Raw genomic sequence first — 57,671 nt, 5'->3', positions numbered from 1 at the left:
AGGTCACCGCGGCCGCCGAGCTGAACCTGCGCGAGCTCAGCACCACGCGGGCGGCGAACGCGGACAGCCAGGTGCACGTGGCAGAGGCCGAGCAGGGGAAGCTGAGCGGGACCGCCAAGGTGACCGGCCTGCCGGCGGGCAGCGGCTCCAACGCCACCGGCGGCGGCTACGTCAGCGGACTCGGCGCCGGGGCGGGCAACACCCTCACCCTCAACCGGCCCAGCCAGTTCGGGCCGGGGGAGTACGTGCTGTCGGTGCACTACGCCAACGCCGAGCGCAACACCGGGCACGCCTACAACACCGACGTGATCAGCCGGTGGCTGGACATCACCGAGACCGGCGGCGGCAGCAGGCGCGAGGTGTACCGGCACAACTACGCCTGGGACAACTTCTGGTCCCACCCCACCCCGTTGCGCCTCAACACTTCCGGCGGCGCGCTGGTGCTCGGCAACGCCTCCGGCCCCGGTCCGCACGTCGACCGGGTGGAGCTGGCCAAATTCGTGCTGAGCGTGCAGAACACCGCTTGACGGTTGTTGACAGAAACACCGGGACCGGCTTTCCGGGCTGTTGTCGCTCTTACGCTGCGATCCGCCTGACAACAGCCCGGGAGGCCACCCATGACCGCGATGAAGACAATCCTGCTCCTAGCCATGACCGCGGTTCTCGCCGCCCAGTCCGCCCAGCCCGCCCAGGCCGCCGAGATGCCACCGAACCCGGTGGCGAAACCGGGCTGGGTTCTGGACCGCCAGGACGAGTTCAACGGCAGCCTGGACAAGAACCTGTGGATCACCAACTACCTCGAGTCGCGCACCCCGGAATGGCGCTCCAGGGCGCGGTACGGGTTCCGCAACAACGCGTTGGTGCTGCGGATCGACAACGACCAGCCGACCTACTACGCCAACGAGCCGATGAAGGTCTCCAGCATCCAGACCGGGCAGCGGACCGGTCTGCACAAGGGCTCGCCCCAGGACCACACCATCCCCACCATCTGGAAGTACGCGCCCAAGTACGGCTACTTCGAGATCCGGGCGAAGACCTCGGCCAGGAGCGGTGTGCACGCCGCGTTCTGGACGGTGGGCAAGCAGGACACCCGGGAGCAGAGCGCCGAGATCGACATCATGGAGCACGCCGGAATCCACGGCAGGGCCTTCAACTTCAACCTGTTCAAGTGGTCGGACCCGAAGATCCAGCAGGTCACCCAGTCGGTCCCGGTGTCCTTCGACCTCACCACCGAGATGCACATCTACGCCATGGAGTGGACGCCCACCCAGATCAAGCTCTACGTCGACAACAAGCTGACCAGGACGCTCAACCAGTCTCCGGACTACGCCTCGGGATTCCTGCTGGGCATCTACGAGAACGCGGGCTGGACCGGCTCGGTGAACCCCTCGGACCCGCGGCCGAAGGAGTTCGTGGTGGACTACTTCCGCGCCTACCGCAAGGCGTGAACCGGTGGTGTGGCGGCATGGTGCACGAGCTCGGCAGTCGCCTGTCCTGAAAAGTTCCGCACAATGCGCAATCGGCCCGGATCCGGCTGACAGGGCCGGGTGGGCCGAGGTCTACTGACGGGGCCCGCAACGGAGCCGGCGCGGGCGCCCGGTGTGCTGGACTGCTCCCAGCCCAGTGCCGCGCACCGGATGCATTCAGGGGCACCGGCTCCAGGGGCGGCCGCCGGGCACGCGAGACCCGGCGGTCGCCCCGTAAACTCACCGGCCGGAAGCTTGATTCCCGGACGCCGGAAGGCAGCTGATGCGGTTCTCCGAGGCGCTCACCCGTGGTCCGCTGCTGCTCGACGGCGGCCTGTCCACCGCACTGGAGCAGGCGGGGCAGGACCTCTCCGGCGAGCTGTGGTCGGCCCGGCTGCTGCTGGCCGACCCGGCCGCGGTCCGCGCCGCGCACCTGGCCTACCTCCGGGCCGGCGCCCAGGTGGTGATCACCGGCAGCTACCAGGTCAGCTACCAGGGCTTCGCCCGGCGGGGAATGCCCGCGGACGCGGTCTCCGGCCTGTTGCGGCGCAGCGTGCGGCTGGCCGCCGAGGCCGCGGCCGAGGTCGAGGGACCACGCTGGGTGGCGGCCTCGGTCGGCCCGTACGGCGCGGTGCTGGCCGACGGTTCGGAGTACCGCGGCGGGTACGGGCTCAGCGTGCCCGAGCTGGCCGGGTTCCACCGGCAGCGGATCGAGGTGCTGGCCTCGGCCGGTCCGGATGTCCTTGCCGTGGAGACCATCCCGGACCTCGCCGAGGCCGAGGCGATCCTCGGCCTGGTCGCCGGGCTCGGCCTGCCGGTGTGGCTGTCCTTCCACGTGCGCGACGGCCGCACCGGCGCGGGCCAGCCGCTGGCCGAGGCGTTCGCGCTGGCCGCCGCCGTGCCCGAGGTGGTGGCCGTCGGGGTCAACTGCTGCGCCCCGGCGGAGGTGGCCCCCGCGATCGAGGCGGCGCGCCAGGTGACCGGCAAGCCGGTGGTGGTCTACCCCAACGGTGGCGGCGAGTGGGACGCCGGGCGCAAGGAGTGGTCCGGTCCGTCCACAGTGGACCCGGCGGCGGCGGTGGCGTGGGCGGACGCGGGGGCCGGGTTGATCGGCGGTTGCTGCCAGGTCGGACCGGCCGGGATCGCCCGGCTCGCCTCGGCGCTCCGGGCGGGATGAGCCGGTCAGCGCAGGTAGCCCGCCAGCGACAGGTTCAGCTCGCGCACGCCCTGCGCGACCAGCCCGGCCATCACCGCCGCGCCGTGCGTGGAGAAGTGGGTGTTGTCGTTGACTTCCCTGGTCAGGTACAGCCGCTCGGAGGCCGCCGGGCCCAGCGACTCCACCAGCGCCTTGGTCTTGGCGGTGAGGTCGAGCACCGGCACGTTCGCGCTGCGACCGAGCGCCCTGATCGCCGCGGGCAGGTCCACGCCCTTGTTGTTGACGTGCAACGCCCACGAGTTGAGCTTGCCGCCCTCGAACAGCCTGCGCACCGGCGGTGTCATCAGCACCGGCACGCCGCCGCGCTCACGCACCCCGGCGACCAGCTTGGCGAGGTTGGCGCGGAAGACCTCGGCGGTGGTGTCCTTGTCGTTGTGCGCCAACTGGATGAACACCAGGTCCCGGCTCTTGATCAGTGGCTTCATCCTCGGGAACAGCGCCGGGTTGGCCAGGAAGCTGTCCGAGCCCTCGCCGGAGTCCGCGTAGTTCGCGACCACCGCGCCGCCGCGCACCAGCGCCGGCAGGTACTGGCCCCAGCCGTAGTAGGGCGCGGTCTCCTGGTCGCAGACGGTCGAGTCGCCTGCCAGGTAGGCCACCAGGGGGGACCTGGCCGGGGTCACGGTCAGCGCGCCGACCGCCGGGGCGCCGCCGCCGAAGGTGATGCTCAGTCCCGGGGTGCCGCGCTGCCCGGTGGGCTGGCCCTCGGGCTCGCGGACGTTGACCGTCACCGTGCTGCGGACCACCTGGCCCGCGCGGGTGGCGACGGTCTTGAGGACCTGCCTGCGCGCCTCCACCGACATCGAGGTGCTGGCCGCCCGTGCCGGACTGCCGAGGTCAACGGTGACGTCGTAGTTGCCCGGCGCGACCGGGAAGTGGCAGGTGATCGGCGCGGTTCCCGAGCACTGCGGGGGCAGTGCCCGCGGCGCGGCGGTGGCGGGCACGGGGGCCAGGGCGGCCACCCCCAGGGCGGCGGTGATGATCGCGAGACGTGGGTTCGGCATCGGTTCTCCTGCTCACGCGTGGGGGAAGCCGTCGACGGCCTCGGCCGGGCGGTCCGCCGCTGCCGGGTGGTAGCTCTCCGGCGGGGCGAGGTAGGTGGCGGGCAGGCCGCCGGTGTCCACCACGATCTGGTCCACGACCATGGCGGGGTCCACCATCAGCAGGCGCAGCACGTGCTCGCCGGGGGTGCGGACGGTCAGCGCGCCGGTGAGCTTCTCCACGCCCTCGATGACGTTGCGCGCCCAGACGTCGTCCTTCTTGCCGGTGGCGATGGCCTGGCCGGAGAGCACCACGGCGGGGCCGTCGTCGAGGGCGATGGCGAGGCGTCGTTTTCCGCGCGCGTCCAGTGAGGGCAGGCGGAACACGGTCACCGGGAAGGTGCCGGTGCTGGTGAACTGGATCCGGTAGGACAGCTCCGGCGAGCGGGTGGTCAGCTCCTCGGTGATGGGCGCGGCGGTCGAGGGCACGGCCTCCATCGCGGCCTGCCGCCTGCCCAGTCCGGTCACCGCGCGCCACTCCGCGCCACCGCGCGGCACCCGGCGGTGGAAGTGCGCCGCGTCGATGGAGACGTAGCCGTGCGCCTCGACAAAACCCGTGGCGCGCCTGCGGGCCTGCTCGCCGTCGTTGTGCACGCGCAGCGGCACGGACACGCTCCGCCCGGCCCCGGTGAAGGTCACCACCGCCTCGTGCCTGCCAAGCGGCGCCCGCTGCCAGTCGATGGAGACCCACACGCGGACCTGGTCGGTGACGGTGCCGGAGGTCGCGCTCACCCGCACCCATGGGTGGCTTGTCGTTGCGCGCCAAGGGAAGGAGCGGAAGCCGGTGTTGAAGACGTCCACAAAACGGCGGTCGCGCGGATAGGAGGAGAACGACAGCGGACGGGCGGCCCCGGTCTCGTTGCCCTCGGCGGCCACGCCCAGCCCGGAGGTCTGCTGCGGCGTCACCCTGACCACGGCCGGGCGGCCCGGCGCCTGGGGGATCTGCGAGGGATACGGGTTCACCACGCCGTTCCACTTGCCGCCGGCGATCTCGGTGTTGTAGCGCCGGGTGAGCGCCTCCTCCTGCGCGTGCGCGGCCTCGGCCAGCTCCGCGTACCGGTTCACCCCCGCGCCCCGGCCCTGCCGGGAGGCCAGCGCGTTGCGGTCCGCCCAGTAGTACTTGAGGTTCATCAGGTACGCGCCGTGCACCGGGTACTCGACCAGCTCGAAGAAGGCGTCCTGGTAGGCCGCGGGCAGCTGGCGGCCCAGCGCCCGCGTCCGCGCCAGCAGGGCCTCGTACGCGGCCATCCGCCCGCCCGCCTCATCGCCGTGGTGCACCAGCGAGATCGAGCCCCGGTCGACGAACTCCGGGCGGCGCTGCGTGGCCAGCCGGGCGAACTCGGTGCGGATGGCGGCGATCTCCCTGCCGTGCCGCCGCCCGAACTGCCTGCCCGCCCACTCGACGAGGAAGTCCTCGACGTTGCCCGCGCCCCACCGGTTGATGTCCCAGGCCAGGTCCAGGCAGAAGGACAGCCCGGCCTCCTGCGACTTGATGTCCCCGACGTTGATCACCCACAGGCGATCCACCCGGTGCTCGTGGGCGCGGCGCAGCTCCTGCCAGATCTTGCTCAGCTGGGTGGTGTCCAGCCACAGATAGCTCTTCGGGCTGCCCCAGTAGGAGATGTGGTAGTAGAGCCCGTTGCCGCCCGGCCGCCGCTGCTCCTCGCCGGTGGGCATCTGCCGCATGTTGCCGTGGTTGTCATCCGGCCAGACCAGGGTGATGTCCTCGGGCACCCGCACACCGGCGTTGTAGAGGTCCAGGACCTCCTTGTAGGGAATGAAGATCTGCGGGGTGGCGGCGGCGCCGACCTCCTCGGCCAGGATTCGGCGCTGGTCGCTGATGATCTGGTTCATCACCGCGACCTTCTCCGGCACCGTCTTCGCGTGCCGGGTCTGGAAGGCGGAGTCGTGCAGGCCCCGCATGCCGATCGTCCAGCTGCTCTCGAAGGCGGCGTTCTCCCTGGCGCGCGCCCGCCAGTACTCGGCGATCACGCCGGGGTTCACCGTGTAGTCGTACTCCGGCAGGCTGCCATCGGGGTTGCGGTGCGCCTCCGCCCACGGCTGCCACTCGTGCACCCCGTTGCGCAGCAGCGCTTCCGGATGGCTGGAGCCGACCACGATGCCGTACTCGTCGGCGAGCCGGACGCTGTCCCGGTGCTTGTTGAAGTGGTCGGTGTAGGGGTGCATGGCTGGCCACAGGTAGTTGGCCTTCAACCGCAGCAACAGCTCGAAGACCTTCTTGTAGGTCTCCGGGCCGATGTTCTTGTCCGGCTCCTGGGTGCGGTTGGACCAGGTGGTCAGGTTCTGCTCGTCGTTGATGAAGATGCCCCGGTAGCGCACCGACGGCTCACGCCGCTTGACCGTGCCTGTCTCGACGCTGACCGTGGCGCGGCGTTCCACCGGCACGTCGGCCCACCAGTGCCACGGCGAGACCCCGATCCGCTCGGAGGTGTCGTAGATGCCGTAGACCGTGCCGCGCCGGTCGCTGCCCGCGATCACCAGCGCGCGGGCCACGCCGGGCAGCGGGCGTTGCACCACCTGGGTCACCGAGGCCTCCCAGCGCCCGGCCACCTCCGCCACGTCCAGCCTGCCCTCGGCGATCAGGCGGTCGATGACCGGGCTCGCGCCGATGGTGCCGATCAGCACCGCGGTCCCGGACAACCCCGAGGTGGTGCGCTGCACGCGCGGCCGCGTCCCGCTGACCCTGGCCACATCGGCGGCCAGGTCACCCGCGGCGCGGACCACGGCCGGATCGTCCGCCTGGTCCACGAACAGGTCGGCCGCGGACCCGTCGCGGACCAGGGCGAGCTCGTCCGGCCCGGCCACCGCGATCCCCGGCAGCAGCGGGGCGACCCCGGCGATCGCCATACCGCGCAACAACGACCTGCGGGTCCAGCCGTTCGATTTGTTGTTCGACACTGCTCCCGACCTTTCCCGCGCAAGCTCCGGCAGACGACGGAGAACCGTTGTGGCACAACGGCGGAAAGCGCTTACCAGGTACGTTAGGGCGGGTTCGGGGAGACCGTCAAGGCCACTTCGGGTGAGCTCATGCGGGCCTGCCTGATCGCCGCGCAGGTGGCCGAGGAGCCGAGGCCGTGGCTGCAGGAGGCCTACGAGATCGTCCGGCGCCTGGGCGGCGACCTGCTGCGCATGAGGATCAAGGCCAGGCTGCGCGAGTTCGGCGTGACCCCGCCGCGCAGGCGCGACACCGCCCCTGAACTGTCCGATGTGGAGCTTATCGCCGGGGCGATGCGGGTGAGTGAGAAGACGGTGGAGAGCTACCTCACCCGGCTGTTCGCCAAGACCGGCTGCGGGTGCCGGCTCGACCTGGCCACCGCCAGCATCGAGGGCAGGCTCACCGTGTCCGGCTGCGACCGCAGCGGCACGGCTTAGCGCGCCGGCCGCACCCACCGGCCAAGCTGTGCGCTTGACGCAACTCAAGCCGGAACGGCCGCCACGGGCCAAGTGGGAGATCCCACCCGCTGCCCGTAGCGGCCGCTGACGAATGCTTCCCGCTCATCAGCCCCAGAACGACAGCGCCTGCCTGCCCAGCGACTGCTGGCCGGCCGCGTTGGCGTGGCAGCCGTCGGCGACCTCGTTGCTCTTCAAGCGGAACGCGCCGGCGTAGGTCACCTTCTGCGTCGAATCGGCGGCCGCTTGCCTGGCGAGGTTGTCCGTCAGGCGCGGGCCGTTCGCGCCGGCGAGGGAGCACGTGTGGCCCGCGTCGTAGAGCGGCTGTCCGCTGATGAAGATCGCCGCACCGGCCGCCGCGTGCTGGCGCGCGTTGGCGATGAGCTTCTTCACCTCGTCATAGGTGGCCCCGTTCCGGGCGAACACGCAGATTTGCACCCACACCGCCGTCGGCTTGCCGAACCTGCTCGCCTGCTGGTCGAACTTCTGCCAGGCGCTGGAGCTGGGATTTGTCCAGGACTGAACGACCAGGCCGCCTGTCCCGTACGGGCCCCACATGCGGGTGCCGCCGACGGCGACATACCCCTGAGCGACGTTCTCCGCCATCGAACAGCCGATGAAGCCCATCGATTGTGATTGAACGGCTGCCGTGGCGGCTGACGCGTTCGCCGGTAACAGGAGTGCGTTGACAGCGAGCAGAAGGCTCACGAAAAGAGCGTGCCGGATTTTCGCATGGCGCATTTCTACCTCCGACGCGGAATGTTTGGAATGACAATTGCGGACGCGACTACCAGAGCCGATGGCGGCACAACAAGAGATGCGCTTCTCCAGGCCTCGCGTCCGCCGGAACGTTGCGACGGGTGTCGTCAGGGGCCGCGGACACCCAGGGCGGTGTCGAGGAAGGCCTCGATGGTCTCGAGGGTGGGGCGGTTCCTCGGTGGTGCGATGCCGCGGCAACCGGTCGTGGACCGCACCTCGGCTGGCGGCGTGTCCGGTGACACGATGTCCTTGGCGTGGCCGACGCCGGGTACGGAGTAGAACGTCGTGGCAACGCAGGCCCGCTTCAGCGCCGCGTACAGCAACTCGCTCTGGTGGTGCGGGACGAGCATGTCCCGCTGTCCGTGGGCGATCAGGACGGGTGGATCGTCCGGGGTGATGTACCGGATGGGGTTGGCTGCCTGGGCTCGTTGCGGACAGCGCTGGATGGCGCAGCCCACGAGTCGTGACTCCGGTGAGGCGATGTCGTTGTGGCAGTCGGTCGTGCCCATGATCGTGTTGAACGCCGCGCAGGCGCCGGGCAGCATGTGCGCGTCCATCTGGCGGAGGTCCGTGGGCCCGTACAGGTTGACCACTGCCTGGATGGTGCTGGAGGCGCCCGTCAGGCCGACGTTGCCCGCCAGCCCCGGCACACCGCCGGTGACGCCGGCCATGGTCGCCGTCCAGCCACCGGAGGAGTCGCCCAGCACAGCGAAGCGCGTGCGGTCGATCCCGTAGGTCCGGGCGTGGACGCGCAACCACCGGATCGCCGCTTTCACGTCATGGACCTGTGCCGGGAACTGGGCCTGAGTGCTGGATCGTGTCGACACGCCGGCGACCACATACCCCGCCGCGGTGAAGTGTGGCGCCAGTTGAGCGGCGTAGGCCTTGCCGTCGTCGCCGAGCCATGCGCTGCCACCGGTCACGATCAGCAGCGGCCGCGGCTTCCGGTGCCCGCCGTCCGGGACGTACAGGTCGAGGAGGTGTCCTCGGCTGCCCGCCGGCTCCGCTGGGGCGTAGGAGATGTCGGTGTGCACGACAACGCTGTTCTCAGCCGATGCGGGAACCGCCGGCGCGGCGAAAAGCATCGTGAGGACGGCGAGGAGAACGCCTCGAATCCTGGGCAATTTTCCTCCTCGATGGGGCCGCTGTGGATCTGAACGGGATCTTGCGGCCGGGGCTGGTGCCCGCACAAGGGCTCTCTTCCACTGAGTGGAAGCCATCCTCTTCAGAGGTGCACACGCCAGAAGATTCGCGCGAATTCCCGTCGGGGTACCGCTGCGTGGTTCTGTGCCGGAGCGGACTTGCTTTGAGTTCCGCGCTGCCGACGGAATACTCCATCGCCCGCTACTGCGCGCGAACCAACAACTCACGACGCTAGCCGCTGAAGTGCCCGGTCAGCATCGCGGTCGCCAGCTCGACCCTGGACCGGTACCCGCTGCGCTGGAACAGCCGGGACAGCCTGCCTTCGACGCTGCGCGCACTGGCCTGCAACACGGTGGCGAGCTGCTGGGTGCCCAGCCCCTCGGTCACCAGCACGGCCAGCAGCCGCTCGTTCTCGGCCACCGTGGTCTGCCTGCCGGGGACGGTCACCCCGTGCCCGCGCATCAGGGTGCGCAGCCAGGACCGGCTCAGCAACGCGTCCAGCTGCCCGTACCGGTCATAGGACTCGCACAGCAGCGAGGGCGCGCCAAGCCCCTCCGGCGGCACCCGGTGCAGGTCCTTGAAGATCAGCAGGGTGCTGGTGTCGCGACGCAGCGCCGAGGCGGGCGGGGTCAGCTCCAGCAGGGTGGACCAGGCGGCCGAGGCGGCGAAGGACAGGTCGACCACCCGCACGTGCGCGAACCCACCGGGGCGGTCGGCGTCGGCGCAGAGCCGTCGCAGGTGCGCCGCGGTGGCCGCGAGGGCGATGCCGGCGGGTCCACTCAGGACGGTCAGCGGCGGGCGGTCCGGCGAGCGCAGCGCCTGGAGCACGTCAAGGGCAACGCGTTCGCCGGGAGGGCGGAAACGATCGGACTGCACGGTGCTCGCTCCGCTGGTGCCGGGGACGCCGCGTGGCTTCGGTGGCTCGCCCGCGCAGACTAGTCGTTGCCGGCCGTGGGACCGGCCCGCGTCCGCGGTGAACCACTCGGCCGGGTGAGCGTGCCCGGCCACGCGGGCCGCACCCAGCCGCGAGCATCCGGCTGGGTGCGGCACCCGGGTCAGCAGGTGGAGTTGGTCTGGGTGAGCAGGCCCAGCCGCCAGGGCAGCAGGTTGTAGGGGTCGTTGGCGGCGGGGTCCTTGCCCTGGTACAGGTAGCGCAGGTTGCACTCGCTGATGGTCATGTTCTGGTCGATGCCGTTGCGGATCAGCTCGCCGTGGCTGATGTCCGCGGTCCACGGCGTGCCGGTGAAGGTGGTGTTGTTCGCGCGGGCGAACGGGTTGGCCTCGGTGTCGGCGAGGGCCTGCCACGGGCCGGTGATGGCCGGTCCGGTCCAGGACCGGAAGTAGCGTCTGCCGTCCGAGCCGATCGCCTCCACGATCAGCAGGTACTCGTTGCGGCCGGAGATCTTGTACACGTTGGGCGCCTCGAACAGCTTGAACTTGTTCGGGTCCCGCATCGCGATCACGGTGTTGCCCATGCCGTTGGGGAAGTTGGCCAGGCTGGTCTCCGAGCGGTAGAGCTGCCCGTTGTCGTCACTGGAGAACAGGTGGCACCTGGCGTTGTCGCAGACCACCCAGAAGTCGACCCAGTGGCCGTTGCCGATGTTGTCCTTGATGATCTGCGGCATCCCGTTGGCGTAGAACTTCTTCGGCGCGCTCCAGGACCGGGGGTTGGCGATGTCGCGGGTGGTGGAGTAGGCGGCGTTGTCGCCGGTCTGGAAGACCAGGTACCACAGCCGCTGCGGGGCGAAGTAGAACACGTGCGGCGCGGTCTTGTAGCCGGTGCCGATCGCGGTCGTGTCCAGGTAGTGGTGCTGCGCGGAGTTCGCCTGCGACCAGTCGGTGAAGTTCAGGTACACCATGCTGTAGTGGCCCTGGTCGTTCGTGGTGCTGGCGAAGACGTGGTAGCGGCCGTTGTGCTGGACCACGGTCGGGTCCTTGACCGCGCGGATCTTGTGCGTGGCATCGGACTTCGGCCCGATGACGGCGTTGCTGGAGCGCCACTTGAAGCTGGTCGGCAGGGCGGCGGGGGAGGCGTCGGCGGCGGCCGCGGCGTCCGCGGTGCCGGTGGTGGCGCCGGAGAGCGAGGCGAGCGAGGCCGCCACCAGGCTCACACAGGCGAGCAGGGATCTGATGCGCATGGTCGTGTCTCCATCACGGGTACTAGCCGGTGATCCGGTAGGTGACCAGTGCGCGGGCGGGCACGGTGGCGGTGAACGCGCCGCCGGTGACCCGGATCGCGGACTGGGCCTTGGTGCTGTTGCCGTTGTTGGTCAGGTACGGGGTGGCGGTGCCGGTGGTGATCCCGGTGCGCGGCAACGAGAAGCTCATCTGGGCCGCGCTGTTCGCGGTGTTGAGCGCGACCACGGCCAGCGAGCCGTCGCTGTTGCGGTAGGCGGACAGCCGCAGCGCGCCGTCGGCGGTGCTGGCGCCGATCCTGGTGGCGTTCGGCCGGATGAACCGGCTGTAGTTCGCCAGCGCCCACAGCCGCTTGGACACCCGGTAGTTCTGGCCGTCGAGCTGGATGAGGCCGCGGGTGGCGCCGGTGGAGGCGCCGTACCAGTACACGTAGCCGTTGACGTTGCCGGTGGTGAGCGCGGTGTGCACGGCCTGGGCGATGGCGAAGCCGTCGTAGCCGCTGCCGTCGTCCCAGCTCTCCTTCCAGGCATCGCCCTTGGGGTTCCACTCCGACATCCAGGTGCGGCGGGAGGTCGGCAGCGGGCCGGTGATCTGGCTGGCGTAGGTGTGTCCAGTGTGGAGGGACACCGCGGCCCGCGCGGCCGGGTCGGCCTCGATCGCGTTGGTGTAGGCGCGTTGCTGGTTCCAGCCGAAGGAGTCGCAGCAGGTGACCTTCAGGCCGGCGTTCGCCGCGATCGGCCCGAGCACCTTGGCGAACTCGGCGGCCTGGGCCGGGGTGAACCGCATGGAGGAGTAGTCGGTGGTGTAGTCGGGTTCGTTGGTGAACCCGAGATCGTTGATCGTGATGCCTTCCTGGGCGTAGAACTTGGCGTACTGCACCAGGTAGTTGGCGTACGCGCGCCGCCAGTCACCGCTGGCGCAGGAGGCCCCGGCCAAGCCGCACAGCGTGCCGCCGTTAGCCTCGTCGCCGTTGGTCTTCATGTAGCCCGGCGCGCTCCAGGCGTTGGCGTAGAAGCGGTTCACCCCGTAGGCCTTGGCCTGCTTGGCCAGCCACACCTGTTCGGTGTCCTTGCCGTCCCAGACGTACTGCGGGGTCGCGTTCGGCCCGCCGGGGTTCTTGGGCTGGATCGAGCTGCCGGGGGTCGACCCGATGTGCAGCCGCAGAATGGACATGCCGGCGCCCGTGCTGCCGGAGAACAGCAGGTCCAGCACCTCCTTCTGCCGCTGGGCAGGCAGTCCCGCCGAGCCGTGCATGATCGCGGCCCGGCCGAAGGCCTCGGAGAAGCCGAAACCGTCGATCGGCTGGTGGGCCCGCCCGCCGTCGATGGTGGCCGCGGTGGCCGCGTGCGCCGAGGAGGGGCCGAGCAGCAGGGAGCCCAGGCCCAGCAGGGTGGTCGCGGTCAGCACGGCCAGCCTGCCCGGAACGCGACGGCGGGTGCGGGTGCGGATCTCGGACATGGCGGAACCTTCCACGGAGGGGCGAAAAGCCGTCGCGGCTGCGCGACTGGGAGCTGTCAGTGGCGGCATGTCAGGCCGGCCGAACGGTCGTCGAACAACTCGCCGGAGCGTTCGCCGAGCCTGCCGCGAAGCCGGTCGAGCTCGTGGTCGATGCGGGTGGTCCTGGCGGTCAGCACCGAGGGGATGACCGGGCGCGCCACGGCGACGGCGGCGTCCAGGTCGCCGGCACAGGCGTGGCTGTCGGCAAGGCGCAGGGTCAGCAGCAGCTTGCTGCCGTGCATCCGGGCGGGCACATTCGCCAGCGAGGTCTCCGCGAACCGCACCGCCCGGCCCGCGATCGCCCGGTCGCCGGTGGTCTGGGCCAGGTCCCGCAGGCCGGCCGCCAGGTGCGAGGCGATCCAGGCCTCGCCCTCGGCGTCACGGAACCAGGGCGCCTCGACCCGGTCCCGCTCGCCCAGCCGAGCCACCGCGCGCCGCGCCTGGTCGGCCAGCCTGGTGAACTCGCGCTGGTCGCCGAGCAGGGCGTGCCCGCGCGCCAGGTGCAGGTTGGCCTCCACCGCGATCCACCGGCGGTCGCCGCCCACCGCGGCCGCGGCGTTGCCGTACTCCAGTGCCGTGGCGGCATCGCCCTCCATCAGGGCGAGCACGCTCATGTTGGTCAGCGCCTCGCAGGCGGTGCCGTGCTGGCCGGAGGCCGAGGCCCATTCCAGGCTGCGGTGCAGCCAGGCCATGCCGATCCCGTGCTGGCCGCGCTCCACCCTGAGCCAGCCCGCCAGGTCGGCGTACTGGGCGGCCAGCTTCAGCACACCGACCGCGACCGCGCCCCGCGCTCTGGGCACCAGCCCGATCAGGGCGCGCAGCGCCTGCTCCACCTCCGAGGGCAGACTGGCCGCGGACAGCGAGTCCAGATCCGCCTCGATGTAGGTGGTCAGCAGGGCGGCGAAGCCGTGCACCGTCGCCGCGCCCACCGTGCCGGTCCCCTCCTGGAGCACCTCCGCCAGCCCGGCGGCCGGCACCGTCACCGTGCAGCCGGCCGACTCGTGCAGCGGGCACATCACGCCGTAGGCGGGCAGCTCGACCCGCTGGGACCGGCGCGGCTGGGCGGGGCCATCGGCGGGCGGGGGACAGGGCAGCGGCGCCGTCACCGCGACGGCCTCGCCACCGGAACGCCGTCGTGCCCGTAGCTGGGTGGCCAGCGCGAGCAGCGCGCCGCCGGCGTTGAGCAGGTCGTCGGCCGCACTGGCGAAGGAGATCCGGGGCGCGCGGGCGCCACTCTCCAGTTTGGACAGATACGTGTGGTCGTAGCCGAGCCGGGCGGCCAGCTGGACCTGGGTGAGTCCCGCTCGCTCGCGCAACCGCCGCAACTCCCGGCCGAACCGGTCCCGGCCGGTCGCCGCCTGCTGACCCCGCACGACGTCTTCCCTTCAGCCGGGGAGAAGAACTCGGGCCGAGGTTACGTCGCGCGGTTGGCCGTGTCAGTAGGCCGTGCAGTGGAAGTGTGGCGGAAACTCGTTGCTGTCAAGGGAGTTCGATTCGATTCGATTCGAATTCCCTTGTCCGCCAGTGGTTCCCGCGAGCAGAAGCGCTACCCCGGTGGCTGGGCGATGAGCTCGACCATGGTGCGCACCGGCACGAACGACGGCAGGTTCACCAGCAACCGGTCCCGGCGGCCGACGAACACGGCCACCTCCGCCAGGATCGGGGCGTGACGCCCGTGCCGGGCCTGTACGTGCTCGGACTGCCCTGGCAGCACTCGGCCGGGTCGGCGCTGCTCGGTTCTGCCGGAGGCGATGCCGCCCGCCTCGCCGAGCGCATCGCGGTCGAAACGCATCGATAGCTGGTGGCTCGTGGCGTGCCCTGTTGACTGTCGTATGACGTTATGGCAGCGTCTTCTCACCCTCATCTGGGATCGAAGCGCTTCGACAAGAAGGCGGTAGCGGCGTGGTCATCAGCGCTGACGCGGCTCGGCACGGCTGGGACACCGTGCTGTGGTTCCGCCGGCCCGCCCAGGTCTGGGAGGAGGCGTTGCCGCTGGGTACCGGGCGGCTGGGCGCGATGGCCTTCGGCGGGGTGGACCGCGAGCTGCTCCAGCTCAACGACGACCGGCTGTGGACCGGTGGGCCGATGCGGCCGCCGCAGGGCGATCCGGCCGTGGTGGAGCGGGCCAGGCGGCTCGCGCTGGCCGGTGACGCGATGGGGGCGGATGCCCTGCTGCGGACCGTCCAGGGCCCGGACACCGCTCGTTACCTCCCGCTCGCCGACCTGTGGCTGGACGTGCGCCTGGCGGGGTGGGACCGGACGGCCGCGGCTTACCGGCGGCGGCTGGACCTGAGTACCGGGGTCCAGACGGTCAGCTACCGGGTCGGCGGCGTTGGGGTGCAACGGGAAGTGGTGTGCCATCCCGGTCGGCACGTGCTGGCCTGGCGGGTGCAGGCCGAGGTTGGCAGCGCGGTCCAGGTGACGGTGGGGCTGGAGAACGCCCTGGGCGGCAACGGGTTTGGCGTTGGGGCGGTTGCCGGGCTCTCCGGGGTGGCCGGGATGGCCTACGCGGTGGCGACCGTGGTCGAGCGGGACGGGCCGGACGCGGTGACGGTGTACGTGGCGACCGAGGCGGGATACCGCGGCCCGGACACCGAACCGGAACGGGATCCGGCCGAGTGCGCCCGGCTTGCCACCACGCGCGCGGAGGACGCCCGGCGGCTGGGCTGGTCACGGTTGCGGGCGGAAGCCGTTGCCGCGCACCGGGAACTGTTCGACCGGGTGCGGCTGGACCTCGGGCAGGCCCCCGACCTGCCGACCGATGAGCGGATCGCGCGCAGGGACCCGGCGCTGGCCGCGCTGCTGTTCCACTTCGGCCGGTACCTGCTGATCACCAGCTCGCGGCCGGGCACGCTGCCGGCCAACCTGCAGGGCATCTGGAACCCGCACGTGGAGCCGCCGTGGCGGGGCAACTACACGCTCAACATCAACCTGCCGATGAACTACTGGCCAGCCGAGATCACCGGGCTGCCCGAGTGCCACCAGCCGCTGCTGGAGTTCGTCGAACGACTGGCCGGCCACGGCGAGCAGGTGGCCAAGGCGCTCTACGCCGCGCCCGGCTGGACCGCCCACCACAACAGCGATCCGTGGTGCCTGGCCACCCCGGTGGGCGAGGGCACCGGCGATCCGGCGTGGGCGAACTGGCCGATGGCCGGCGCCTGGCTGTGCCTGCACCTGTGGCAGCACTTCGAGTTCGGCGGCGACCTGGACTGGCTGCGCGAGCGGGCCTGGCCGGTGCTCCGCGGCGCGGCCGAGTTCTGCGCGGCCTGGCTGATCGAGCACGAGGGCAGGCTGACCACCGCGCCGTCGACCTCGCCGGAGAACCACTACCTCGACGCCGCGGGCAACCCGGCCGCGGTGGGCGTCGGCGCCACCATGGACCTGGCGCTGACCTGGGAGCTGTTCCGCTGCCTCGCCGCGGCGGCCAAAGCACTCGGCCTGACCGGGGACGAGGTGGTGGCGCGCGCGGACGCGTTGCTGGGCAGGCTGCCCGCGCCGCCGGTCGGCGCCCGCGGTCAGCTGCTGGAGTGGGCGGCCGAGCTGCCCGACGCCGAACCGGGTCACCGGCACGTCTCCCACCTGGTCGGCCTGTACCCGGGGCAGCGGATCGACCCGCTGCGCACCCCGTCGCTGGCCGCGGCGGCCCGGCAGGCGCTGCTGGAGCGGGGCGATGCGGGCACCGGCTGGTCGCTGGCCTGGAAGACCGCGCTGTGGGCTCGGCTCGGTGACCGGGACCGCGCCGCGGAGCTGCTCGCCCAGTTCCTGGCCGACGCCACCGTGGCCAGCGGGCAGGGCGGCGTCTACCGCAACCTGTTCTGCGCGCACCCGCCGTTCCAGATCGACGGCAACTTCGGCATCACCGCGGCCATCGCCGAGATGCTGGTGCAGAGCCATCCCGGCGAGCTGCGACTGCTGCCCGCGCTGCCCAGGACCTGGCCCCGCGGTTCGGTGCTGGGGCTGCGCGCACCCGGCGGCGTCACCGTGGATCTGGCCTGGGACAACGGCGAGCTGACCACGGTGGTGGTGCACGATCTCCGGTCGCCGGTCGCGGTGCGCTACCGGGACCACCTGGCGAGCTTGGGGCCCGGCGGCCACCAGGTGCTCGACGGCAGGCTGACCGCGCTCAGCTGAGGGCGGCGGTGCTGCCGCGATCGGTGAGCCGGGGCTGGAGCAGCCGCACCTCCGGCGGGTGCTCCTGGCCGAGCCGGGACATCACCATCTCCACCGCCATCGCGCCCAGCTCGTCCACCGGAATGGCGACCGAGGTGAGCGGGACGGACTGGTTCTCCGCGACCTCGTCCGGGCACAGCGTGATCACCGACAGGTCCTCGGGCACCCGCAGCGACCGGCGTCGCAGCTCCAGCAGCAATGAACCCAACACCGCCTCGTTGTGCACCACCAGACCGGTGACCGCGCGGCCGGGAGCCAGCACCTCGTCCAGGCACCGCACCACCGCGTCGTAGGCGGGGGAGCAGGGGTGCGCGGAGGCGGTCAGGCCGCGCTTGCCTGCCTCGCCCTCGAACCCGGCCAGCAGGCGCGCGGCGTAGCTGGTGCCCCGTTCGTACACCGCGGGCGGTGAGCCGATCAGCGCGATCGAGCGGTGGCCGCGCTCGCCGAGGTGGGCGGCCAGCTGCCGGCCCGCGGCGGCGAAGTCCAGGTCGGCACAGCTGAGCCCGTCGTGGTCGTCGGGCATGCCGATCAGCACCACCGGCGCGTCCACCGCGCGCAGCTCGGGCACCCGCGGATCCGCGCTCTCCACGTCCATCACGATGATCGCGTCCGCCATCGCCCGCGCGGTGACCCGGTGCGCCTCACCAGGGCCCGCCTCGTTGGTCAGCAGCAGCACGTCGTAGTCGTGGGCGCGCGCGGCCGAGGCGATCGCGGAGACGAACTGCATGATCACCGGCATGTTCAGCCCGGACCGCAGCGGCACCACCAGGCCGAGCACCTGGGACCGGTTCGAGGCCAGCGCGCGGGCCCCGGCGTTGGGGTGGTAGCCGAGCGCGGCGATGCTGCGCTGCACGCGGCGCCTGGTCGCCTCGGAGATGGCCCGCTTCCCGCTGAGCACGTAGGAGACGGTGCTGGTGGAGACCCCGGCGTGGCGGGCGACCTCTTTGATGGTGATCATGCCCGCCCTTCGCGCCACGCCGGTTGCCTGCCCGGCATCGTAGTGCCCCGCGGCGGGGTCAGCCGAAGACTCGGCGCTGGATCTCGCGGCGGTAGTCGGCGAGCGTGTTGTCCAGGTGCACTCCCGTCGCATGGGCCGCGGCCTCCGGATCGCCGTCCCGGATCGCCTGGTAGATCGCGGCGTGCTCCTCGACGGCTTCGGCCGCGTGCCCGCCGAGGCTGCCGCGCAGGCCGATCACGTGGGACTGGCGTTGCAGGCGGCGGGCCTCGCGCACCGAGGCGACCAGGAAGTGGTTGTGCGCGGCGGCGGCGATGCCCAGGTGGAAGTCCTCGTCGCCGCGGTCGAACAGCTCGGACTGCCCGGTCAGGTGGCCCTGCCGGCACATCTCGGCGGCGGCGGCGATGGCACGCAGCTCGGCCGGGGTCGCGTGGGTGGCGGCGAGCCTGCTGGCCGCGGTCTCCTGGATGCGGCGGAACTCGAAGAGCATGTAGACGTGGTCGAGGTCGGTGGGCAGGAAGAACCCGCCCCAGCGCGCCGAGCCCAGCATCCCGTCGTCGTCGGCGACGTAGAGCCCCCTGCCCTTCTGCGCCCTGACCCGGCCGATCGCGGAGAGGATCTTGACCGCTTCCCGCACCACGGTCCGGCTGGAGCCCAGCCGGGTGGCCAGCTCGTTCTCGGTGGGCATGCGGTCGCCTGGCTGTAGCTCCAGCTCGGCGATGAGCTCCAGGATCCGCTCGGCCACCAGCTCGTAACCGGGCTTGTACGAACCGGCCTCCGGACGTGCCGCATTGTCCACCCGCATGCCTCCTACCCCGTGGGACCACCAGGAAGAAGTCTGCCCGAGGTTGAGGTGCGCGGGGTATAAATCAGACTCATATCTTGACCTGATGGTCACACTGCGACTCCTATGTATGACACAAGCGGCGGTTATGCCGCACGAGCCGGTCAGCAGGTCCGCAATGAGTCAGACACATTCTGGGGAGTAGCTCATGACAGCGAAGCTCGCGTGGCTGGCCGGCTGGGCCGCACTCGTGCTGGCCGCCACCGCCTGCGGCAACGGCGGTGGCACGGCTGCTCAGCAGGCGTTGACGGTGTGGGTGGACTCCACGCGCCTGGCCGCCGCGCAGCTGTACCAGAAGCAGAACCCCTCGGTGCCGATGGACATCGTCACCTACGACGGCGGCGCGAACGGCTCGAACTACCTGCAGACCAAGGTGAGCCTGTTCAACCGGACCCGCAGCGGCTGGCCGGACGTGGTCTTCAGCTCGCAGAACAACGAGGCCACCTGGGCCGTGCCGGCGAAGTTCGCCGCGCCGCTGAACAAGGGGGCGATCCCGCAGTCGCTGCTGGACGGCTGGGCGCCCGGCGCGAACGACCCGTGCGTGGTCGAGGGCACGCTGTACTGCCTGCGCAACGACCTGTCCCAGACGGTGCTCTGGTACAACGCCGCCCTGCTGAAGCAGTGGGGCTACCAGGTCCCCGCCACCTGGGAGCAGTACGAGGAGCTCGGCCGCCGGGTCGCCGCCGAACACCCCGGCTACCTGGTCGGTTCCGCCGGTGACACGTTCACCCCGGAGATCTACCTGTGGGCGGGCAAGTGCGGCGCCAACCAGATCACCGGGCCCAAGCAGGTCACCGTGAACACCACCGGCCAGCAGTGCACCCGGATGGCCGCGCTGCTGGACACGCTGATCAAGAACGGCACCCTGTCCACCAGCAGCGTGTTCAGCTCCGACTTCGGCAAGAACCACGCCGACAAGATCCTCATGATGCCCGGCCCCGCGTGGTACGGCGGCTCGCTGTTCCAGGGCACGTTCAAGGTGCCGCCCGGCCAGATCGCGGTCGCCCCGATGCCACAGTGGGCCGGTGACCCCAGCCCCTCGGCGGGCAACGTCGGCGGCGGGACCTGGCTGCTGTCCGCGCACAGCACCAAGGTCAAGGCCGCCACCGACTTCCTGACCTGGGTGACCACCTCGGCGGACTACCAGGGCCAGCTCGGCCCCGGCTATCCCGCGTACCGGCCCGCGGCCGAGGCCTGGCTGGCCAAGCAGGCCGCGTCCGGTTACTACGCCAACGACATCGCCGCGCCCCTGCAAGCCGCGGCGGGCCAGGTGTGGGCGGGGTGGGGCTACGGGCAGTTCAGCCAGGAGGCGATCTGGGCGGCCACGGTGACGCCGGGGCTGAACGCGGGCAAGACCATCGTCTCGATGCTGCCGGAGTGGCAGAAGGCGATCGCCGACCACGCGCGCTCCGACGGCTACCACGTCAGCTCATGACCGCCGGGGTGCGCTGGCGCGCGGGCCACGGTTTTGTCGCCCCGTACGTGGTGCTGCTGCTCGCTTTTGGTGTGCTGCCAACCGGTTACGCGATCTACTTCGCCTTCACCGACGCCGACGGCGCGTTCGTCGGCCTGGCGAACTTCGTCACCGCCGCGAGCGACTTCCGGTTCGCCGCCGCGGTCGGGCACGTGGCGCTGTACCTGGTCTTCTGGCTGGTCTCGCTGGTGGTGTTCGTGGTCGTGCTCGCGCTGCTGCTGCACCGGGTGAGCTCCCGCGGCCTGAGCAAGTCGTTGCGCTTCCTGTACTACCTGCCCGGCGCGCTGGCCGGCTCGGCCAGTGTGCTGGTCTGGCTGTTCCTGCTCGACCCCGCGGTCAGCCCGGTCGGTTTCCTGTTGCGCGCCTTCGGGTTCGACACCTTCGGCCAGGTGGTCGCGCTGGAGCACCTGCCGATCCTGTTCACCCTGATCGCGTTCTGGACCGGCGCGGGTGGGTGGATCGTGGTGATGTACGGGGCGTTGAACACCATCTCCGCCGACCTGCTGGAGGCGGCACGGATCGACGGCGCGGGCGCCTGGCAGACCGCGCGGCACATCCAGCTCCCGTTGCTGCGCAAGTGGATCGTCTACATGATGATCCTCGCCTTCGCCGGCGGCACCCAGCTGTTCGTGGAGCCGCAGCTGCTGTCCCAGGCCAGTGTCGGGGTCGCGGGCCGGGACTACTCGCTCAACCAGCTCTCCTACGAGTTCGCCTTCCAGCACAACGACATCGGCGCCGCCGCGGCCATCTCGGTCGGGCTGCTGCTGACCGGGCTCGTCGCGGCCGGCGTGTTCGTCGCCAGATCGAGGTTCTTCGATGCCGACTGACCTGCGGCGCAACCCGCTGCCCTCGCTGGTGCTCGCGCTCTTCCTGCTCTTCTTCGCCCTCCCGGTGCTCTGGCTGGTGCTGGCCGCCACCAAGACCGACGAACAGCTGGTGCGCGACCACCCGCTGTCCTTCGGCTCCTGGCAGGCGCTGGCAGACAACTGGGCGGCGCTGACCGCCTTCCAGGACAACGTGATCTTCCGGTGGCTGGGCAACTCCGCGCTGTACTCCTTCCTCGCCCTGGTCATCACCCTGTGCGTGGCGGTGCCCGCCGGGTACGCGCTCGCGCTGACCGAGTTCCGCGGCAGGCGCACCCTGCTGGCGGTCACCCTGGTCGTGATGCTCATGCCCAGCGCGACGCTGGTGGTGCCGCTGTTCCTGGAGCTGAACGCGGTCGGCCTGATCGGCTCGATGTGGTCGATCGTGCTGCCGTACTCGTTCTACCCCTTCGGTGTGTACCTGGCCTACATCTTCTTCAGCACCGCCCTGCCGAGGGAGCTGCTGGACGCGGCCAGGCTGGACGGCTGCTCGGAGCTCGGCGTGTTCGGCCGGGTCGCCCTGCCACTGGCCGCGCCGGTGGTCGCACTGGTCGGGTTCTTCAGCTTCGTGGCCAACTGGACCAACTACTTCCTGCCCTACGTCCTGCTGCCCGCCAGCGACCAGTTCCCGGTCCAGGTCGGTCTCGGCGAGCTGCTGAACAACGTCCCCCAGTTCAACCCGACCGTCGGCGAGCTGGCGGTGCAGCGCCCGCAACTGGCGCTGGCGACCCTGGTGGCGATCACCCCGGTGCTGCTCGTCTTCCTGTTCTCCCAACGATTTCTGGTCGCCGGGATGCTGGCCGGCGCGACCAAGGAGTGAACTCGCGGATGTACCCCGTCATCATCGCCTCGGTCCCCCTGCTCGAACCACCGACCTGGGCCATCGCCCAGCGAGAGCTGTTCGCCCTGCTCGAACACGCCTGGCGGCGGTTCGAGGACGACTTCACCGGCCTGGACGGGGAGCTGGTCTACCCGGACCGGCTCAGCTCGCGCGACGGCGTGGACGACTTCTACGAGACGTTCTTCAACTGGCCCCAGCTCTACCTGCTCGGCGGGTCGCTGGAGCTGCTGGACGCGGCCGAATGGCATTGGGAGGGGGTCACCAGGCAGCTGACCGAGCTGGGCATGCTCCAGGACGAGTACGAGCGCGGCTACGACTGGTTCCACCAGGGTGAAAGCCTGCTGCTGTTCTACTTCCTGTGCATGGCCGCGCCCGGCCGCTGGGCCGAGCGGGCGCTGCGCTTCGCCGAGCTCTACGTCGACCCCGCGCACGGCAACTACGACCCCGAGCACCGCATCATCCGCAGCCCGCACAACGGAAGCGACCCCCAGCGGACCGGCCTGTTCGACGGTGACGCCTATCCCTGGCTGCCCGAGGAAGCCCGCCGGTACGGCTTCCCGCTGGACTGGATTCCCGCCCCTGGCAACGGAAACCCCGACCCGCGGCTGGGCGAGCAGATGCGCCTGCGGCTGGCCGTCGGGGACACCGCGGTCAACCTGGCCGCCGCCGGGCTGGTGCTCAACGCGTTGCTGCTGAGCGGGAAACAGCGCTACCGGGACTGGATCGCCGAGTACGTCGGGGCCTGGCGGGAACGGGCCGAGGCCAACGGCGGCATCCTCCCCGACAACGTCGCCCCCGACGGCACGGTCGGCGGGCTGCTGGACGGCCGCTGGTACGGCGGGCACTACGGCTGGTCCTGGCCGCACGGCTGGTACAGCGTGGGACAGGCCGCCATGGTCGCCGCGCTGGCCGCGGTCGCGGCCACCGGCGAGGAGTCCTTCCTGGACCTGGTCCGGCCCGCCCTGGACGAGGGCATCAACCAGGGCAAGACCATGGCCTGCACCGAGGCGGACTCCAGCCTGACCGCCAGGTGGGTCGCGCAGCTGGGCGAGGACGTGCACACGCCCACCCTGCACGTGCCGCTGCGCCACGCCGACGGTGGCTGGTTCGACTACAACCCGGTGCTGATGGCGGTGCCCACGGCGCTGTGGCACCACTCCGCCGCACCGGCCGACCTGGAACGCCTCCAACGATTGCGCGCGGCCGCCGGGCACGACTGGCGCACCGTGCGACCCTTCCGCAACAAGGAGGAGTCCGGGCACGAGGAGCCCTGGCTGGCCTACCTCGCCGGGGACAACCCCGCGTACCCGGAGCGGATCCTGGCCGCGGCCCAGGCCCAGGTGCGGCACCGGCTGGCCCGGATGGAGCGCTACCGCGACGTCGAGGTCGCCGAAGCGGACATCCACCTGTGGCAGCAGGCGAACCCGGTGGTCACCGAGGCGCTGGTGCAGCTCACCTGGGGCGCTCCCCAGGTCATCTACAACGGCGGCCTGCCGCAGGCGCGGGTGCGCTACTACGACGCCGAGGCGCTGCGGCCCGGACTGCCGCCCTCGGTGGCGGCGCTGGTGTCCAGCATCGACCCGGCGGCGACCACGGTGGAGCTGGTCAACCTCGATCCGGCGGCGACCCGTTCCGTTGTGGTGCAGGCCGGGGCCTTCGCCGAGCACACCATCCGCTCGGTCTGCCACACCGTCTGCACGGACCCGTCCTGGATCGGCGACCTCTACGACCACGGACACCGCGAGCCGGTCGTGACCTCGGCGGCCGTGGAGGTCAACGGTCCGTGGCTGGGGGTGGAGCTGCCCCGCTCCACCCGGGTCCGGCTGACCCTGCGCCTGGACCTGCGCGACCGGCCGCCGTCGTACCGGACCCCGTTCGACGCGCCGCCCCCGGCTTCCTGACCGCTTTGCCAAGCCCGTTCTCCGGAAAGGTGGAACGACCCATGCCCGTCCGCACCAGACCCGTGGTCGCCGCGCTGTTCGCGGCGACCCTCACCGGGGCGACGCTGCTCGCCGCTCCCGCCCAGGCGGCCGAGGCCGCGGTCACCCGGATCGTCGTCGCCCCCGGCGGTGACGACCGCAACTCGGGTGAGCGCGGCCGGCCGGTCGCCACCCTCGCCAAGGCCCAGGAACTGGCCCGCGCCCACGCCGGCCGGACCGACGTGGTGGTGGAGCTGGCCGACGGGGTGCACCGGCTCGCCAGCCCGCTGACCTTCACCAGCGCGGACTCCGGCCGCAACGGCCACACCGTCACCTGGCAGGCCCTACCCGGCGCCACCCCGCGGGTCTCCGGCGGGGAACCGGTGACCGGCTGGACAGCGCACGACTCCGCGGCGAACATCTGGGTCGCGCCGGTGCCCAGGGGCGTGGACTCCCGGCAGCTCTACGTGGACGGCACGCTCGCGCCGCGCGCCTCGATCGGCATCTCCCGCGACGACGTGCAGATCACCACCACCGGCATGACGATCACTAACCCGGCGCTGAACTACCTGGCCACCCTGCCGCAGCAGAACCGGATCGAGCTGGAGAGCCTGAACTCCTTCACCGACCGCTTCTCGCCGGTGCAGAGCATCAGCGGCACCACCATCACCATGCAGCAACCCGCCTGGCGCAACAACAACTGGGGCTACGACACCCTCGCCAAGCCCTTCGCCGGTGGCGGCCTGACGCTGCACAACGCCTACTCGTTCCTGCGCACCGCGGGCCAGTGGTACCTGGACCCGGCGGCCGGACGGCTCTACTACAAGGCGGCCGCGGGCCAGTCGCCGGCAGGCCGCGACATCGTGCTGCCCCGGCTGACCTCGCTGGTGCGGATGAGCGGCAGCCACGCCGACCCGGTGCGCAACATCACCGTGCGGGACCTGGTCTTCGAGCACACCACCTGGCTCCAGCCGGGCACCTCGGTCGGCTACGCCAACCAGCAGAGCGGCACGTTCATCACCACCACCCACCAGATGCCCGCCGACTACCTGACCTCCTGCCAGTCGGGCTGCCGGCAGTTCGAGGCCACGCGCAACGGCTGGGGCCAGGTGCCCGCCGCCGTGCAGGTCTCGGCCGCCACCGGGATCACCTTCACCGGCAACACCTTCCGGCACCTCGGCCAGGTCGGGCTGGGCATCGGCAACGACGCCAACGCCCACCAGAGCGGAGTCGGCCTGGGCGCCTCCGGCATCACCATCTCGCGCAACACCTTCACCAACCTCTCCGGCGGCGGCATCGTGGTCGGCGGGGTCCGGCCCGACGCGCACCACCCGGCCAACCCGGCGATGGTGAACAAGGACATCACCATCAAGAACAACCTGGTGACCGAGGTGGCCAAGGACTACAAGGACATGGCTGGCATCCTGTCCACCTACGTCACCCGCGCGGTCATCGAGCACAACGAGGTGTCCAACCTCGCCTACGACGGCATCGACGTCGGCTGGGGCTGGGGCGCCAACGATCCCGGCGGCAGCCAGGACTACCGCAACCGCGGCCTGTACGACTACCAGCCGGTGTACACCACGCCGACCACGCTGCGCGAGACCGTGGTCCGGTACAACGTCGTGCACGGCACCAAGAAGTCCCTGCACGACGGCGGCAGCCTCTACAACCTCTCCGCCAACCCCGGCGGCTCGATCGACCACAACCTGGTCTACGACAACCGGAGCACCATCGGGTTGTACCTGGACGAGGGCTCGCGCTCGGTGTCGGTGGCGCAGAACGTGGTCATCGACAGCGGGGTCTGGGCCTTCACCAACGCCAGCGCCACCAACAACACCAGCGACAACGTCTTCGACCGGAACTGGTACAACACCGGCACCACCAGGGTGGCCACCGGCGCGCCGCACCACAACGTGCTGCGCGGCAACGTCCAGGTGACCGGCAGTTGGCCGGTGGAGGCGCAGCGGGTGATGGCCCAGGCCGGTATCGAACCCGCCCTGCGGCCCAGCACCGGAAACGTGCTCGCGCTGGCCGCGGGCAAGTGCCTTGAGGTGGCGAACAACAGCACCACGCCGGGCACCCAGGTGCAGATCCGGGGCTGCGCCGGCGCGACCGGCCAGGTCTGGACGCGGACCGCGTCGGGTCAGCTGACCGTGCACGGCGGCACCAGGTGCATGGCGGCCAAGGACAACCAGACCGCCGCGGGCACCCCGGTGGTGATCGCGCCGTGCGACGGGGGAGCGGACAAGCAGTGGCGGTTCAACGCCAACGGTTCGGCCACCGGCGTGCAGTCCGGGCTGTGCCTGGACGTCAGCGGCAGCGGCACCGCGAACGGCACCAAGGTCACGCTGTGGACCTGCAACGGCGGCGGCAACCAGCAGTGGACCCTGTCCTAGCAAAGCGAACGGGGTGCGGACTGCCCGCACCCCGTTCGCCCGCACCAGGTTTCAGCGCTGGACCGCGCCGCTGGTGAAGAACCGCCACACCTCGCCGGAGGTCCAGGTTCGCCAGCCCTGGCCGGTGGACCCGTCGATGGGACCGGGGGTGTGCCCGCCGTCAAAAGCGGCCCACACCACCGGGTATCCGGCCCGGCAGCCGGAGTAGGTGGTGGTGATGTGGGTCCGGCTGCCCGGTCCTGGCTCGCGTGGGTTCTGCGCGGTGCAGCCGTTGTTGCGGACGAACCGGTCCCGCAGCCCGCGGCCCGCGCCGATGTTGAGCACCGAGTCGGAGATGCCGTGGATGCCCATGTACGCCACGGGCTGGTTGCCGCCCGCGCAGCCGCTCAGCTGCGCGCCCGAGTAGACCGCGACCGCGCGGAAGACGTTCGGCCGGGAGCAGGCCAGTGAGAAGCTCATGCCGCCGCCGTAGCTGAAGCCCAGGGCGAAGCGCTGTCCCTGGTCGACGCACAGGCCGCCGTCGAGCCGGCGGACCAGGTCGTCGACGAAGGTGACGTCCTCGCCGCCGGAGTTGGGCCAGCCGTTGCCGATGCCCTGTGGCGCAACGAAGATCGCGCTGTTGTTGGCCAGCCGCCGGAGCCCGTAGTAGGACCAGTTGTAGCCGTCGGACCCGCCGGAGTCGACGTCGTGGGCGGTGCCGCCCCGCCAGTGGAACCCGAAGACCAACCGGTAGCGGCGGTTCTGGTCGTAGTTGTCGGGCAGCCGCAGGATGAACGAGCGGTTCTTGTTGCCGCTGCGGATCGTGTGCGTGCCGCTGGTCAACGTGGGCGCGGTGCCACAGCCGGCGGGGGCCGCGGGGGTGGCCTCGGCCGCGGCGGCGGGTAGGGCGCAGGCCAGGGTGAGGGTGGCGGTGGCGGCGATCAACTTCCACCGCCGTGGACGAGAGTTGCCCGGTCGCATGGGTGTGCTCCTGTTCTCCGGTGTGCGGGGCAGGGTCCGGTGCGCAGGTGACGCCCTCGTGCGGTGCTACTCCTCGGCGGAGACGGCGGCCTGGCTCGCCTCGTGCGCCTGGCGCAGCCACCGCTCGGTGGTGCTGACGTGCATGAGGGCCGCCGCCTGCGCGAGGGCGGCATCGCCTTCGACGAGTGCGGCGTAGATGGCGTCGTGCTCGGCCAGGGTGCGGTCGGCGGAACCGGCCTCGACCAGGCCGCGCCACACCCGGGCGCGCAGGGTGCTGCTGGAGATGCCGTCGATGATCGTGGTCAGGGTCTCGTTGCCGGTGGCCGCGACCACCGCGCGGTGGAAGGCGGCGTCGTGCTTGTTCAGCAGCTCGACGTCCTCCCTGGCCGCGTGCATCGCGTCGAGGTGGCCGCGGATCTCGGCGAGATGGGCGGGAGTGGCCCTGGTGGCGGCGAGTCCGGTGGCAATTGGCTCGAATAACCTGCGTGCCTCGGTGAGTTCGAGCAAGGTGTTGTCCTGCATGAGCTCCACCGCCAGGCCGAGTCCTTCGAGCAGGACGGCCGGGGCGAGGCTGGTGACGTAGGTGCCGTCACCGCGGCGCACGTCGAGTACCCGGGTGACGGCCAATGCCTTGACCGCCTCGCGCATGGGACTGCGGGAGATGCCCAGTTCGGCGGCCAACTGCTGTTCAGGTGGCAGTTTCGCGCCGGGGGGCAGCTTCCCGGACTGGATCAGCGCGCGGATGCGGGCGATCGCCTCGTCGGTGAGGGACACGCCTCAACCGTAGGGCCAGACATATGACGTCTGCTACCGACTGAAGTAGTGACTGGACGATCCGGCCCGCTTATTCTATACATACATATGCTGTCTGCGGTCCGCACCGCTGGCGGCGAAGGAGTCCACGAACCGAGCAGCGCCACCGGCGTGACCAGCCGGGTGGCCCACCGATTTACCGGAACGCGACACTGACCCAGCGGTCGGGATTGTCGCGGCATTGCCCTGTTTCGGATTAGCGGTGAATGCTCGGGACGTTGTCGTTTCGAAATGCCGGAAATCCCGTTCTGGAACCGTAAATGGGCCGTCTGACGAGCCTGTTCGATGAATTCGACCACGGTGTCGAATGGGGTCCCCGGAATGGACGCATTGTTTCCTCGGGTAGCGTCATGTTAGCGTTTTCATTAACGTTGTATTACGGCTCGTACGAACCTATTGGGGTTCTCATGCGCGGTAAATCGTTTGTTCCCGGACGTGTGGCGCGGGTGCTGGGCGTCCTCGTCCCCGCCCTGCTGGCCGCGGGGGTGCTCGCCGGTGTCCCGGCAAGCGCCGCGCCCGCCGCACCAGCTGCCGACCTGCGGGTGATGCCGCTGGGTGACTCGATCACCGAGGGCGTCGCCGTGCCCGGCGCGTACCGGACCGGGCTCTGGCGACGGCTGACCGGGGCGGGGCACCGGGTGGACTTCGTGGGCTCGCTGGCCAACGGGCCATCCAGTCTGGGGGACCGCGACCACGAGGGGCATCCCGGCTGGCGGATCGACCAGATCGAGGCCAACGTCACCGGCTGGCTGCGCAGGCACACCCCGCGCACGGTGTTGCTGCACATCGGCACCAACGACGTGCTGCAGAACCGCGACCTGCCGAACGCGCCGTCACGACTGTCCACATTGCTCGATCGCATCACCGCGGCCGCACCAGCCGCCGAGGTGCTCGTCGCCACGATCATCCCGCTGGCCAACCCCGGCCAGGAGGCGAACGTGCGCGCGTTCAACGCCAAGATCCCTGGCATCGTGCGGGCCAAAGTGAACGCGGGCAAGCGGGTGCGCATGGTCGACATGCACGCCGCGCTGCGTCCCGCTGACCTCTACGACGGCATCCACCCGAGCGCGGCGGGCCACGACAAGATGGCCGCGGCCTGGTTCAGCGCGCTGCGGGCGGCACCGGAGAGCGCAGGCGAGTCCGGCACACCCACCGCGGACAACCCGGCGGCCACCCCGCCGCTGGGCTGGAACAGCTGGAACAGCTTCGGCTGCAACGTCAACGAGACCACCGTCCGCCAGGCGGCCGACGCGATGGTCAGCTCGGGCATGCGCACGGCGGGCTACCAGTACGTGGTGGTCGACGACTGCTGGTTCGACCCGCAGCGCGACGCCCAGGGCAACCTGCGGGCCAACCCGGCCAAGTTCCCGAGCGGGATGAAGGCGCTGGGCGACTACATCCACAGCCGGGGCCTGAAGTTCGGCATCTACCAGGTGCCCACCGAGCGCACCTGCGCCCAGCGCGTGGGCAACTACCCGGGACAGACCGGCAGCAAGGGGCACGAGGCCCAGGACGCCCGCACCTTCGCCTCCTGGGGGGTGGACTACCTCAAGTACGACTGGTGCTCGCCGGAGGGCAGCCGGGACGAGCAGGTGGCCCGGTTCCGGCTGATGCGGGACGCGTTGCGCGCCACCGGGCGGCCGATCGTCTACAGCATCAACCCGAACAGCTTCCACGCGATCACCGGGGACGAGTACGACTGGGGCCAGGTCGCCGACCTGTGGCGGACCACCGAGGACCTGCTCGACATCTGGCAGAACGGCAACGTCAACAGCTACCCGATGGGCGTCGGCAACGTGGTCGACATCAACGCCCCGCTGGCCGCGCAGAACCGGCCGGGCCACTTCAACGACCCCGACATGCTGGTGGTCGGCAGGCCAGGGCTGTCGCTGACCGAGTCCCGCGCGCACTTCGCGCTGTGGGCGCTGATGGCCGCGCCGCTGATGGCGGGCAACGACATCCGCACCATGTCCGCCGACGTCAGCGCGATCCTGCGCAACTCGCGGCTGATCGCGGTGAACCAGGACCGCCTCGGCCTCGGTGGCAGGCGGGTCCGCGACGACGGCGCGACCGAGGTCTTCGCCAAGCCGCTGGCCGACGGCTCGGTGGCGGTCGGCCTGTTCAACCGCGGCGGCGGGGCGGCCACGGTCAGCACCACGGCCGCGCAGATCGGCCTCGCCGGCGGATCGTTCACGCTGACCGACCTGTGGACCGGGGCCACCTCCGGCAGCAGCGGCCAGCTCAGCGCGAACGTGCCCGCACACGGCGTCGCGGTGTACCGGGTCTCCGGCGGAACCCCCTTGGCCAGTACGACTTCGCGGCTGCGTGGCGGGTCGGGCCGTTGCCTGGACGTCGACAACGGCTCCACCGCATCCGGTGCGGCCGCGGTGATCTGGGACTGCCACACCGCGGCGAACCAGCTGTGGACGACGTGGGCGGGCGGCGAGGTCCGGGTCTTCGGCGACAAGTGCCTGGACGCGGAGAACCGGGGCACCGCCAACGGAACCCGGGTGCTCACCTGGCCCTGCAACGGTCAGGACAACCAGAAGTGGACCCTCAACGCCAACGGGTCGGTCACCAACGTCCACTCCGGACTCTGCCTGGCCGTCAACCAGGCCGCCACCGCCAACGGGTCGCGGCTGGTGCTGTGGAGCTGCAACAACCAACCCGACCAGAAGTGGGCTCGCGCGTAACCCGGGAAGGGCCAGTGTGATGTCACGTCAACGACGACTGCGCAGCGCGGTGCTAGCGATCGCGGCCACCCTCAGCCTGCTGGTCAGCATGACCGGCGCGGCCCCCGCCAACCCCGTGCCCCAGCCCAGCGCGACGTACAACAATCCGGTGCTGTGGCAGGACTTCGCGGACCCGGACATCATCCGCGTCGGCGACACCTACTACTACTCGGCCTCCACCATGCACTACTCGCCGGGCGCGCCCATCCTGCGCTCCTACGACCTGGTGCACTGGGAGGTGGCAGGCCACTCGGTGCCGAAACTGGACTTCGGCGCCAAGTACGACCTCAACGGCGGCCGGGGCTACGTCCGAGGTGTCTGGGCCTCCTTCCTCAACCACCGCAAGAGCAACAACACCTTCTACTGGGGCGGGTGTATCGACTTCGACAAGACGCACATCTACACCGCCGCCACCGTCGAGGGGCCGTGGCAGCGGCACACCACCATCAACAAGTGCTACTACGACGCCGGTCTGCTGATCGATGACAACGACACGATGTACGTGGCCTACGGCAACAAGAACATCAGCGTCGCGCAGCTGTCGCCGGACGGCCGGACCGAGGTGCGCTCGCAGCAGGTGTTCAGCACCCCGCCGAACATCGGCACCCTGGAAGGGGCCAGGTTCTACAAGCGCGGCAACGACTACTACATCTTCCTCACCCGCCCGGCGAACGGGCAGTACATCCTGAAGTCGACCAACGGACCCTTCGGGCCGTACGCGATCCAGCAGCTGCTGCTGGACCTGCCGGGCCCGATCCAGGGCGGCGGCGTGCCGCACCAGGGCGGCCTGGTGCGGACCCAGCACGGCGACTGGCACTACCTGGCCTTCGTCGACGCCTATCCCGGCGGCCGGGTGCCGGTGCTCGCGCCGGTGACCTGGACCGCCGACGGCTGGCCGCGGATCCAGACCGTCAACGGCGCGTGGGGCAAGAGCTACCCGTTCCCGAAGCTGCCGTCGCGCCCGCTGAAACCGATGCTCGGCGTGGACACCTTCCCCGGCCCCGGGCTCGGCCCCGAGTGGGAGTGGAACCACAACCCCGACGACACGAAGTGGTCTGCCAGCAATGGTTTGCGGCTGCGGACCGCGACGGTCACCAACGACCTGTACTCCGCGCGCAACACCCTGACCCACCGCATCACCGGCCCGAGCTCGACCGCGACGATCACACTGGACCTCTCGGGCATGCGGGACGGTGACCGCACCGGGCTGGCCATGCTGCGCGACTCCTCGGCCTGGATCGGGGTCAAGCGGGAAGGCGGCCGCAACCGCGTGGTGATGGTCAACGGGCTCACCATGGACGGCAGCTGGAACACCACCGGCACCGGCCGCGAGGCGGCGAGCGCGGGCTTCGGCGGCAGCCGGATCTGGTTGCGTGCCAACGCCGACGTCCGGCCCAGCGCGGGCAGGCAGGCCCGCTTCTCCTACAGCACCGACGGGGTGAACTTCATCCCGCTCGGACCCGGGTTCACCCTGAACCACAACTGGACCTTCTTCATGGGCTACCGGTTCGCCATCTTCAACCACGCCACCCAGTCACTCGGCGGCGCGGTCACCCTCCAGCGCTTCGAGCTGACCACCCCGTAACCCCTTCCCGCTGGACCGTCGAAGGAAGGCGTCATCGTGAAACGCTTGGCACTCCTGGCTGTCGCATGCCTGCTGGCGATGTCACCCGCCGTCGCCAGCGCGGACAACCCCATCGTCCAGCACGTCTACACCGCCGATCCCGCGCCGCTGGTGCACGACGGCCGGGTCTACCTCTACACCGGACACGACGAGGACGGCTCCACCACCTTCACCATGAAGGACTGGCGGGTCTGGTCCTCGGCGGACATGGTGAACTGGACCGACCACGGTTCGCCGTTGAGCCTGGCCACGTTCAGCTGGGCCCGCTCCGACGCCTGGGCCGGGCAGGCGGTGTACCGCAACGGCAAGTTCTACTGGTACGTCCCGGTGACCAGCCGCGCGACCGGCCGGTACGCCATCGGGGTCGCGGTCTCCGACAGTCCCACCGGGCCGTTCCGGGACGCCATCGGGCGGCCGCTGGTGGAGAACGGCGAGATCGACCCGAGCGTGTTCATCGACGAGGACGGCCAGGCCTACCTGTACTGGGGCAACCCGAACCTGTGGTACGTCAAGCTCAACGCCGACATGGTGTCCTACGCGGGCAGTGGTCCCACCCGGATTCCCCTTACTCCAGCGGGTTTCGGCGCGCGCACCGGGGACCCCAACCGGCCGACCCTGTACGAGGAGGGGCCGTGGGTGTTCAAGCGCAACGGCCTGTACTACAACGTCTACGCCGCGAAGTGCTGCTCCGAGCACATCGCCTACTCCACCGCGCCGGGGCCGACCGGGCCGTGGACCTACCGGGGCACGGTCATGCCGACCCAGGGCCGCAGCTTCACCAACCACCCCGGCCTGATCGACTTCAAGGGCGGCAGCTACTTCTTCTACCACAACGGCGCGCTGCCCGGCGGCAGCGGCTACACCCGCTCGGTCGCGGTGGAGAAGTTCAGTTACAACCCTGACGGCTCGATCCCGACCATGACCATGACCACGGCCGGTCCGCCGCCCGCTGATGTGCTGAACCCCTTTGCCCGCCAGGAAGCCGAGACGATCGCGTGGGGTTCGGGCATCGAGACCGAACGCGCCAGCGAGGGCGGGATGAACGTCGGCTGGATCGAGAACGGCGACTGGATCAAGGTCAAGAGCGTCGCCTTCGGCGGCGGCGCGCGCTCCTTCACCGCGCGGGTGGCCTCGGGCGCGGCCGGTGGCGCCATCGAGCTCCGGCTCGGCGGGCCGGACGGCACGCTGGTCGGCCGGTGCGCGGTGCCCGGCACCGGTGGCTGGCAGAACTGGGCCACGGTGTCCTGCCCGGTGAGCGGCGCGACCGGGACGCAGGATCTGCACCTGCGGTTCACCGGCGGCAGCGGCTACCTGTTCAACCTGAACTGGTGGCAGTTCACCGCGTGAGGGGTTCCAGCCCAGCAAGCAATCCGCACCACGAGAAAGGACCACCCATGTCCACTCCGGCTCCCGCTCCGCCCCGTCGCTGGATGAGAGCGCTCACTCGGGCCGCGGCGGTGACGCTCACCGCTGCCGCCACCGTGGCCGTGCTACCCGGGATGGCCCACGCGGCAAGCACATTGGGCGCCTCGGCGGCCCAGAGCGGCCGGTACTTCGGCGCCGCGGTGGCCGCGGGCAGGCTGGGGGACGGCCAGTACACGAACATCCTCAACCGAGAGTTCAACTCGGTCACCTCCGAGAACGAGATGAAGTGGGACGCCACCGAGCCCTCCCGCGGCAACTTCACCTTCGGCGCGGCCGACCGGATCGTCAACCACGCGCGCAGCCGCGGCCAGCGCCTGCGCGGCCACACCCTGGTCTGGCACTCGCAGCTGCCCGGCTGGGTCAACGGCATCCGGGACGCGAACACCTTGCGCGGGGTGATGAACAACCACATCAACGCCGTGGCCGGCCGGTACCGCGGCCAGATCCACTCCTGGGACGTGGTCAACGAGGCCTTCGCCGACGGCGGCAGCGGCCAGCTCCGGCCCTCGGTGTTCCGCGACGTGCTCGGCAACGGGTTCATCGAGCAGGCCTTCCGCACCGCCCGCGCCGCCGATCCCGGTGCGAAGCTCTGCTACAACGACTACAACATCGAGGACTGGAACGCGGCCAAGACCCAGGGTGTCTACCGGCTGGTCCGCGACTTCAAGGCCCGTGGCGTGCCGATCGACTGCGTGGGCCTGCAGGCGCACTTCGGCAGTGGCGGCGCGCCCGGCAGCTTCCGCACCACACTGGCCAACTTCGCCGCCCTCGGTGTCGACGTGCAGCTCACCGAGCTGGACATCGCGCAGGCCGCGCCGAATGCCTATGGCAACACGGTCCGGGCCTGCCTGAGCGTGCCGAGGTGCACCGGCATCACCGTCTGGGGCATCAGGGACAGCGACTCCTGGCGCGCGAACGAGAACCCGCTGCTGTTCGACCGGGGCGGCAACAAGAAGCCGGCCTACGAGGCGACGCTCGCGGCCCTGAACAACCGACGGTGATTCCCCGAGGGCGCGAACCTTCAGAAAGGAGACGCACATGCTCGGCATGACCAGAACCCGGAGACGGAACAGGCTGCCCACGGCGGTGGCCGCGGTGGCCGCCCTGCTGGTCGGTCTGCTGGCCGGAGCGAGTCCCACCGAGGCGCGGGCGGCCAGCCCGGAACCCCAGGGAGGACAGCAGGTGACCAACCCCGGCGGCGACAAGTCCCTGGCGAACCTGCCGTCGAACTTCCGGTGGTCCTCCAGCGGTGTGCTGGCGGGCCCGAAGCCGGACGCCCAGCACTCCGGCGCGCTGGCGGTCAAGGACTTCTCCGTGGTGCGGCACAACAACCAGTGGCTGGTCTACGCGACCACGGCCAGCCCGTCCGGCTGGGGACTGGTGCAGTACGCGTTCAACGACTGGTCCCAGGCCGCCTCGGCGCGGCACACCTACCTGGACACCTCCTCGGCGATCGGCCGCGGGTACCGGGCCGCGCCGCAGCTGTTCCACTTCGCGCCGAAGAACCTGTGGTACCTGGTCTACCAGACCGCCCCGCCCACCTACTCGACCAGCACCAACCCGGCCGATCCCCGGTCCTGGTCGGCGCCGCGCACCTTCATCGCCCAGGAACCGCCGATCGTCCAGCAGAACAAGGGCGACGGCCAGTGGATCGACTTCTGGGTCATCTGCGACTCGGCGAACTGCTACCTGTTCTTCAGCGACAACAACGGCCACATCTACCGGGCCCAGACCTCGCTGGCGAACTTCCCCAACGGGTTCGGCAACACCCAGATCGTCATGTCGGACTCGAAGTTCGCGCTGTTCGAGGCGACCAACGTGTACAAGGTCGCCGGCCGGGACCAGTACCTGTTGATCCAGGAGGCGATCGGCTCCACCGGGCGGCGCTACCTCCGGTCCTTCACCTCGCCCAGCCTCACCGGCAGGTGGACACCGTTGGCAGCGACGGAGAACCAGCCCTTCGCCGGGCGGAACAACGTCAGCTTCCCCGGCGGCGCCTGGACCCAGGACATCAGCCACGGCGAGCTGGTGCGGGCGAACAACGACCAGACGCTGACCATCAACCCGTGCCGATTGCAGTACGTGTACCAGGGCATGGATCCCAGGGCGGGTGGTGAGTACATCCGGCTGCCCTGGCGGATGGGGCTGCTCACCCAGACCAACTCAACCTGCTGACCGAGCCGGCCGCCGCCCCGCGCGGCGTGCGGGGCGGCGGCCACCCAGGAGGATCGAGATGTCGGATGTGACGCGGCGGCAGGCGCTCAAGCTCGGCGCGGCAGGCGTGGGAGCCACGCTGGCCTCCGCCGCGTGGACCGCGCAGGCCCGGGCCGGGTCGGTCGCGCCCGCGGAAGTGCGCGCGATCAACGATCTGGCGCTGTGGTACGACAAACCGGCCGGCGCGGACTGGCTGCGCGCGCTGCCGGTGGGCAACGGCCGCCTCGGCACGATGGTCTTCGGCAACCCCGACACCGAGCGGTTGCAGCTCAACGAGGACACGCTGTGGGCGGGCGGCCCGCACGACTACAGCAACCCGCAGGGCGCGGCGGCCCTGCCGGAGATCCGGCGGCTGGTGTTCCAGGACCAGTGGGCGCGGGCCCAGGACCTGATCAACCGGACCATGCTCGGCAACCCGGCGGGCCAGCTGGCCTACCAGCCGGTCGGCGACCTCCGGATCGGTTTTCCCGGTGGCAGCGGGGTTTCCGGCTACCAGCGGTGGCTGGACCTGACCACCGCCACCACCGTGGCGACCTACCTGGTGAACAACGTGCGGCACCGGCGGGAGGTGCTCGCCAGCGCGCCGGACCAGGTGATCGCGGTGCGCCTGACCGCGGACAAGCCCGGCTCCATCTCGTTCTCGGCCTCGTTCAGCACCCCGCAGCGGGCGAGCGCGTCCAGTCCCGACGGCACCACGATCGCCCTGGACGGTCGCTCCGGTGACCAGCGGGGCATCGCGGGCGCGGTCAGGTTCCTCGCACTGGCCAAGGCCGTCGTGGAGGGCGGCAGCACCAGCAGCTCCGGCGGCACGCTGCGGGTCGCCGGCGCCACCAGCGTGACGCTGCTGATCTCGATCGGCACCAGCTACGTCAACTACCGCACCGTCAACGGCGACTACCAGGGCATCGCCCGGCGGAATCTTGTTGCCGCGCAAGGCGTCGCCTACGACACCCTCCGGAGCAGGCACGTCGCGGACTACCGGAAGTTGTTCGGGCGCACCACGATCGACCTCGGCCGGACCGCGGCGGCCGACCAGCCGACCGACGTGCGGATCGTGCGGCACAACGCGGTCGCCGATCCGCAGTTCGCCGCCTTGCTGTTCCAGTACGGCCGGTACCTGCTGATCTCCTCCTCGCGGCCGGGCACCCAACCGGCCAACCTGCAAGGAATTTGGAACGAGCAGCTGAACCCGCCGTGGGAGTCGAAGTACACCATCAACGCCAACCTGCCGATGAACTACTGGCCCGCCCATACCACCAACCTCGCCGAGTGCCACCAGCCGGTGTTCGAGCTGATCAAGGACCTCACGGTCACCGGAGCCCGCACCGCGCAGGTGCAGTACGGGGCGCGCGGCTGGGTCACCCACCACAACACCGACGGCTGGCGGGGCGCCTCGGTGGTGGACTTCGCGCTCGCGGGCATGTGGCAGACCGGCGGCGCCTGGCTGGCCACCCTGATCTGGGAGCACTACCGGTTCACCGGCGATGTGGAGTTCCTGCGGGCCAACTATCCCGCGCTGAAGGGCGCGGCCCAGTTCTTCCTGGACACCCTGGTGCCGGAGCCGAGGCTGGGGTCGCTGGTGACCAACCCGTCGAACTCACCGGAGCTCCAGCACCACCCGAACGCGAGTGTGTGCGCGGGTCCCACCATGGACACCCAGATCCTGCGCGACCTGTTCGACGGCTGCGTGCGCGCGGGCGAGGTGCTCGGCGTGGACGCCGGTTTCCGGGGGCAGGCGCAGGCCGCCAGGGCCCGGCTGGCCCCGATGAAGGTCGGTTCGCGCGGAAATGTCCAGGAATGGCTCTACGACTGGGTGGAGACCGAGCCGAACCACCGGCACGTCTCGCACCTGTACGGCCTGCACCCCAGCAACCAGATCACCAAGCGCGGCACGCCCCAGCTGTTCGCCGCCGCCCGCCGGACCCTGGAGCTGCGCGGTGACGCGGGCACCGGCTGGTCACTCGCCTGGAAGATCAACTTCTGGGCGCGGCTGGAGGAGGGCGGCCGGGCGCACCAGCTGATCCGCGACCTGGTGACGCCGGAACGGCTGGCGCCCAACATGTTCGACCTGCACCCGCCGTTCCAGATCGACGGCAACTTCGGCGCGACCGCGGGCATCGCGGAGATGTTGCTGCACAGCCACAACGGCGAGCTGCACCTGCTGCCCGCACTGCCACCGGCCTGGCCCGCCGGCAGTGTCCAGGGACTGCGCGGGCGCGGCGGGCACACGGTCGGCGCGGCCTGGCGCGGCGGCCGGATCGAGCAGCTCTCCGTCACCCCCGACCGCGATGGCGCGGTGCGGGTCCGCAGCCGGATGTTCACCGGCGGCTTCGAGCTCCGCGACGAGACCGGCGGTGTCCAGGTTCAGCCCCGGCGACCGGAGCCGGACCTGGTCGAGTTCACCGCCCAGGCAGGCCACACCTATCGCGCGACCGCGCGTTGACAACCCAGCAGAGGAGACAACGATGTCCAACTCAGCAGAGCAACGGCCCCGGCGGCTATCCGGCAGGCGACGGTGGGCACTGCTCGCCGCCGCCGCACTGGCCTTCGCCGGAGCCGGGGTCACCGCCGACACCGGCGTGGCGGCGGCGGAGGGTGAGGCGGCCCCCGCGGCCTGTGGCAGGCCGCCGACCCTCCAGAACGGGACGCACACGATCCAGAGCGGCGGCAAGAACCGCAGCTTCATCCTGAGCATCCCCGGCAACTACGACCAGAACCGCCGCTACCGGCTGGTCTTTGGCTTCCACTGGCGCGGCGGCACCGCCCAGCAGGTCGCAGGCGGCGGCAGCGACGGCGATGTCTACGCCCACTACGGGCTCCGGCGGCTGGCCGACAACAGCGCGATCTTCGTCGCGCCCCAGGGCCTGGGCGGCGGCTGGGGCAACGCAGGCGGCGAGGACGTGACCTTCGTGGACAACATGATCAAGCGGATCGAGGACGGCCTCTGCGTCGATCCGGGACAGCGCTTCGCCCTGGGCTTCAGCTGGGGCGGCGCGATGAGCTACTCCCTGGCCTGCTCGCGGCCGAACGTCTTCCGCGCGGTCGCGGCCATCGCCACGCCGGGGCAGATCAGCGGGTGCGCCGGGGGCAACCAGCCCTTCGCCTACATGGGCATCCACGGCATCAACGACAACATCGGCGCGGGCCGTGGACTGCGGGACCGGTTCGTGCGCAACAACGGCTGCACCGCGCAGAACCCGCGGGAGCCCGCGCGCGGCAGCCGGACCCACATCACCACCACCTACTCCGGCTGCCGGGCCGGGTTCCCGGTGGTGTGGGCCGCTTTTGACGGCGGGCACCAGCAGGGACCCGTCGACGGGTGCGCCGGGTGCGAGAGTGGCGCGCGGAGCTGGGTGAAGAACGAGGTGTGGCGGTTCTTCACCACGGGCAGGCCGTGACCCGCTGAACCCGGTCGTCCCGGTGCGACGGCGAGCACCGGGACGACCGCCGGTCGTCAACGACCGGTCGCCGGTCCGGTGAACACCCGCACGTCCCAGCTGCCCAGGTGAACCCGGGTACCGGCCGGGCTGGACCCGCCACCCAGCAGGTCGGTCAGCTCGACCGGCGCGGTGACCTGGACCTGCTCCCAGCTCCAGTTGTGCACCACGTGCACGCGGTCGCCCTCGGCTGAGGTGCCGGTGGTCGCGGTGACCGACGGGGGCAGGTCCGTCCACCCGCCGCGCGGTGCGGGCGCCAGCCACTCGGCCAGTGTCCGGGCGAGGTCTCGTCCGGGCACGGTGCCGACGCAGGTGACCCGCCCCTGGCCGTGGCGGCGGGTGGTGACCGCGGCCCAGCGCCCGAAGTGCGGGTGGTCGTAGCCGACCAGCACCTCGGCGTCCAGCACGGTGAGCCCCTCCAGCCAGCGGGTGGCGGTGGCCTGCGCGGGCAGCTCGAACGGTGCGCCCGGGGCGGTGCGCACCGGCAGGTCCCGCGCCAGGTTGCTGTACTCCTCGTACCGGACGCCGGCGGCCTCGACCAGCCGGCCGGGCGCGGGTTCGGGCCGGGCCCTGGCCTCGTGGTCGGCGTAGCCGGTGCGCGGGCCGAGCACCAGGTGCCCGCCCGCCGCGGCATAGGCGGCCAGCCAGTCCAGGGTCGCGTCCCCGGCGATGTGCAGCCCGGGGACGACCAGCACGGGGTGCTGCCGCACGGCCTCCTCGACCGAGGTCGTCTCCAGCAGCTGTCGGACGTGCGTGATGCGCACCTGGCGGCGGGCCTCGAAGGCGCCCCGGTAGAAGCTGTCGAAGATGCGATCGTAGGCGCCCGGGTCCGGTTCTCCGTCCGAAGTAGACAGTGGCGGGTACTTCTGGAGGTGCCACTTGCTCTGGTTGGAGTAGACCATGGTGAGGTCGGCGTCCGGCTCGATGCCGACCACGGTCGTCCCGGCGATGCCCAGCTCGGTGCCCAGCCTGGCCACCTCGGCGTAGACGCGGCCGGGCCTGCCACTGTGCGGCAGCACGCCGCCCCAGTAGGTCTCCGCGCCGAAGTGCAGCGTGTGCCAGTGCCAGTACTCGATCATCCGCGCGCCGCGGGCGACCATGGCCCAGGCGGCCTGCCGCCACTGGCCGTCGTAGGCAGGCCGGTTGTCCCACGCCGGGCCGATGTTGCCCGCGTTGGTCTCGGTGACCAGGAACGGTTCCTGGCGCGAGGAGAACATCCGGTCCGCGGCCTGGAACAGCGCCCACACGCCGACGGCCTGCCAGCCCTGCTCGCGCTCCGGCGCGGGGTCCGGCAGGGCCAGCGCGTCCTGCATCTCGTAGTACGGGTTGCCCGCGGTGACGTCCAGCTCGCGGTTCACCTCGTGGTCCTCCAGCGCGGGACGGGGGTAGTGCAGGCAGGTGGTGACGAACTGCTCCGCGCGGGCGTGCTCGCGGACGATCCCGGCCTGCCAGGCGATGAACGCGGTGGTCTGGCGCGCCTGGAAGTCCCGCCAGGCCAGGTCGTACTGCGGTTGCGCGTTGCCGTCGGGGGTCCACAGGTCGGCCCAGGTGGTCAGCCGGTGCGACCAGTACACCAGGCCCCACTCCCGGTTGAGCGTCTCCACGTCGCCGTAGGTGGTGCGCAGGTGGTCCAGGAAACGCTGGAAGACACCGTGGTTGTGCAGCAGGTGCACCCCTGGCTCGTTGTCCACCTGGAACCCGATGACGGCGGGATGCCCGGCGTACCGGGCGACGATCTTGCGGACCACCCGCTCGGCGTGGTGCCGGAAGGCGGGATGGGTGAAGTCGACCTCCTGCCGCGCGCCCCAGCCGACCCGCTGCCCGGTGGCGTTCTCCCCGGCGATCTCCGGGTACTGCCGGGCCAGCCACGGCGGCACCGCGTAGGTCGGGGTGCCCAGGATGACCGCGATGCCGCGTTCCTGCGCGCCGTCGAGCACCGGCTGGAGCCAGTCCAGGTCGAACTTCCCGTTCTCCGGCTCCCAGGTCGACCACACCGACTCGCCGACCCTGATGACGGTGAAACCCGCCTCCGCCATCAGGTCCAGGTCGGTCTTGAGCCGGTCGTGCGGCTGGTACTCGTGGTAGTAGGCCGCGCCGAACAGGACGCGGGACGGCAGGACCGCCATCGAAGGAACCTTCCTGTCACCGGGGCGGGACCAGGCCGCGTTCGCGCAACCAGGCCAGCTGCACGGCCGGGTTGGAGCCGTAGCCGCCGCCGTGGTCGGCGAAGGGCCACACGGTCATGCCGCGGTCGGCGCCCGCGTAGTGGTTGAAGGCGGCGTAGACGGTGGACGGCGGGCAGACCGGGTCCATCAGCCCGACGCTGAACAGCGCGGGCGCGGTGGCCCGCTGGGCGAAGTGCACGCCGTCGAAGTAGGACAGGGTGGTGAAAGCAGGCTCGACGTTGTGCCTGCTGTGCCAGCGCAGGTACTCCGCGAGCTCCTGGTAGGGGCCCTCGCCGCTGCATTCGGCCGCGCGGCGGAAATGGCACAGGAACGGCACATCCGGCAGCACGGCGGCCGCCCGGTCCCGCGCCAGGCCCGCGACCGCGAGGGCGAGGCCGCCGCCCTGGCTGCCGCCCGCGAGGATCACCCGCGCCGGGTCGAGGCCGGGCAGCTCACCGACCGCGTCCACGGCGCGGACGCAGTCGGTGATCAGCCGCCGGTAGTAGTAGTGCTCGGGGGAGTCGATGCCGCGGGTCAGGAAACCCTTGGCCCACTGGGTGCCGCCGCCGGGATCGTGATCCGGGGTGTCGTGGCCCTGGCCGCGGCTGTCCACCACCAGCTGGGCGTACCCGGCTGCGGACCACAGCAGGTGGTCGGTGGGCAGGCCGCGGCCGCCGGTGTAGCCGATGTAGGTGACCACGACGGGCAGCGGACCTTCGGCGTCCCGGGGCCGCAGCAGCCAGGCGGCCACCGGTTCGCCCTGCCAGCCGGGGAAGCGCACGTCGTCCACCTCGATGGTGCGCAGCAGGTGCGACTCGGTGACCCGGTCGGCCCGCACCGCCCCGCCGTAGGCGCGCGCCTGCGCCAGGGTGTGGTCCCAGAAGGCGTCGAAGTCCGGTGGTGGCAAGGATTCCGGGCGGTAGCGGGTGAGCTCGTCGAGCGCGAGATCGGTCAACGGCATGGGATCCTCCGGTCTCAGGCCTGCGGGCTGAAGCGGAAGGCGGAGAGCCGGAAATCGCCGTGCAGCAACACTTGCAGGTCGTGCACGCCCTCCAGGGTCGAAGGCAGCTCGGCCGTGGTGTTCGTCCAGGCGTAGCGGTCGCCGGTGACCGGCACCGTGATCCAGGCCAGCAGCCGGTCGGCGGTCCGGAACTCCAGCCGGGCCTCGTCCGGATCGTCCTGCGTCCGGGAGACCTCGGCCTCCACCCGGCAGGCGCCGGAGAGGTCGATGGCGCGGAACCACAGCGTCGCGGGCTCCGCCGGGTCCGCCGGGGTGACCGCGTCGCCGGTGGTGCGGGTGGCGTCGATGAGGGTGATGCCCGCGTAGTCGTCGAAGTCGACGGCCGCGATGCGCCGGTCCACGCCTGCCCGGCAGGCCGGGGCCGGGCCGGTCACGGTGAGCCGGGCGATGAGCGCCACCTGCTCGGCGGAGCGGGCGACCAGCACCCGGTACTCGCCGGGGTCGACGGTGAAGGCGCCGGTGGTGACGTCCCAGTGCGCCAGCGCCTCGGCGGGCAGCCAGAAGGTCAGCTCCTCGCTCTCCCCGGGCACCAGCCAGACCTTGGCGAAGTCGGCCAGCCGCAGCCGGGGCGCCTGGTACCGGGCGTCCAGCGCCTGCACGTAGAGCTGGACCACCTCGCAGCCGGTCCGGGAGCCGGTGTTGGTCAGCGTCACCGAGACCTCGACCGAGCCGTCCTGGGCCACGGTGTCCGAGGACAGCCTCAGCTCCCCGTAGCTGAACTCGGTGTAGGACAGGCCGTGGCCGAAGGGGTACAGCGGCGCGGCCTGGTGGTACTGGTAGGTCCAGCCCGCCTTGATGATGTCGTAGTCCAGCGGGTGCGGCAGCTCGTCCCCGCCGCGGTACCAGGTCTGTGGCAGCCGTCCGCTGGGCTCGGTCGTGCCGAGCAGCACCGCGGCCAGCCCGTGGCCTGACTCCTGCCCGCCGTGGGAGGTCCACACCACGGCGGGCAGGTGCTCATCGGCCCAGTCCAGGGCGTAGGGGTAGCTGCTCATCACGACCAGCGCGGTGTCCGGGTGGGCCGTGGCGACCTTGCGCAGCAACGACTCCTGGGCCTCGGGCAGCGCGATGCCCTTGCGGTCCTCGGTTTCCCGGCCGTGGATGAGCGGGTGGTTGCCGAGCACGACCACCGCGGCGTCGGCCGACTCGGCGGCGGCCAGGGCCTCGGCCGCGCCGTCGCGCAGCAGCTCGCGCTGCCAGCGCTCGGCCTCCGCCGGGGTCTCGGCGGTGACGCTCACCCGGCCGTCGACCGGGTCGACCACGGCGTAGCGGCCGGTGAGCACGTTGCGCAGCAGCACGGTGTCCGCGTCCGCGGGATCGGGTTCCAGGCGGAAGGTCTCGCGGACCTCCCAGGTCTTGATCAGGTCCTGGTCGGCGGCCAGCGCGTCGTCGTCCTTGAGGCTCAGGTAGCGCCCGGTCTCGGCCGAGCGCAGGGTGAGCACCCCGTCGCCCCAGTCCAGCACGTCGAAGGCGGTCTTGCCCAGCAGCTCGCCGGTGGTGCCTGCGCGCAACGCGATCCGGTCCGCGCCGTCGGCCACGACCACCTCGCCGCCGTGCCCGGCCAGCGCCGCCCGCAGGCCGTCGGCGACGGTGACCGCGTACGGCAGGGTGCCGCTGTACCAGTCCTCGCACAGCATGTCGGCCAGCGGGCCGATCACCGCGATCCGCCGGGTCTTGGCCGCCTCCAGCGGCAGCAGCCCGTCGTTGCGCAGCAGCACCACCGACTCGGTGGCCGCGCGCAGCGCGAGCGCCTGGTGCGCGGCGCAGTTGATCACCTCGGGGCCGATGGCGGCGTAGGGGTCCAGCTCGGGGTCGAACTCGCCGAGCCGGAAACGGATCTCCAGCTGCCGCCGGACCGCGCGGTCCACGTCGGCTTCGTCGAGCAGGCCGCGCTCCAGTGCCGCGCGCAGCCGCCCGACCGGGGTGGCGCTGTCCTCGCCGTGGTCGGTGAAGCTGTCGATGCCTGCCCTGAGCGCGGCGGCGTGCGACTCGGCGTGGTCGTCGAAGTAGTGCTCGGGGTCGACCAGGTTCGACGGCGCCTCAGCGTCACTGACCACGAACAGCTCGTGTCCGGTCGGCTCGGCCCAGCGGCGCAGCTCCTCGTTGATCAGCGGGCTGACGTGGCAGGGGCGGCCGTTGACCAGGTTGTAGCCGGCCATCGCGCCGGTGGCCGCGCCGGAGGCCACCACCGGGCGGAAGGCGGCCAGGTCGTACTCGTGCAGCACCCGGGGGCGCAGGCCGGAGGAGGTGACGCAGCGGTCGTCCTCGTTGTTGTAGGCCAGGAAGTGCTTGAGCACCGGCGCCGCGCGCAGGTAGCTCGGGTGGTCCCCGGCCAGGCCCTGGCAGAAGGCCAGTCCGATGCGGGCGGTGTGCACCGGGTCCTCGGAGTAGCCCTCCTCGTTGCGCCCCCAGCGCGGGTCGCGCAGCAGGTTCAGCACCGGCGCCCAGGCTTGCAGGCTGTGCGGGCCGGTGCCGATCGCCGGCGTGCGGTGGTGGTGGAAGGCCCGCAGCTCGACCGAGGTCGCCTCGGCCACCCGGCGCACCAGCTCCTCGTCCCAGCTCGCGCCCAGCCCCACCGCCTGTGGGAAGACGGTGGCCTGGCCGATCCAGGCGACCCCGTGCAGGGCCTCGGACCCGGTCCGGAACGCGCCAAGGCCCAGCCGGGGCACGGCGGGCGCGTACTGGTGCAGCATCGCGATCCGCTCATCGAGGGTGAGCCTGCCGAGCAGGTCGTCGACGCGCTCGCGCGTGGGGCGCGCGGGGTCGCGGAACGGCAGCCGCTCAATGGCGGAGTCGGACTGGGAACTCACGGAGCAACCCCTCAGGTCGGATGCTGTGTTGAAGCGCTTCGACATTGGCATGCAGGGGTTTTACCTGTCAACGTCTTGTTACGGCGGTGTCAAGTCATTACTCTCCCCCCAATCCGTTTAAGCGCTTCGACACTTCAATGACGAAGGATCGGTTCCGCCATGGGTATCGAGATCAACCGCAGGAACTTCTTAACCGCCGCCGCCTCGGTCGCGGGAGCCGTCGCGGCCGGCCCGCTGCTGTCGGCCTGCGGCGGCGGCCCGCAGCAGCGGGCCGGCACGAACACCGACGCCGGTCTCAAGGCCGCGCTGCCCGCGCACGTGCCCAACACCGCGATCAAACCGGACATCCCCTCGGTGATCGGCGGCCCGGACACCTTCACCGACCCCGGCTTCCTCAGCTACCCGGCCAACCGGGTCACCACCGTGAACGGGGTGCCGGGCAAGGGCGGCAAGTACTCCGCGGTCACGCCGCTGTGGGGCACCGTGCCGCCGGCCGGGAACTCCTTCTACCAGGCCATGCACAAGGCGCTGGGCGTCGAGCTGACCATGCGGCCCGCGGACGGCAACAACTACGCCACAATGGTCCCGACCATGACCGCGGCCAAGAAGCTGCCCGACTGGATCCAGCTGCCCGCCTGGTGGAACCCCAACTTCAACGTCGGTGCGCTGGCCGGCACGCAGCTGGCGGACCTGACGCCCTACCTCTCCGGCGACAACGTCAAGAAGTACCCCAACCTCGCGGCCCTGTCCCCGGGCGCCTGGCGGACCGGCGTCTGGGGCGACAAGCTCTACGGGATCCCCTCCTTCTCCACCGGCTTCCAGGTCGCGGGCCTGATCTACTACCGGCGCGACGTGTTCGAGGCCAAGGGCATCCGCGCCGATGAGGTGAAATCCGCCGAGGACCTGATGAACCTCGGCAAGGAGCTGACCGACGCCAAGCGCGGCGTGTGGGCCTTCGACGACGTGTGGACCTACATCTACACCTCCTTCGGCGCGCCGCTGAAGTGGCGGGTGGACAACGGAAAGCTGGTGCACGCCTACGAGACGCCGGAGTACCTGGAGGCGCTCAACTGGAACTACCGGCTGGCCACCTCCGGCTACCTGCACCCCGACGCGCTGGCCGGTAACAACGTCGACGCCGTCACCCGCTTCTACGCCGGGAAGACGCTGATCCAGGGCGGCGGCCAGGGCGCGTGGAACCTCACCGACCACCAGGCGGGCGGCGCGGCGAACCGGGACTACCGGCGCGACGCGTTCAACGTCTTCGCCGCCGACGGCAAGAGCAAGCCGGTGATCTACCAGGGCCCCTCCACCAACCTGGTCAGCTACCTCAACATCAACCTCAAGCCCGAGCAGATCGAAGAGCTGCTGGCGGTGGCCAACTACCTGGCCGCGCCGTACGGGTCGGCCGAGTACACGATGGTCAACTTCGGCGCCGAGGGCACGCACCACACGATGGTCAACGGGGTGCCGACCTTCACCGACGAGGGCAAGAAGATGGTCCAGGCGCAGACCTACCCGTTCCTGGCCAGCCCGGCCTCGGCGATCAGCAACCCCGGCGGGGAGGTCGTCACCAGGGACTACACCCGATGGCAGGCCACCAACATGAAGGCCCTGACCAAGCCGGCCTTCTGGGCCATGAACTTCAGCATGCCGCAGGCGCAGGCCTCGGCACTGGCCGCGCAGTCGGTGGAGGACGCCGTCAAGGACTGCTACCACGGCAAGAAGAAGGTCGCCGACGTGCAGGCCGCCATCGCCAACTGGAAGACCACCGGCGGCGGGGACCGGCTGACCCAGTGGATGACCGAGAACGTGCTGCAGAAGTACGGCACCGGGCAGTGAGCACGCCACCAGCGCCCCCTGCGGCACCACCGAGGCTGAGCTGGCGGGTCAGGCTGCGGCGGGACCGGTCGCTGCTGCTGATGACCGTCCCCGCCGTGCTCCTGCTGCTGGTCTTCAACTACGTGCCGCTGTTCGGGATCGTCACCGCGTTCCAGGAGTACGACCCGCTGGCCGGGGTCTGGGCCAGCGAATGGGTCGGCTTCGACCAGTTCCAGCGACTCTTCGGCGACCCGCTGTTCTGGGGGGCGCTGCAGAACACGCTCTACCTCAGCTTCGTCCAGCTGGTGCTGTTCTTCCCGGTGCCGATCGCGCTGGCCATGCTGCTCAACTCGCTGCTGTCCCAACGGCTGCGCAACTTCATCCAGTCCGTGGTCTACCTGCCGCACTTCTTCTCCTGGGTGCTGGCCATCACGATCTTCCAGCAGATGCTCGGCGGTGCGGGGGCGCTCAACCAGTTCCTGCGCAACAACGACATCGGCACCTGGGACATCATGACCAACCCGGACACCTTCGCGCTCCTGGTCACCTCGCAGGCGATCTGGAAGGAGGCCGGCTGGGGGATCATCGTCTTCCTGGCCGCGCTGGCCGCCATCAACACCGACCTGTACGAGGCGGCCGCGGCCGACGGGGCCAGTCGCTGGCGCCGGATGTGGCACATCACCCTGCCCGGCCTGCGCGGGGTCATCGTGCTGATGCTGGTGCTGCGCCTGGGAAACGCGCTGACCGTCGGGTTCGAGCAGTTCCTGGTCCAGCGGGACGCGGTCGGCCACGACGCGGCGGACGTGCTGGACACCTTCGCCTTCTACTACGGCATCGCCACCGGCAACTACAGCTACGGCGCGGCCGCCGGCCTGTTCAAGAGCGTCATCTCGCTGCTGCTCATCTGGGGCGCGAACAAGCTGGCGCACGCCTTCGGTGAAGACGGGTTGTACCGGAAATGACCAACACACTCACGATCGAACGCGCCCGTGGGGACGCGGGCGCGACCGGATCGGCGCCGCGCCGGAAGAAGCGGTCCACCCGCCCGCCGTGGGAGGAGCCGCCGACGGCCGTCGGCCAGGCCGCCAAGGGACTGACCCTCGGCGGGCTGCTGCTGGTCATGCTGGTGCCGCTGTGGATCATCGTGGTGACCAGCCTGTCCACCCAGGCCGCGGTCAACCGCGCCGGTGGCCTGGTGCTCTGGCCGGACGGCCTGACCTTCGAGGCCTACCGGATCATGCTGGAGGACCCGACCGTGCGCTCGGCGCTGGTGGTCAGCCTCGGCATCACCGCGGTCGGCACGGTGGTCTCGCTGGTGGTGTCGATCCTGTGCGCCTACGGCCTGTCCCGGCCCGGTTCCTTCGGCCACCGCTTCGTGCTGATCCTGCTGATCGTCACCATGTTCGTCAGCGGCGGCCTGATCCCGACCTTCCTGGTGGTCACCGGGCTCGGCGGCTACGGCGAGTGGTGGGCGCTGATCCTGCCCAGCGCGGTGTCGGTGTTCAACATCCTCATCCTGCGCTCCTTCTACTCCTCGACCTCCGCCGACCTGATCGAGGCGGCCCGGATCGACGGGGCGGGGGAGTGGCGGATCCTGTGGTCCATCGTGCTGCCCACCTCGCGCGCGGTGACCGCGGTGATGGCGCTGTTCTACGGCGTCGGCTACTGGAACTCCTTCTTCAACGTCATGTTGTACATGCCCACCGACGCGGAGAAGTGGCCGCTGCAGTACGTGCTGTTCACCTACGTCAACCGGGGCAACGGACTGCCCGGCTCGGTCAACGCGGGCTTCGGCACCCAGTTCGCCCAGACCGCGCCGCTGTCGCTGCAGATGGGGGTGGTGGTGCTGACCCTGGTGCCGTTGCTGATCGTCTACCCGTTCGTGCAGAAGCACTTCCGCACCGGTGTGCTCACCGGCGCGATCAAGGGCTGAGCCCAGGAAGCAGGAACACCCGACCATGGCGACAATCGCCGATGTGGCCAGGCACGCGGGCGTGTCGGCCAGCACGGTCAGCTACGTGCTCAGCGGCAAGCGCTCGGTCTCCGCGGAGACCCGGCGCCGCGTCGAGCACTCGGTGACCGTGCTGGGCTACCACCCCAACGCGGGCGCGCGGGCACTGGCCGGTCGCCGCTCGCACATCATCGCCCTGGTGGTGCCGCTGCGCACCGACGTCTACGTGCCGATCATGATGGAGATCGCCGTCTCGGTCACCATGTCGGCCCGGCAGCACGGGTACGACGTGCTACTGGTGACCAACGACGAGGGACCCGACGGGGTGCGCCGGATCGTGGGCAGCGGACTGGCCGACGGCGTGATCCTGATGGACGTCGAGCTGGCCGACGAGCGGGTGCCCGCGCTGCGCGAGCTGGGCGCCCAGGCCGCGCTGATCGGACTGCCCGACGACCCGCGCGGACTGTCCTGTGTGGACCACGACTTCGCCTCGGCCGGCGCGCTGTGCGCCGACCACCTGGCGGAGCTGGGCCACCGCGAGGTCGCCTTCATCGGCTACGGCTCCGGCGTCTACCACCGGCACGCCGGATACGCCGAGCGCACGCTGTCCGGCTTCCGCGAACGCGCCGAGCAGCGCGGGCTGCGGTTCGTGCACCGTTCCTGCGAGGGCACCTACGAGAGCACCGCGGGCGCGCTCAGCCGGGTGCTGGCCGACCGGCCGGGCACCACCGGGTTCGTGGTGCAGAACGAGGGCGCGATCGGCCCGCTGCTGAGCCTGCTGCGCTCCAGCGGGCGCACGGTGCCCGAGGACGCCTCGGTCATCGCGCTCTGCCCCGAACAACTCGTCGAGCAGTACGCGCCCCGGCTCACCGCGGTGACCGGCCCGGCCAAGGAGCTCGGCCGGGTGGCCGTGGACCAGCTGATGAGCAGGCTCGCCACGGCCACCCGCGACTCGCGGCCGGAGGACGAGCTGGTGCTGCTGGACCCGGTCCTGACCGTCCGGGAGAGCACCGGTCCCGCACCACGACTGGCCGCACACCCGTGACGCCACCGCTGAACCCCACCATCCCCGAGCGCGAGGAGCGCCGCATGTCCCCGCACTTCCGAGACCTCGGTGACGCCCTGGAATGGCGCGCCAAAGGCGAGACCCTGCGCGTGGAGGCGTGGGGCCCGGACGCCGTCCGGGTCAGGGCCACCCCCGGCGGACCGCTGCTGGCAGACCTGCCCGGCGCGCTGCTGGACGCGCCGCCGGAGGGCGGCAAGCCGGAGATCACCCTCGCCGAGCACCACGCGATCCTGGTCAACGGCGAGATCACGGTCCGCATCGACGCCGACAGCGAAGGCCTGCTCACCCCTGAGCTGTCCCCGACCGCGGGCAGGCTGACCTTCCTGCGCACCGCCGACGGCACGGAACTGCTCGCCGAGCAGCCCGCCCACTTCTGGTGGCCGGGCCCGCGACTGGCCACCGCCACCGGCAACGGCTACCACCGGCTGGAGCAGCGTTTCCGCGCCTACCCGGGAGAACGGCTGCACGGCCTCGGCCAGCACACCCACGGCCTGTTCAACCAGAAGGGCGCGGTCGTCGACCTGGTGCAGCGCAACGGCGAGGTCACCATCCCGGTGCTGATCTCCAACCGGGGTTACGGCCTGCTGTGGAACTCACCGGCCATCGGCCGGGTGGAGCTGGCCGAGACCGGCACCCGCTGGGTCGCCGACAGCGCCCGCCAGATCGACTACTGGATCACCGCCGGTCAGCCCGCCGAAGTGCTGCGCCGCTACGCCGACGCGACCGGCCACGCCCCCGAACTGCCCGAGTGGGCCTCGGGTTTCTGGCAGTGCAAGCTGCGCTACCGCACCCAGGAGGAGCTCCTGGAGGTCGCCCGCGAGCACCGGCGGCGCGGCCTGCCGCTGTCGGTGATCGTCTGCGACTTCTTCCACTGGACCCACCTCGGCGAGTGGCGGTTCGACCCGGCCGAGTGGCCGGACCCGGCCGGCATGGTCCGCGAGCTGGCCGAGATGGGCGTCAAGCTGATGGTCTCGGTCTGGCCCTCGGTCAGCCCGGCCAGCGAGAACTACCACGCCATGCTGGACCAGGGCCTGTTCATCGGCACCGAGTACGGGCCGATGGCGCATGCCGACTGGCCGGACAAGGGCCTGGGCGCCTACTCCGCCCAGGTCGCCTTCTACGACGCGACCAACCCGGAGGCCCGCGAGTTCGTCTGGGAGCGGCTGCGCAGGCACTACCAGGAGCTCGGCATCACGGTCTTCTGGCTGGACGCGGGCGAACCGGAGCTCAAGCCCGGCCACCAGAACGGCCTGCGCTACCACGCCGGGCCCGGCCTGGAGGTCGGCAACCTCTACCCCCGCGAGAACGCCCGCATGGTGCACGACGGCCTGCGCGCAGTGGGGGAGAACGAGATCATCTCGCTCAACCGCTCCACCTGGGCCGGCGCGCAGCGCTACGGCGCGGCGCTGTGGTCCGGCGACATCGCCACCGACTTCGCCTCGCTGCGCACCCAGATCAAGGCCGGACTGAACGTGATGATGTCCGGAATCCCGTGGTGGACCACGGACATCGGCGGCTTCCACGGCGGCGATCCCGATGATCCCGCCTACCGCGAGGTGCTGGTGCGCTGGTTCCAGTACGGGACCTTCTGCCCGCTGTTCCGGCTGCACGGCTTCCGCGGCTCCGAACAGGTCCTGGAACCGGCGATGACCGGGCTGGCCAACGAGGTCTGGTCCTACGGCGAGGAGGCCTACCCGATCCTGGCCGAGCACCTGCGGCTGCGGGAACGCCTGCGCCCGTACGTGATGGAGCAGATGCGCACCGCCGCGGAGACCGGTCTGCCGCCGATGCGGCCGCTGTTCCTGGAGTTCCCGGACGACCCGCGGTCCTGGCTGGTCGAGGACGAGTTCCTGCTCGGCCCCGACCTGCTCGTCGCACCCGTCACCGAGGCGGGCGCCCGCGAGCGCGCCGTGCACCTGCCCGCGGGCGCGCGGTGGACCGACGCGTGGACCGGAGCGGAACACGCGGGCGGTCAGACGGTGACCGTGGCGGCCCCGATCGAGCGCATCCCGCTGTTCCTGCGCGACGACGCGCGGCTGCCGGTGCTGGCGGAGTCGTGAGCACCCGTCGCCTGGTCGACCGGCTCGGCGGGCTGGCCTTCGGCGGGGACTACAACCCCGAGCAGTGGGACGAGCCGGTGTGGAAGGAGGACGACGAGCTGATGCGCCGGGCCGGGGTCAACCTGGCCACGGTGGGCGTGTTCTCCTGGGCCCTGCTGGAACCGGAGGAGGGCCGCTACGACTTCGGCTGGCTGGACGCCCACCTGGACCGGTTGCACGCCAACGGGATCGCCGTGGACCTGGCCACCCCGACGGCCTCCCCGCCGCCGTGGTTCACCCTGGCCCACCCGGACGCGCTGCCGGTCTCCGCCGACGGCACCAGGCTGGTGCACGGCAGCCGGGACACCTACTGCCTGGCTGCCCCGGCCTACCGCGAGGCGGCCAGGCGGATCGCTTCCGCGCTCGCGCAACGCTATGGTGACCACCCGGCGGTGGCGCTGTGGCACGTGCACAACGAGTACGTGACGCTGTGCTGGTGCGAGCACACCGCCGCCGCCTTCCGCGCGTGGCTGGTGGCCCGGCACGGCTCCCTGGACGCGCTCAACGAGGCGTGGGGCACCGCGTTCTGGAGCCAGCACTACACCAGCTGGGACCAGATCCTGCCGCCGCGGGCGACCCAGTGGCACCACAATCCGGGGCAGGCGCTGGACTTCCGCCGGTTCTTCTCCGACGAGGTGGTCGCCGCCTACCGGGAGCAGCGCGAGGCGATCCGCGCGCACAGCGACCGGCCGGTGACGACCAACCTGATGCTGCCCGGCTACCAGAACGTGGACCTGTGGGCGCTGGGCCGGGAGGTGGACCTGGTCGCCATCGACCACTACCCGGCCGCGCCCGGCCTGGACGCGGCCGCGGACACCGCCTTCGGCGCGGACCGCGCCCGCTCCTTCGCCGGTGGACGGCCCTGGCTGCTGATGGAACAGGGCACCAACACCGTCTACGCCGGTGATCGGACCCTGCACAAGGAACCGGGGGAGATCCTGCGGCACTCCCTCGGGCACATCGCGCGCGGTTCGGAGGGCGCGCTGTTCTTCCAGTGGCGGCAGTCCAAGGCCGGCGCCGAGCAGTGGCACTCGGCGATGGTCCCGCACGCGGGTCCGGACAGCCGGATCTTCCGTGAGGTGACCGAGACCGGTGCCGCGGTCGCCCGGCTGGCCGAGCTGGCCGGGTCCACGGTCACCGCCGAGGTGGCCGTGCTGCACGACTCCGACGCCTGGTGGGCGCTGGAGTCCGACGGGCTGCCCTCGCCCGAGCTGGACTACCACGCGGCGCTGCGGCGGGCGCACCGCGCGCTGTGGGACGCCGGCGTCACCGCCGACTTCGCGCATCCGGAAGCCGACCTCAGCGGCTACCGGCTGGTGCTGGCCCCGGCGCTGGCGCTGCTCTCCGAGGCCGGGGCGGTGAACCTGCGCCGGTACGTCGCCGATGGCGGCACGCTGCTGGTCCAGCACTTCAGCGGCGTGCTCGACGAGCGCATGCACGCCCGGCTCGGCGGCTACCCGGCCGAGCCGCTGCGCGAGACGCTGGGCATCCGGGTGGAGGAACACCGGCCGCTGGGCCGGGACGAGCGGATCGTGCTCTCCGACGGCTCGACGGCCACCGCCTGGAGCGAGCTCCTGAGCGCCGGGCGCGCGGAGCCGGTGCTGGCCTACACCCACGGCATGCTGGCCGGGGTCCCGGCGCTGACCCGGCACCGCTTCGAGTTCGGCCAGGGCTGGTACCTGTCCACCCGCCTGGACGACCCCGGATACGCCGCGCTGATCACCCGGCTGCTGACCGAGACCGGCGTGGGCCCCGACCTGCCGGGCCTGCCGCCGGGCGTGGAGGCGGTCACCCGCCGCGCCGGGGACGGCCGCCGCTGGCACTTCCTGCTCAACCACCGCGCCGAGCCGGTGCCGCTGCCCGCGGCCGCGCACGACCTGCTCACCGGGACCGAGGTGCGGGAGCTGCCGCCCGGTGGCTGCGTGGTGCTCAGGCGAGGAGCTGACGGGTGAGCCTGACCAACCCGGTGATCCCGGGCATGCACCCCGATCCCAGCGTCTGCCGGGTGGGCGAGGACTACTACCTGGTGTGCTCCAGCTTCGAGTACTTCCCCGGCGTGCCCGTCTTCCACAGCCGGGACCTGGTGCACTGGCGGCAGATCGGCAACGCGCTGGACCGGCCCGGCCAGCTCGCCCTGGCCGGCGCGTGGTCCTCCGGCGGGATCTACGCGCCCACGCTGCGCCACCACGACGGCCGGTTCTGGCTGATCGTGACGAACGTGCGCGAGGGCGGCGGCAACCTGCTGTGCACCGCAACGGATCCGGCCGGTCCGTGGTCGGATCCGGTGTGGCTGCCCGAGGTCGCGGGCATCGACCCGGACCTGGCCTGGGACGCCGACGGCAACTGCTGGTGCACGGTCGCCGGGGTCAGCCAGTACCGCATCGACCCGCACACCGGGCAGACCTTCGGCCCGGCCCGGAAACTGTGGTCGGGCACCCCGGGCGCGAAGGCCCCGGAAGCGCCGCACCTGTACCGGATTGGCGACTACTGGTACCTGCTCATCGCCGAGGGCGGCACCGAACGGGGCCACGGGGTCTCCATCGCCAGGAGCGCATCGCCCAACGGCCCGTTCGAGCCCTGCCCGGCCAACCCGATCCTGACCCACCGCGGCACCGACGAGCCCATCCAGAACACCGGTCACGCCGACCTGGTGCAGGGTCCCGACGGCTCGTGGTGGATGGTGCTGCTGGGCGTGCGGCCCGGCGGCGGCACCCCCGGCTGGCACGTGCTCGGCCGGGAGACCTTCCTGGCCCCGGTGACCTGGACCGAGGACTGGCCCGTGGTCGGCGACCTGGCACCAGCCCTGCCCACGCCGCCCTGGCCGCTGCACCCCTTCCCCGCCGAGCCGGGCCTGGACGAGTTCGACTCCGGCGAGCTGCGGCCGCACTGGGTGTCTCCGCGTGAGCGCCCAGAAAAGCATTGCACCACAACGGAACGGCCCGGCTGGCTGACCCTGCGCGCCCGCGGTGAGTCCCTGGACGCGCTCGATGTGGTCTTCCTCGGCCGCCGCCAGCAACACCTCTCCTGCCGGGTGCGCGCGCTCCTCGATCCCGCCGAGGGCAGCGGCGGCCTGGCGGTCCGCTTCGACGAGCGGCACCACTACGAGATCGAGGCAGGCGCAGGGGAAGTGCGGGTGCTGGCCCGGATCGGCCAGCTGCGCACGGTGGTGGCGTCCCGGCCGGTGCCCGCCGGACCGCTGGTCCTGGGCATCGAGGTGGACGCGACGCGGGAGCTCGCGGACGCCCGTTCCGGGCCGGACGTCCTCTCCTTCGGCCTGGTGCGGCCGGATGGCGGCTTCACCGTGCTGGGCACGCTCGACGGCCGCTACCTCTCCACCGAGGTGGCGGGCGGCTTCACCGGCCGGGTCATCGGCATGTACGCCTCGGCGGGATCCGTGCACTTCGACTGGTTCGACTACGCGGGTGACCACCTCTGACCATCCAATCGACGAAGATTGTGAGGGTTCCATGTTGCGATTACTCAGAAACCGCTCGATCCGCCATCGGATCGGCGCACTGGTGGCCGGGTTCACGACCCTGGCCGCGAGCTTCACCCTGCTGACGGCGAACGAGGCCACCGCCGAAGAACGGGCGCCGGCCAACGCGATGGCCCACGTCGCGGCGATGCAGCCCGGCTGGAACCTGGGCAACACCCTGGACTCCACCGGCGACGACGAGACCTCCTGGGGCAACCCGCGGATCACCCAGGCGTTGCTGCGCAACGTGAAGGCCCAGGGCTTCAAGAGCATCCGCATCCCGGTCACCTGGACCCAGCACACCGGGCCCGCGCCGGACCACACGATCAAGCCGGCCTACCTCAACCGGGTCAAGGAGGTCGTCGGCTGGGCGCTGGCCGAGGGCCTCTACGTGATGGCCAACCTGCACCACGACTCCTGGCAGTGGATCTCGAACATGCCTGCCGACCGCGCAGGTGTGCTCGCCCGCTACAACAAGCTGTGGATCCAGCTGGCCACCGCGTTCAAGGACTTCTCCCCGACCAGGCTGACCCTGGAGAGCGTCAACGAGCCGCAGTTCACCGGCAGCTCGGGCGCGGCGCAGAACGCCGAGCTGCTGCACGAGCTCAACGCCTCCTTCCGGGACATCGTGCGCCGCTCCGGCGGCAACAACGCCCGGCGCCTGCTGGTGCTGCCCACCCTGCACACCTCCTCCGAGCAGGCGCGGCTGGACGAGCTGGCCACCTCGATCCGCGGCTTCAACGACCCCAACCTGATCGCCACCGTGCACTACTACGGCTACTGGCCGTTCAGCGTGAACGTCGCCGGTGGCACGCACTTCGACGCCACCGCGCAGAAGGACGTCACCGACTCCTTCGACCGGGTGCACAACACCTTCATCGCGCGCGGCGTGCCGGTGATCCTCGGCGAGTACGGCCTGCTCGGCTTCGACCGGCACACCGGGACCATCCAGCAGGGCGAGAAGCTGAAGTTCTTCGAGTACCTCGGCTACCACGCGCGCCAGCGCAAGATCACCACCATGCTGTGGGACAACGGCCAGCACCTGGGCCGCACCTCCTTCCAGTGGAGCGATCCCGAGCTGTGGGCGCAGATCAAGTCGAGCTGGCGGACCCGCTCGGCCACCGCCTCCACCGACCAGGTGTTCAGCGCCCGCGCCAGTGCCGTCACCGCCAAGACGATCACGTTGAACCTCAACGGAACCTCCTTCACCGGGCTGCGCCACGGCAACACCGAGCTGGCGCGCGGCCGGGACTACACCGTCGCCGGGGACCAGCTCACCCTGACCGCGGCGGCGATCACCAGGCTGAGCGGAGCACGGGAGTACGGCGTCAACGCGGTGCTCTCGGCCCGCTTCGCCAACGGCCTGCCGTGGCGGATCAACCTCATCACCCACGACCAGCCGATCCTGGGCAACGCCAACGGGACCACGGCCGCCTTCGCCATCCCGACCACCTTCCGCGGTGACCTGCTGGCCACCATGGAGGCCAAGTACGACGACGGCAGCAACGCGGGCCCGCACGACTGGACCCCGTTCAAGGAGTACGACCGCGCGTTCGCGCCCAACTACGCCGGCAACGCCACCAACCTGACCGCGGACTTCTTCGCCGCGGTCAGGGACAACGCCAGGGTGACGCTGACCTTCCACTACTGGAGCGGCGTCAAGCTGACCTACCACGTCACCAAGTCGGGCAGCACGGTCACCGGCACGACGGCCTGACCCACCCAGGCCACGGCGGTACGCGGGGAGCCCGGGCTCCCCGCGTATCCGCACATCCCTGACAGCCCTGGAGGAACTCAGCATGCACCGGTACCGATCAGCGGCAGCCGCGGCGCTCACCGCCGTGCTGGCCGCGACCCTCAGCAGCGCCCCGGCCGCCCAGGCCACCGCGGCCGCGCCACTGGACCAGGCGCACACCGCGGGCCGGGTCACC

At 71.0% G+C, this 57,671-nt stretch carries 41 protein-coding genes and 1 pseudogene (2 of these 42 only partly in view); 26 read left to right on the top strand and 16 right to left on the bottom strand.

The window, feature by feature from the left end; translation table 11 throughout:
• From M8C13_RS32085 to mmuM, 3 genes are all read left to right on the top strand, one after another.
• On the top strand, positions 1 to 527 hold the end of the coding sequence (locus M8C13_RS32085) for a hypothetical protein (RefSeq protein WP_252484506.1). The gene continues 2,092 nt to the left of window position 1, outside the view; the window shows 527 of its 2,619 coding nt (coding positions 2,093–2,619); its start codon lies off the left edge, out of view; its stop codon occupies positions 525 to 527.
• 90 nt (positions 528 to 617) lie between these two features.
• On the top strand, positions 618 to 1,448 hold the full coding sequence (locus M8C13_RS32080) for a glycoside hydrolase family 16 protein (protein WP_252484505.1): 831 nt from the start codon (positions 618 to 620) through the stop codon (positions 1,446 to 1,448).
• Positions 1,449 to 1,749: 301 nt separating this feature from the next.
• On the top strand, positions 1,750 to 2,643 hold the full coding sequence (mmuM, locus tag M8C13_RS32075) for a homocysteine S-methyltransferase (protein WP_252484504.1): 894 nt from the start codon (positions 1,750 to 1,752) through the stop codon (positions 2,641 to 2,643).
• Positions 2,644 to 2,648: 5 nt separating this feature from the next.
• Here the strand turns inward: mmuM and M8C13_RS32070 are convergent, their stop codons facing one another.
• Both M8C13_RS32070 and M8C13_RS32065 read right to left on the bottom strand, forming a co-directional pair.
• Positions 2,649 to 3,683, bottom strand: a complete 1,035-nt coding sequence (locus tag M8C13_RS32070) for a rhamnogalacturonan acetylesterase (RefSeq protein ID WP_252484503.1) — start codon at positions 3,681 to 3,683, stop codon at positions 2,649 to 2,651.
• A 12-nt stretch (positions 3,684 to 3,695) separates the two neighbouring features.
• Positions 3,696 to 6,638, bottom strand: a complete 2,943-nt coding sequence (locus tag M8C13_RS32065; RefSeq protein WP_252484502.1) for a glycosyl hydrolase 115 family protein — start codon at positions 6,636 to 6,638, stop codon at positions 3,696 to 3,698.
• Between the two features lie 129 nt (positions 6,639 to 6,767).
• On the opposite strand from M8C13_RS32065, the gene M8C13_RS32060 reads away from it, so the two are divergent.
• Positions 6,768 to 7,112: a hypothetical protein gene (locus tag M8C13_RS32060; RefSeq protein ID WP_252484501.1), complete on the top strand. Its 345-nt coding sequence runs from the start codon at positions 6,768 to 6,770 to the stop codon at positions 7,110 to 7,112.
• Between the two features lie 126 nt (positions 7,113 to 7,238).
• Here the strand turns inward: M8C13_RS32060 and M8C13_RS32055 are convergent, their stop codons facing one another.
• The 7 genes from M8C13_RS32055 to M8C13_RS32025 all read right to left on the bottom strand — a co-directional run bounded on the left by M8C13_RS32055 (position 7,239) and on the right by M8C13_RS32025 (position 14,457).
• A complete protein-coding gene (locus M8C13_RS32055) occupies positions 7,239 to 7,838 on the bottom strand; it encodes a hypothetical protein (RefSeq protein WP_252484500.1) in 600 nt (199 codons plus the stop codon).
• A 158-nt stretch (positions 7,839 to 7,996) separates the two neighbouring features.
• Positions 7,997 to 8,974, bottom strand: coding sequence for an alpha/beta hydrolase (locus tag M8C13_RS32050; RefSeq protein WP_252484499.1), 978 nt, complete (start codon positions 8,972 to 8,974; stop codon positions 7,997 to 7,999).
• Between the two features lie 289 nt (positions 8,975 to 9,263).
• Complete coding sequence (locus M8C13_RS32045; protein ID WP_252484498.1) at positions 9,264 to 10,040, bottom strand: hypothetical protein; 777 nt, start codon at positions 10,038 to 10,040, stop codon at positions 9,264 to 9,266.
• A gap of 47 nt (positions 10,041 to 10,087) precedes the next feature.
• Positions 10,088 to 11,170 (bottom strand): non-reducing end alpha-L-arabinofuranosidase family hydrolase, encoded by a 1,083-nt coding sequence (locus M8C13_RS32040; protein WP_252484497.1) that lies wholly within the window; start codon positions 11,168 to 11,170, stop codon positions 10,088 to 10,090.
• Positions 11,171 to 11,192: 22 nt separating this feature from the next.
• On the bottom strand, positions 11,193 to 12,626 hold the full coding sequence (locus M8C13_RS32035; protein WP_252484496.1) for a glycoside hydrolase family 30 beta sandwich domain-containing protein: 1,434 nt from the start codon (positions 12,624 to 12,626) through the stop codon (positions 11,193 to 11,195).
• Positions 12,627 to 12,682: 56 nt separating this feature from the next.
• Entirely contained in the window at positions 12,683 to 14,038 is a 1,356-nt protein-coding gene (locus M8C13_RS32030; RefSeq protein ID WP_252484495.1) for a helix-turn-helix transcriptional regulator, read from the bottom strand.
• A 173-nt stretch (positions 14,039 to 14,211) separates the two neighbouring features.
• Positions 14,212 to 14,457 carry a hypothetical protein gene (locus M8C13_RS32025; RefSeq protein ID WP_252484494.1) on the bottom strand — a complete coding sequence of 82 codons (246 nt, stop codon included), beginning with the start codon at positions 14,455 to 14,457 and terminating at the stop codon, positions 14,212 to 14,214.
• A 110-nt stretch (positions 14,458 to 14,567) separates the two neighbouring features.
• Between M8C13_RS32025 and M8C13_RS32020 the strand changes: the two genes are divergently transcribed.
• The gene (locus M8C13_RS32020) at positions 14,568 to 16,796 is read left to right on the top strand and encodes a glycoside hydrolase N-terminal domain-containing protein (protein ID WP_252484493.1); all 2,229 of its coding nucleotides are present in this window, start codon (positions 14,568 to 14,570) and stop codon (positions 16,794 to 16,796) included.
• Here M8C13_RS32020 and M8C13_RS32015 read toward each other — a convergent pair.
• Both M8C13_RS32015 and M8C13_RS32010 read right to left on the bottom strand, forming a co-directional pair.
• Positions 16,789 to 17,793: a LacI family DNA-binding transcriptional regulator gene (locus M8C13_RS32015; RefSeq protein ID WP_252484492.1), complete on the bottom strand. Its 1,005-nt coding sequence runs from the start codon at positions 17,791 to 17,793 to the stop codon at positions 16,789 to 16,791. The genes M8C13_RS32020 and M8C13_RS32015 overlap by 8 nt on opposite strands.
• A 58-nt stretch (positions 17,794 to 17,851) precedes the next feature.
• Positions 17,852 to 18,595: a FadR/GntR family transcriptional regulator gene (locus M8C13_RS32010; RefSeq protein WP_252484491.1), complete on the bottom strand. Its 744-nt coding sequence runs from the start codon at positions 18,593 to 18,595 to the stop codon at positions 17,852 to 17,854.
• Positions 18,596 to 18,782: 187 nt separating this feature from the next.
• Between M8C13_RS32010 and M8C13_RS32005 the strand changes: the two genes are divergently transcribed.
• The 5 genes from M8C13_RS32005 to M8C13_RS31985 are packed head-to-tail and all read left to right on the top strand — an operon-like array spanning position 18,783 to position 26,130.
• Positions 18,783 to 20,069, top strand: a complete 1,287-nt coding sequence (locus M8C13_RS32005; RefSeq protein WP_252484490.1) for an ABC transporter substrate-binding protein — start codon at positions 18,783 to 18,785, stop codon at positions 20,067 to 20,069.
• Positions 20,066 to 20,935 (top strand): carbohydrate ABC transporter permease, encoded by an 870-nt coding sequence (locus M8C13_RS32000; protein ID WP_252484489.1) that lies wholly within the window; start codon positions 20,066 to 20,068, stop codon positions 20,933 to 20,935. Before M8C13_RS32005 ends, M8C13_RS32000 begins: the two co-directional genes overlap by 4 nt.
• Positions 20,925 to 21,791: a carbohydrate ABC transporter permease gene (locus tag M8C13_RS31995; RefSeq protein ID WP_252484488.1), complete on the top strand. Its 867-nt coding sequence runs from the start codon at positions 20,925 to 20,927 to the stop codon at positions 21,789 to 21,791. Before M8C13_RS32000 ends, M8C13_RS31995 begins: the two co-directional genes overlap by 11 nt.
• 8 nt (positions 21,792 to 21,799) lie before the next feature.
• On the top strand, positions 21,800 to 23,713 hold the full coding sequence (locus M8C13_RS31990; RefSeq protein ID WP_252484487.1) for a hypothetical protein: 1,914 nt from the start codon (positions 21,800 to 21,802) through the stop codon (positions 23,711 to 23,713).
• A gap of 41 nt (positions 23,714 to 23,754) precedes the next feature.
• Complete coding sequence (locus M8C13_RS31985) at positions 23,755 to 26,130, top strand: ricin-type beta-trefoil lectin domain protein (protein ID WP_252484486.1); 2,376 nt, start codon at positions 23,755 to 23,757, stop codon at positions 26,128 to 26,130.
• A 72-nt stretch (positions 26,131 to 26,202) separates the two neighbouring features.
• Here the strand turns inward: M8C13_RS31985 and M8C13_RS31980 are convergent.
• Together M8C13_RS31980 and M8C13_RS45600 are read right to left on the bottom strand one after the other, a co-directional pair.
• Positions 26,203 to 27,090, bottom strand: a pseudogene (locus M8C13_RS31980) (PHB depolymerase family esterase); the annotation flags it as partial.
• 66 nt (positions 27,091 to 27,156) lie between these two features.
• Complete coding sequence (locus tag M8C13_RS45600) at positions 27,157 to 27,864, bottom strand: FadR/GntR family transcriptional regulator (protein WP_252484485.1); 708 nt, start codon at positions 27,862 to 27,864, stop codon at positions 27,157 to 27,159.
• 485 nt (positions 27,865 to 28,349) lie between these two features.
• On the opposite strand from M8C13_RS45600, the gene M8C13_RS31970 reads away from it, so the two are divergent.
• From M8C13_RS31970 to M8C13_RS31940, 7 genes are all read left to right on the top strand, one after another.
• Positions 28,350 to 30,596 carry a ricin-type beta-trefoil lectin domain protein gene (locus tag M8C13_RS31970; RefSeq protein WP_252484484.1) on the top strand — a complete coding sequence of 749 codons (2,247 nt, stop codon included), beginning with the start codon at positions 28,350 to 28,352 and terminating at the stop codon, positions 30,594 to 30,596.
• Between the two features lie 19 nt (positions 30,597 to 30,615).
• Positions 30,616 to 32,220 carry a glycoside hydrolase 43 family protein gene (locus M8C13_RS31965; RefSeq protein WP_252484483.1) on the top strand — a complete coding sequence of 535 codons (1,605 nt, stop codon included), beginning with the start codon at positions 30,616 to 30,618 and terminating at the stop codon, positions 32,218 to 32,220.
• A 78-nt stretch (positions 32,221 to 32,298) separates the two neighbouring features.
• Positions 32,299 to 33,606 carry a glycoside hydrolase family 43 protein gene (locus tag M8C13_RS31960; RefSeq protein ID WP_252484482.1) on the top strand — a complete coding sequence of 436 codons (1,308 nt, stop codon included), beginning with the start codon at positions 32,299 to 32,301 and terminating at the stop codon, positions 33,604 to 33,606.
• An 83-nt stretch (positions 33,607 to 33,689) separates the two neighbouring features.
• Positions 33,690 to 34,685, top strand: coding sequence for an endo-1,4-beta-xylanase (locus M8C13_RS31955; RefSeq protein WP_308202879.1), 996 nt, complete (start codon positions 33,690 to 33,692; stop codon positions 34,683 to 34,685).
• Positions 34,686 to 34,722: 37 nt separating this feature from the next.
• The gene (locus M8C13_RS31950) at positions 34,723 to 35,859 is read left to right on the top strand and encodes a non-reducing end alpha-L-arabinofuranosidase family hydrolase (RefSeq protein ID WP_252484481.1); all 1,137 of its coding nucleotides are present in this window, start codon (positions 34,723 to 34,725) and stop codon (positions 35,857 to 35,859) included.
• A 58-nt stretch (positions 35,860 to 35,917) separates the two neighbouring features.
• Positions 35,918 to 38,341, top strand: a complete 2,424-nt coding sequence (locus tag M8C13_RS31945; RefSeq protein WP_252484480.1) for a glycoside hydrolase N-terminal domain-containing protein — start codon at positions 35,918 to 35,920, stop codon at positions 38,339 to 38,341.
• Between the two features lie 22 nt (positions 38,342 to 38,363).
• On the top strand, positions 38,364 to 39,296 hold the full coding sequence (locus M8C13_RS31940) for a hypothetical protein (protein ID WP_308202878.1): 933 nt from the start codon (positions 38,364 to 38,366) through the stop codon (positions 39,294 to 39,296).
• A 56-nt stretch (positions 39,297 to 39,352) separates the two neighbouring features.
• On the opposite strand, the gene M8C13_RS31935 is transcribed toward M8C13_RS31940, so the two are convergent.
• From M8C13_RS31935 to M8C13_RS31925, 3 genes are read right to left on the bottom strand one after another with little or no spacing between them, the layout of a single operon-like run.
• A complete protein-coding gene (locus M8C13_RS31935; protein WP_252484479.1) occupies positions 39,353 to 41,461 on the bottom strand; it encodes a beta-galactosidase in 2,109 nt (702 codons plus the stop codon).
• Between the two features lie 16 nt (positions 41,462 to 41,477).
• Positions 41,478 to 42,461 (bottom strand): acetylxylan esterase, encoded by a 984-nt coding sequence (locus tag M8C13_RS31930; RefSeq protein WP_252484478.1) that lies wholly within the window; start codon positions 42,459 to 42,461, stop codon positions 41,478 to 41,480.
• A 14-nt stretch (positions 42,462 to 42,475) separates the two neighbouring features.
• The gene (locus M8C13_RS31925) at positions 42,476 to 45,328 is read right to left on the bottom strand and encodes a glycoside hydrolase family 3 protein (RefSeq protein WP_252484477.1); all 2,853 of its coding nucleotides are present in this window, start codon (positions 45,326 to 45,328) and stop codon (positions 42,476 to 42,478) included.
• Positions 45,329 to 45,487: 159 nt separating this feature from the next.
• Here M8C13_RS31925 and M8C13_RS31920 point away from each other — a divergent pair, with 159 nt between their 5' ends.
• From M8C13_RS31920 to M8C13_RS31880, 9 genes are all read left to right on the top strand, one after another.
• Positions 45,488 to 47,170 (top strand): ABC transporter substrate-binding protein, encoded by a 1,683-nt coding sequence (locus tag M8C13_RS31920; protein WP_252484476.1) that lies wholly within the window; start codon positions 45,488 to 45,490, stop codon positions 47,168 to 47,170.
• On the top strand, positions 47,167 to 48,111 hold the full coding sequence (locus tag M8C13_RS31915) for a sugar ABC transporter permease (protein ID WP_252484475.1): 945 nt from the start codon (positions 47,167 to 47,169) through the stop codon (positions 48,109 to 48,111). The genes M8C13_RS31920 and M8C13_RS31915 overlap by 4 nt, the downstream gene beginning before the upstream one ends.
• Entirely contained in the window at positions 48,108 to 49,082 is a 975-nt protein-coding gene (locus tag M8C13_RS31910; RefSeq protein WP_252484474.1) for a carbohydrate ABC transporter permease, read from the top strand. The genes M8C13_RS31915 and M8C13_RS31910 overlap by 4 nt, the downstream gene beginning before the upstream one ends.
• Positions 49,083 to 49,107: 25 nt before the next feature.
• Positions 49,108 to 50,145: a LacI family DNA-binding transcriptional regulator gene (locus M8C13_RS31905; RefSeq protein ID WP_252484473.1), complete on the top strand. Its 1,038-nt coding sequence runs from the start codon at positions 49,108 to 49,110 to the stop codon at positions 50,143 to 50,145.
• Between the two features lie 44 nt (positions 50,146 to 50,189).
• Positions 50,190 to 52,226, top strand: coding sequence for a glycoside hydrolase family 31 protein (locus M8C13_RS31900; protein WP_252484472.1), 2,037 nt, complete (start codon positions 50,190 to 50,192; stop codon positions 52,224 to 52,226).
• On the top strand, positions 52,223 to 54,217 hold the full coding sequence (locus tag M8C13_RS31895; protein WP_252484471.1) for a beta-galactosidase: 1,995 nt from the start codon (positions 52,223 to 52,225) through the stop codon (positions 54,215 to 54,217). Before M8C13_RS31900 ends, M8C13_RS31895 begins: the two co-directional genes overlap by 4 nt.
• On the top strand, positions 54,214 to 55,701 hold the full coding sequence (locus M8C13_RS31890; RefSeq protein ID WP_252484470.1) for a glycoside hydrolase family 43 protein: 1,488 nt from the start codon (positions 54,214 to 54,216) through the stop codon (positions 55,699 to 55,701). Before M8C13_RS31895 ends, M8C13_RS31890 begins: the two co-directional genes overlap by 4 nt.
• A 34-nt stretch (positions 55,702 to 55,735) precedes the next feature.
• Positions 55,736 to 57,457 (top strand): cellulase family glycosylhydrolase, encoded by a 1,722-nt coding sequence (locus M8C13_RS31885; protein WP_252484469.1) that lies wholly within the window; start codon positions 55,736 to 55,738, stop codon positions 57,455 to 57,457.
• Positions 57,458 to 57,539: 82 nt separating this feature from the next.
• Positions 57,540 to 57,671 carry the 5' end (the start) of an SGNH/GDSL hydrolase family protein gene (locus tag M8C13_RS31880; protein ID WP_252484468.1) on the top strand. 966 nt of this gene lie beyond the right edge of the window, so only the first 132 of its 1,098 coding nucleotides appear in the window; the start codon lies at positions 57,540 to 57,542; its stop codon lies beyond the right edge, outside the window.

The sequence above is a fragment of the Crossiella sp. SN42 genome (genome assembly GCF_023897065.1).
Lineage (GTDB): Bacteria > Actinomycetota > Actinomycetes > Mycobacteriales > Pseudonocardiaceae > Crossiella.
The sequence above is the reverse complement of the archived record's forward strand: the minus strand, read 5'-3'. Positions and strand labels throughout refer to the sequence as shown.

Bases quoted from the DNA above. Each gene is read 5' to 3' on its own strand.
- M8C13_RS32080 (WP_252484505.1), top strand. From the start codon at position 618: ATGACCGCGATGAAGACAATCCTGCTCCTAGCCATGACCGCGGTTCTC.
- mmuM (WP_252484504.1), top strand. From the start codon at position 1,750: ATGCGGTTCTCCGAGGCGCTCACCCGTGGTCCGCTGCTGCTCGACGGC.
- M8C13_RS32070 (WP_252484503.1), bottom strand. From the start codon at position 3,683: ATGCCGAACCCACGTCTCGCGATCATCACCGCCGCCCTGGGGGTGGCC.
- M8C13_RS32060 (WP_252484501.1), top strand. From the start codon at position 6,768: ATGCGGGCCTGCCTGATCGCCGCGCAGGTGGCCGAGGAGCCGAGGCCG.
- M8C13_RS32050 (WP_252484499.1), bottom strand. From the start codon at position 8,974: ATGCTTTTCGCCGCGCCGGCGGTTCCCGCATCGGCTGAGAACAGCGTT.
- M8C13_RS32040 (WP_252484497.1), bottom strand. From the start codon at position 11,170: ATGCGCATCAGATCCCTGCTCGCCTGTGTGAGCCTGGTGGCGGCCTCG.
- M8C13_RS32035 (WP_252484496.1), bottom strand. From the start codon at position 12,626: ATGTCCGAGATCCGCACCCGCACCCGCCGTCGCGTTCCGGGCAGGCTG.
- M8C13_RS32025 (WP_252484494.1), bottom strand. From the start codon at position 14,457: ATGCGTTTCGACCGCGATGCGCTCGGCGAGGCGGGCGGCATCGCCTCC.
- M8C13_RS32015 (WP_252484492.1), bottom strand. From the start codon at position 17,793: ATGATCACCATCAAAGAGGTCGCCCGCCACGCCGGGGTCTCCACCAGC.
- M8C13_RS32010 (WP_252484491.1), bottom strand. From the start codon at position 18,595: ATGCGGGTGGACAATGCGGCACGTCCGGAGGCCGGTTCGTACAAGCCC.
- M8C13_RS32005 (WP_252484490.1), top strand. From the start codon at position 18,783: ATGACAGCGAAGCTCGCGTGGCTGGCCGGCTGGGCCGCACTCGTGCTG.
- M8C13_RS32000 (WP_252484489.1), top strand. From the start codon at position 20,066: ATGACCGCCGGGGTGCGCTGGCGCGCGGGCCACGGTTTTGTCGCCCCG.
- M8C13_RS31995 (WP_252484488.1), top strand. From the start codon at position 20,925: ATGCCGACTGACCTGCGGCGCAACCCGCTGCCCTCGCTGGTGCTCGCG.
- M8C13_RS31990 (WP_252484487.1), top strand. From the start codon at position 21,800: ATGTACCCCGTCATCATCGCCTCGGTCCCCCTGCTCGAACCACCGACC.
- M8C13_RS31985 (WP_252484486.1), top strand. From the start codon at position 23,755: ATGCCCGTCCGCACCAGACCCGTGGTCGCCGCGCTGTTCGCGGCGACC.
- M8C13_RS31965 (WP_252484483.1), top strand. From the start codon at position 30,616: ATGTCACGTCAACGACGACTGCGCAGCGCGGTGCTAGCGATCGCGGCC.
- M8C13_RS31960 (WP_252484482.1), top strand. From the start codon at position 32,299: ATGTCACCCGCCGTCGCCAGCGCGGACAACCCCATCGTCCAGCACGTC.
- M8C13_RS31955 (WP_308202879.1), top strand. From the start codon at position 33,690: ATGAGAGCGCTCACTCGGGCCGCGGCGGTGACGCTCACCGCTGCCGCC.
- M8C13_RS31950 (WP_252484481.1), top strand. From the start codon at position 34,723: ATGCTCGGCATGACCAGAACCCGGAGACGGAACAGGCTGCCCACGGCG.
- M8C13_RS31945 (WP_252484480.1), top strand. From the start codon at position 35,918: ATGTCGGATGTGACGCGGCGGCAGGCGCTCAAGCTCGGCGCGGCAGGC.
- M8C13_RS31940 (WP_308202878.1), top strand. From the start codon at position 38,364: ATGTCCAACTCAGCAGAGCAACGGCCCCGGCGGCTATCCGGCAGGCGA.
- M8C13_RS31935 (WP_252484479.1), bottom strand. From the start codon at position 41,461: ATGGCGGTCCTGCCGTCCCGCGTCCTGTTCGGCGCGGCCTACTACCAC.
- M8C13_RS31930 (WP_252484478.1), bottom strand. From the start codon at position 42,461: ATGCCGTTGACCGATCTCGCGCTCGACGAGCTCACCCGCTACCGCCCG.
- M8C13_RS31920 (WP_252484476.1), top strand. From the start codon at position 45,488: ATGGGTATCGAGATCAACCGCAGGAACTTCTTAACCGCCGCCGCCTCG.
- M8C13_RS31910 (WP_252484474.1), top strand. From the start codon at position 48,108: ATGACCAACACACTCACGATCGAACGCGCCCGTGGGGACGCGGGCGCG.
- M8C13_RS31905 (WP_252484473.1), top strand. From the start codon at position 49,108: ATGGCGACAATCGCCGATGTGGCCAGGCACGCGGGCGTGTCGGCCAGC.
- M8C13_RS31900 (WP_252484472.1), top strand. From the start codon at position 50,190: ATGTCCCCGCACTTCCGAGACCTCGGTGACGCCCTGGAATGGCGCGCC.